General features: G+C 58.0%; 55 protein-coding genes (2 of these 55 cut by a window edge). 41 read left to right on the top strand and 14 right to left on the bottom strand.

Going from position 1 to position 57,448, the window contains the following annotated elements; genetic code table 11:
* The 3 genes from dapC to map all read right to left on the bottom strand — a co-directional run.
* Window positions 1–373, bottom strand: the start of a protein-coding gene (gene dapC / locus I9H07_RS16980; protein WP_024675639.1) for a succinyldiaminopimelate transaminase. 821 nt of this gene lie to the left of the window's left edge; 373 of the gene's 1,194 nt are visible here — the first part of the coding sequence; it begins with the start codon at window positions 371–373; its stop codon lies off the left edge, out of view.
* A 51-nt stretch (window positions 374–424) separates the two neighbouring features.
* Complete coding sequence (locus I9H07_RS16975) at window positions 425–3,121, bottom strand: [protein-PII] uridylyltransferase (RefSeq protein WP_024675638.1); 2,697 nt, start codon at window positions 3,119–3,121, stop codon at window positions 425–427.
* A gap of 66 nt (window positions 3,122–3,187) precedes the next feature.
* Window positions 3,188–3,970 carry a type I methionyl aminopeptidase gene (gene map / locus I9H07_RS16970; RefSeq protein ID WP_024675637.1) on the bottom strand — a complete coding sequence of 261 codons (783 nt, stop codon included), beginning with the start codon at window positions 3,968–3,970 and terminating at the stop codon, window positions 3,188–3,190.
* A gap of 337 nt (window positions 3,971–4,307) precedes the next feature.
* Here map and rpsB point away from each other — a divergent pair, with 337 nt between their 5' ends.
* The 23 genes from rpsB to ispD all read left to right on the top strand — a co-directional run bounded on the left by rpsB (window position 4,308) and on the right by ispD (window position 30,556).
* Window positions 4,308–5,051, top strand: coding sequence for a 30S ribosomal protein S2 (rpsB, locus tag I9H07_RS16965; protein WP_002554730.1), 744 nt, complete (start codon window positions 4,308–4,310; stop codon window positions 5,049–5,051).
* Between the two features lie 190 nt (window positions 5,052–5,241).
* Complete coding sequence (gene tsf / locus I9H07_RS16960) at window positions 5,242–6,105, top strand: translation elongation factor Ts (protein WP_024675636.1); 864 nt, start codon at window positions 5,242–5,244, stop codon at window positions 6,103–6,105.
* Window positions 6,106–6,312: 207 nt separating this feature from the next.
* Entirely contained in the window at window positions 6,313–7,056 is a 744-nt protein-coding gene (pyrH, locus tag I9H07_RS16955; RefSeq protein WP_007250148.1) for a UMP kinase, read from the top strand.
* Complete coding sequence (gene frr, locus I9H07_RS16950) at window positions 7,053–7,610, top strand: ribosome recycling factor (protein ID WP_007250149.1); 558 nt, start codon at window positions 7,053–7,055, stop codon at window positions 7,608–7,610. Before pyrH ends, frr begins: the two co-directional genes overlap by 4 nt.
* 16 nt (window positions 7,611–7,626) lie before the next feature.
* Complete coding sequence (uppS, locus tag I9H07_RS16945) at window positions 7,627–8,382, top strand: polyprenyl diphosphate synthase (protein WP_024675635.1); 756 nt, start codon at window positions 7,627–7,629, stop codon at window positions 8,380–8,382.
* The gene (locus tag I9H07_RS16940; RefSeq protein ID WP_024675634.1) at window positions 8,382–9,197 is read left to right on the top strand and encodes a phosphatidate cytidylyltransferase; all 816 of its coding nucleotides are present in this window, start codon (window positions 8,382–8,384) and stop codon (window positions 9,195–9,197) included. Before uppS ends, I9H07_RS16940 begins: the two co-directional genes overlap by 1 nt.
* Entirely contained in the window at window positions 9,194–10,384 is a 1,191-nt protein-coding gene (gene ispC, locus I9H07_RS16935) for a 1-deoxy-D-xylulose-5-phosphate reductoisomerase (RefSeq protein ID WP_236425434.1), read from the top strand. The genes I9H07_RS16940 and ispC overlap by 4 nt, the downstream gene beginning before the upstream one ends.
* 110 nt (window positions 10,385–10,494) lie before the next feature.
* Entirely contained in the window at window positions 10,495–11,847 is a 1,353-nt protein-coding gene (gene rseP, locus I9H07_RS16930; RefSeq protein ID WP_024675632.1) for a sigma E protease regulator RseP, read from the top strand.
* Between the two features lie 74 nt (window positions 11,848–11,921).
* Window positions 11,922–14,294, top strand: coding sequence for an outer membrane protein assembly factor BamA (bamA, locus tag I9H07_RS16925; protein ID WP_024675631.1), 2,373 nt, complete (start codon window positions 11,922–11,924; stop codon window positions 14,292–14,294).
* 45 nt (window positions 14,295–14,339) lie between these two features.
* Window positions 14,340–14,843: an OmpH family outer membrane protein gene (locus I9H07_RS16920; protein WP_003314303.1), complete on the top strand. Its 504-nt coding sequence runs from the start codon at window positions 14,340–14,342 to the stop codon at window positions 14,841–14,843.
* A gap of 2 nt (window positions 14,844–14,845) precedes the next feature.
* Window positions 14,846–15,901 carry a UDP-3-O-(3-hydroxymyristoyl)glucosamine N-acyltransferase gene (lpxD, locus tag I9H07_RS16915; protein WP_024675630.1) on the top strand — a complete coding sequence of 352 codons (1,056 nt, stop codon included), beginning with the start codon at window positions 14,846–14,848 and terminating at the stop codon, window positions 15,899–15,901.
* 109 nt (window positions 15,902–16,010) lie between these two features.
* Window positions 16,011–16,451, top strand: coding sequence for a 3-hydroxyacyl-ACP dehydratase FabZ (gene fabZ / locus I9H07_RS16910; protein WP_002554719.1), 441 nt, complete (start codon window positions 16,011–16,013; stop codon window positions 16,449–16,451).
* Window positions 16,448–17,224, top strand: coding sequence for an acyl-ACP--UDP-N-acetylglucosamine O-acyltransferase (lpxA, locus tag I9H07_RS16905; RefSeq protein ID WP_024675629.1), 777 nt, complete (start codon window positions 16,448–16,450; stop codon window positions 17,222–17,224). Before fabZ ends, lpxA begins: the two co-directional genes overlap by 4 nt.
* Window positions 17,225–17,226: 2 nt before the next feature.
* On the top strand, window positions 17,227–18,369 hold the full coding sequence (gene lpxB / locus I9H07_RS16900) for a lipid-A-disaccharide synthase (RefSeq protein WP_236425435.1): 1,143 nt from the start codon (window positions 17,227–17,229) through the stop codon (window positions 18,367–18,369).
* An 11-nt stretch (window positions 18,370–18,380) separates the two neighbouring features.
* Entirely contained in the window at window positions 18,381–19,034 is a 654-nt protein-coding gene (rnhB, locus tag I9H07_RS16895; RefSeq protein WP_236425436.1) for a ribonuclease HII, read from the top strand.
* Between the two features lie 63 nt (window positions 19,035–19,097).
* Entirely contained in the window at window positions 19,098–22,619 is a 3,522-nt protein-coding gene (dnaE, locus tag I9H07_RS16890; protein WP_024675626.1) for a DNA polymerase III subunit alpha, read from the top strand.
* Between the two features lie 127 nt (window positions 22,620–22,746).
* Window positions 22,747–23,694 carry an acetyl-CoA carboxylase carboxyl transferase subunit alpha gene (gene accA, locus I9H07_RS16885; RefSeq protein ID WP_003314310.1) on the top strand — a complete coding sequence of 316 codons (948 nt, stop codon included), beginning with the start codon at window positions 22,747–22,749 and terminating at the stop codon, window positions 23,692–23,694.
* 151 nt (window positions 23,695–23,845) lie between these two features.
* Complete coding sequence (tilS, locus tag I9H07_RS16880) at window positions 23,846–25,183, top strand: tRNA lysidine(34) synthetase TilS (RefSeq protein ID WP_236425437.1); 1,338 nt, start codon at window positions 23,846–23,848, stop codon at window positions 25,181–25,183.
* Window positions 25,184–25,447: 264 nt separating this feature from the next.
* The gene (locus I9H07_RS16875; protein WP_236425438.1) at window positions 25,448–27,079 is read left to right on the top strand and encodes a CTP synthase; all 1,632 of its coding nucleotides are present in this window, start codon (window positions 25,448–25,450) and stop codon (window positions 27,077–27,079) included.
* A 14-nt stretch (window positions 27,080–27,093) separates the two neighbouring features.
* Window positions 27,094–27,939, top strand: coding sequence for a 3-deoxy-8-phosphooctulonate synthase (gene kdsA, locus I9H07_RS16870; protein ID WP_058824108.1), 846 nt, complete (start codon window positions 27,094–27,096; stop codon window positions 27,937–27,939).
* Window positions 27,940–28,078: 139 nt separating this feature from the next.
* Window positions 28,079–29,365, top strand: a complete 1,287-nt coding sequence (gene eno / locus I9H07_RS16865; protein WP_024675622.1) for a phosphopyruvate hydratase — start codon at window positions 28,079–28,081, stop codon at window positions 29,363–29,365.
* 189 nt (window positions 29,366–29,554) lie between these two features.
* Window positions 29,555–29,833, top strand: coding sequence for a cell division protein FtsB (gene ftsB, locus I9H07_RS16860; RefSeq protein WP_024675621.1), 279 nt, complete (start codon window positions 29,555–29,557; stop codon window positions 29,831–29,833).
* Between the two features lie 12 nt (window positions 29,834–29,845).
* On the top strand, window positions 29,846–30,556 hold the full coding sequence (gene ispD, locus I9H07_RS16855; RefSeq protein WP_236425736.1) for a 2-C-methyl-D-erythritol 4-phosphate cytidylyltransferase: 711 nt from the start codon (window positions 29,846–29,848) through the stop codon (window positions 30,554–30,556).
* Between the two features lie 6 nt (window positions 30,557–30,562).
* On the opposite strand, the gene I9H07_RS16850 is transcribed toward ispD, so the two are convergent.
* Window positions 30,563–31,459, bottom strand: coding sequence for a LysR family transcriptional regulator (locus I9H07_RS16850; protein WP_024675619.1), 897 nt, complete (start codon window positions 31,457–31,459; stop codon window positions 30,563–30,565).
* A 104-nt stretch (window positions 31,460–31,563) separates the two neighbouring features.
* Here I9H07_RS16850 and I9H07_RS16845 point away from each other — a divergent pair, with 104 nt between their 5' ends.
* The 8 genes from I9H07_RS16845 (at window position 31,564) to rpoS (ending at window position 38,801) form a co-directional block, all read left to right on the top strand.
* Window positions 31,564–32,676, top strand: coding sequence for an S-(hydroxymethyl)glutathione dehydrogenase/class III alcohol dehydrogenase (locus I9H07_RS16845; protein ID WP_024675618.1), 1,113 nt, complete (start codon window positions 31,564–31,566; stop codon window positions 32,674–32,676).
* Window positions 32,677–32,772: 96 nt separating this feature from the next.
* Complete coding sequence (gene fghA, locus I9H07_RS16840; protein WP_236426108.1) at window positions 32,773–33,618, top strand: S-formylglutathione hydrolase; 846 nt, start codon at window positions 32,773–32,775, stop codon at window positions 33,616–33,618.
* Window positions 33,619–33,671: 53 nt separating this feature from the next.
* On the top strand, window positions 33,672–34,145 hold the full coding sequence (gene ispF, locus I9H07_RS16835) for a 2-C-methyl-D-erythritol 2,4-cyclodiphosphate synthase (protein WP_024644408.1): 474 nt from the start codon (window positions 33,672–33,674) through the stop codon (window positions 34,143–34,145).
* Complete coding sequence (gene truD, locus I9H07_RS16830) at window positions 34,142–35,200, top strand: tRNA pseudouridine(13) synthase TruD (protein WP_236424632.1); 1,059 nt, start codon at window positions 34,142–34,144, stop codon at window positions 35,198–35,200. Before ispF ends, truD begins: the two co-directional genes overlap by 4 nt.
* Entirely contained in the window at window positions 35,188–35,937 is a 750-nt protein-coding gene (gene surE / locus I9H07_RS16825; RefSeq protein ID WP_024675615.1) for a 5'/3'-nucleotidase SurE, read from the top strand. Before truD ends, surE begins: the two co-directional genes overlap by 13 nt.
* Window positions 35,938–35,978: 41 nt before the next feature.
* The gene (locus I9H07_RS16820; protein ID WP_201022786.1) at window positions 35,979–36,614 is read left to right on the top strand and encodes a protein-L-isoaspartate(D-aspartate) O-methyltransferase; all 636 of its coding nucleotides are present in this window, start codon (window positions 35,979–35,981) and stop codon (window positions 36,612–36,614) included.
* A gap of 206 nt (window positions 36,615–36,820) precedes the next feature.
* Window positions 36,821–37,687, top strand: a complete 867-nt coding sequence (locus I9H07_RS16815) for a peptidoglycan DD-metalloendopeptidase family protein (RefSeq protein ID WP_058824104.1) — start codon at window positions 36,821–36,823, stop codon at window positions 37,685–37,687.
* Window positions 37,688–37,790: 103 nt separating this feature from the next.
* A complete protein-coding gene (gene rpoS, locus I9H07_RS16810; protein ID WP_058824103.1) occupies window positions 37,791–38,801 on the top strand; it encodes an RNA polymerase sigma factor RpoS in 1,011 nt (336 codons plus the stop codon).
* 550 nt (window positions 38,802–39,351) lie between these two features.
* Here the strand turns inward: rpoS and fdxA are convergent.
* Together fdxA and mutS are read right to left on the bottom strand one after the other, a co-directional pair.
* Window positions 39,352–39,675: a ferredoxin FdxA gene (gene fdxA / locus I9H07_RS16805; RefSeq protein WP_024644414.1), complete on the bottom strand. Its 324-nt coding sequence runs from the start codon at window positions 39,673–39,675 to the stop codon at window positions 39,352–39,354.
* A 246-nt stretch (window positions 39,676–39,921) separates the two neighbouring features.
* Window positions 39,922–42,489: a DNA mismatch repair protein MutS gene (gene mutS / locus I9H07_RS16800; protein ID WP_236427026.1), complete on the bottom strand. Its 2,568-nt coding sequence runs from the start codon at window positions 42,487–42,489 to the stop codon at window positions 39,922–39,924.
* A gap of 272 nt (window positions 42,490–42,761) precedes the next feature.
* On the opposite strand from mutS, the gene I9H07_RS24900 reads away from it, so the two are divergent.
* From I9H07_RS24900 to recX, 4 genes are all read left to right on the top strand, one after another.
* Window positions 42,762–42,893 carry a hypothetical protein gene (locus I9H07_RS24900; protein WP_268744416.1) on the top strand — a complete coding sequence of 44 codons (132 nt, stop codon included), beginning with the start codon at window positions 42,762–42,764 and terminating at the stop codon, window positions 42,891–42,893.
* Between the two features lie 83 nt (window positions 42,894–42,976).
* Window positions 42,977–43,477 (top strand): CinA family protein, encoded by a 501-nt coding sequence (locus I9H07_RS16795; protein WP_024675610.1) that lies wholly within the window; start codon window positions 42,977–42,979, stop codon window positions 43,475–43,477.
* Between the two features lie 93 nt (window positions 43,478–43,570).
* A complete protein-coding gene (gene recA / locus I9H07_RS16790) occupies window positions 43,571–44,635 on the top strand; it encodes a recombinase RecA (RefSeq protein WP_024644417.1) in 1,065 nt (354 codons plus the stop codon).
* A 5-nt stretch (window positions 44,636–44,640) separates the two neighbouring features.
* Window positions 44,641–45,111, top strand: a complete 471-nt coding sequence (gene recX / locus I9H07_RS16785; protein WP_058824101.1) for a recombination regulator RecX — start codon at window positions 44,641–44,643, stop codon at window positions 45,109–45,111.
* Between the two features lie 25 nt (window positions 45,112–45,136).
* Here the strand turns inward: recX and I9H07_RS16780 are convergent, their stop codons facing one another.
* Window positions 45,137–46,234: an LOG family protein gene (locus I9H07_RS16780; RefSeq protein WP_058391746.1), complete on the bottom strand. Its 1,098-nt coding sequence runs from the start codon at window positions 46,232–46,234 to the stop codon at window positions 45,137–45,139.
* A 184-nt stretch (window positions 46,235–46,418) separates the two neighbouring features.
* A complete protein-coding gene (locus I9H07_RS16775; protein WP_024675607.1) occupies window positions 46,419–46,835 on the bottom strand; it encodes a quorum-sensing-regulated virulence factor family protein in 417 nt (138 codons plus the stop codon).
* 295 nt (window positions 46,836–47,130) lie between these two features.
* On the opposite strand from I9H07_RS16775, the gene I9H07_RS16770 reads away from it, so the two are divergent.
* The 3 genes from I9H07_RS16770 to I9H07_RS16760 all read left to right on the top strand — a co-directional run bounded on the left by I9H07_RS16770 (window position 47,131) and on the right by I9H07_RS16760 (window position 49,145).
* The gene (locus I9H07_RS16770) at window positions 47,131–47,841 is read left to right on the top strand and encodes a tRNA-uridine aminocarboxypropyltransferase (RefSeq protein WP_024675606.1); all 711 of its coding nucleotides are present in this window, start codon (window positions 47,131–47,133) and stop codon (window positions 47,839–47,841) included.
* Between the two features lie 208 nt (window positions 47,842–48,049).
* Window positions 48,050–48,697, top strand: coding sequence for a response regulator transcription factor ErdR (gene erdR, locus I9H07_RS16765; RefSeq protein WP_058391747.1), 648 nt, complete (start codon window positions 48,050–48,052; stop codon window positions 48,695–48,697).
* Window positions 48,698–48,779: 82 nt separating this feature from the next.
* Entirely contained in the window at window positions 48,780–49,145 is a 366-nt protein-coding gene (locus I9H07_RS16760; RefSeq protein ID WP_024675604.1) for a diacylglycerol kinase, read from the top strand.
* 6 nt (window positions 49,146–49,151) lie between these two features.
* Here I9H07_RS16760 and I9H07_RS16755 read toward each other — a convergent pair whose 3' ends face one another.
* Window positions 49,152–50,078 (bottom strand): LysR family transcriptional regulator, encoded by a 927-nt coding sequence (locus I9H07_RS16755; RefSeq protein WP_024675603.1) that lies wholly within the window; start codon window positions 50,076–50,078, stop codon window positions 49,152–49,154.
* A 123-nt stretch (window positions 50,079–50,201) separates the two neighbouring features.
* Here I9H07_RS16755 and fpr point away from each other — a divergent pair, with 123 nt between their 5' ends.
* The gene (fpr, locus tag I9H07_RS16750) at window positions 50,202–50,981 is read left to right on the top strand and encodes a ferredoxin-NADP reductase (protein ID WP_002554680.1); all 780 of its coding nucleotides are present in this window, start codon (window positions 50,202–50,204) and stop codon (window positions 50,979–50,981) included.
* A gap of 48 nt (window positions 50,982–51,029) precedes the next feature.
* Here fpr and tsaA read toward each other — a convergent pair whose 3' ends face one another.
* The 5 genes from tsaA to rimO all read right to left on the bottom strand — a co-directional run bounded on the left by tsaA (window position 51,030) and on the right by rimO (window position 54,966).
* Window positions 51,030–51,737: a tRNA (N6-threonylcarbamoyladenosine(37)-N6)-methyltransferase TrmO gene (tsaA, locus tag I9H07_RS16745; RefSeq protein ID WP_024675602.1), complete on the bottom strand. Its 708-nt coding sequence runs from the start codon at window positions 51,735–51,737 to the stop codon at window positions 51,030–51,032.
* A gap of 13 nt (window positions 51,738–51,750) precedes the next feature.
* Entirely contained in the window at window positions 51,751–52,212 is a 462-nt protein-coding gene (locus I9H07_RS16740) for a DUF1456 family protein (RefSeq protein WP_024675601.1), read from the bottom strand.
* Window positions 52,213–52,288: 76 nt separating this feature from the next.
* Entirely contained in the window at window positions 52,289–52,999 is a 711-nt protein-coding gene (locus I9H07_RS16735; protein ID WP_058824211.1) for an rRNA pseudouridine synthase, read from the bottom strand.
* Between the two features lie 93 nt (window positions 53,000–53,092).
* Window positions 53,093–53,533, bottom strand: a complete 441-nt coding sequence (locus tag I9H07_RS16730; protein ID WP_058824100.1) for a GNAT family N-acetyltransferase — start codon at window positions 53,531–53,533, stop codon at window positions 53,093–53,095.
* Window positions 53,534–53,637: 104 nt separating this feature from the next.
* A complete protein-coding gene (gene rimO, locus I9H07_RS16725; RefSeq protein WP_236424634.1) occupies window positions 53,638–54,966 on the bottom strand; it encodes a 30S ribosomal protein S12 methylthiotransferase RimO in 1,329 nt (442 codons plus the stop codon).
* Window positions 54,967–55,080: 114 nt separating this feature from the next.
* On the opposite strand from rimO, the gene I9H07_RS16720 reads away from it, so the two are divergent.
* Entirely contained in the window at window positions 55,081–56,139 is a 1,059-nt protein-coding gene (locus I9H07_RS16720; protein ID WP_236424636.1) for a hypothetical protein, read from the top strand.
* Window positions 56,140–56,225: 86 nt separating this feature from the next.
* Window positions 56,226–57,448 carry the 5' portion of a recombinase family protein gene (locus tag I9H07_RS16715; RefSeq protein WP_236424639.1) on the top strand. Its footprint extends 397 nt past the window's final position, so 1,223 of the gene's 1,620 nt are visible here — the first part of the coding sequence; its start codon is at window positions 56,226–56,228; the stop codon falls past the right edge of the window.

Genomic DNA, 57,448 nt, shown 5'->3' with positions numbered 1-57,448 from the left:
TCGGACTGACCACCAGAGCGTCTTCGCCGCGATTGACCACGGTTTGGGTAAATGCAAACAGCGCCTCGCGGGTACCGTTGACCGGCAGTACGTTGCGCGCCGGATCCATCCACTCTTCAGGCACGCCGAAGCGGCGGCTGCACCAGCCGGCAATCGCCTCGCGCAGCGCAGGAATGCCCAATGTGGTCGGGTAAACCGCCATCTGATCGAGATTGTCGGCGAGCGCCTTGGCAACGAAATCCGGTGAGCGGTGCTTCGGCTCACCAATCGACAGCGCCACCGGGCGTTTTTCCGGGTTAGGCGTCACGCCGCCCAGCAAAGCGCGAAGCTTCTCGAAAGGGTAGGGCTGAAGCAGTTGCATGGCGTTATTCATGGAGCGTGTTCCTCGATGAGCTTCGTTGAGCCGATTCGTGTGGTCGAGTGTTCATATGCTGATCCGCAGATCGCCGCCAGCGTCCGGATTGACGCTCAGTTGCTTGACGATTGCTTCCTGCAACTGGCTGCACAGTTGCGGATCGGACAGGGGCTGATTGTGGGCGTCGGTGATGAAGAAAACGTCTTCCACGCGTTCGCCCAGGGTCGCAATCTTGGCGTTCTGCAGGGACAGGTCGAACTCCAGGAAGATCTTGCCGACCCGGGCCAGCAGGCCGGGTCGGTCCGGGGCCAGCAGTTCCAGTACAGTCACCGGGCGCTGCGCATCGTTGTGAATGGTGACCTGCGGCGCAAACGCGAAGTGCTTGAGCTGGCGGGGCACGCGTCGCTTGATGATCGTCGGGTAATCATCCGGGTTGTGCAGGGCTTCAGTCAGGCCGTCGCGGATATCCTGAATGCGCTCCGGATTGTTGCCGATCGAGCCGCCTTCGTGATCCAGCACGATGTAGGTGTCGAGTGTGAACTGGCTGCTGGAGGTAATGATGCGCGCATCGTGAATGTTCAGGTTCAACTGGTCCATCGCCGCTACGGTCACCGCGAAGAAGTCGTGCTGATCCGGTGCGTAAATGAAGATCTGTGTGCCACCCTCGAATTCGCGCTGAGTGGTTTCCTTGATCAGCACCAGCGGGCCGCCATCGGCGGGTTGCTGCAGGATGGCGTCGCTGTGCCATGCCACGTCACCGGCGGTGTGGCGCAGGAAGTAATCGTCACCCAGTGCCGACCATAGCTGCTCGACATCATCGGGATCGGTGCCGTTGCGCACCAGGATATCCAGTGCTGCGATCTGCGTGCGGCGGATCTGCTCTTCACGGTCGACCGGGTTTTCCAGACCGCGACGCAGGGCGCGCTTGGTTTCGGTATACAGCTGGCGCAACAGGCTGGCGCGCCATGAATTCCACAGGGTCGGATTGGTCGCGTTGATGTCGGCGACGGTCAGCACATACAGATAATCCAGATGCACTTCGTCACCGACGAACTGGGCGAAATCATGAATGACCTGCGGGTCGGACAAGTCCTTGCGCTGTGCAGTGGTCGACATCACAAGGTGGTTGCTCACAAGCCAGACGATCAGCCGGGTGTCCCAGTCAGGCAGTTGATGGCGCTTGCCGAACGCTTGCGCGTCCACTGCGCCCAGCTCCGAATGATCGCCGCCACGACCCTTGCCGATGTCGTGGTAGAGCCCGGCCAGGTAGATAAGCTCTGCCTTGGGCAGGCGAGCCATGATCTTGCTGGCCAGTGGAAATTTCTCCGACACTTCGGTGTATTGCAGCTTGCGCAGGTGCTTGATCAGATTCAGCGTGTGCGCATCGACGGTATAGATGTGGAACAGGTCGTGCTGCATCTGCCCCACGATATGGCCGAACTCCGGCAGATAAAGGCCGAGAATGCCGTAGCGGTTCATGCGTCGCAGGTTGCGATGAATGCCCATCTCGCATTTGAACAGCTCGATGAACAGGCTGGTATTGCGGATATCGTTGCGGAAGTCGTCGTTGATCAGGTGCCGGTGCTCGCGCAACAGGCGAATGGTATCGGCGCGTACCCCCTTGATCTCCGGATGCTGGGCCATCAGCACAAAGATTTCGAGCATGGCGAACGGAGTGCGCTGGAACACGTGCGCATGGGTTGCTTCTATATAGCCGTCATGCAGCTGGAAGCGCGAATTGATCGGCTGCGGCGTACCACTGTCCTCGGAAAGAATCACTTCCTCGAAGTGCTGGATGATCAGGTCGCTCAGTTCGGCGATGCTCATGACCACGCGATAGTACTTCTGCATGAAGCGCTCGATGGCGAGCTTGGCGTCATTGTCTTCATAGCCCAGCAGGCTGGCGATGCTGCGCTGGTAGTCGAACAGCAGCCGGTCTTCGGAACGTCCGGCCAGCATGTGCAGCGCATAGCGCACTTTCCAGAGGAATTCCTGAGAGGAGGCGAGCAACGCGTTTTCACTGCCCAGCAGAAAACCTTCGCCTGCCAGGGCGTGCAGGTTCAGCGTGCCGTACTGGCGCCGTGCAACCCAGAGAATGGTCTGGATATCCCGCAGCCCGCCGGGGGAGCCTTTGACGTTGGGCTCCAGGTTGTATTCAGTGTCGTTGTACTTGTGATGGCGCTTTTTCTGCTCTGCGTGCTTGGCCAGGAAGAAATCCTTGCTCGGCCACATATGCCGCGTGCTGGTGACTTCCAGCATGCGTTGGCGCAGGTGTTCAGGCCCGGCGATGGTGCGGCTTTCCATCAGGTTGGTGATGACCGTCAGATCAGCCCGCCCTTCCTGGGCGCACTCATCGACAGAACGCACGCTTTGCCCGACCTCCAGGCCAATGTCCCACAGCAGCGTGAGAAAACCCTCGATAGGCTCGCGGAAGACCTCGTGGTCGTCGCTGTCCAGCAGGATAAGCAGATCGATGTCCGAATAGGGGTGCAGTTCGCCACGGCCATAACCGCCTACCGCCAGCAGCGCGATGTCAGCGTCCTCGCTCCAGTTGAACTGGTCCCAGGCCTTTTGCAGGATGTTGTCCACGAACCAGGCCCGATCCTCGATCAGCCGCCGAATGTCACGGCCCGCCCTGAAACGCTCATCTAGCACTTCTCTGGCGCGGCGGATGGCTTTCTTGAAAGCCGCGATGGGGCTGGCTTTCAAGGCCAGTTCAGCCTGGAACTGGCCGCGATCGAACAGGTCTGGGTCTACTTGCGGCATGGAGCTGCATTCCTCATGTCGGGCGGTGCGGGTGTTCAATCGGGTATTCAGCCATGCAGACTCGGGTCAGGGAGCCTTTTGTGCAATGGTGTCGTCGCTGCGTAAAGTGAAGATTTCGTAACCGTCGGCGGTCACCAGCAGCGTGTGTTCCCATTGCGCCGAAAGTTTGCGGTCCTTGGTGATGGCCGTCCAGCCATCGCCAAGAATCTTGGTTTCCGGGCGGCCCTGATTGATCATGGGCTCGATGGTGAAGGTCATGCCTTCCTTCAGCTGGATGCCGGTGCCTGCTTCGCCGAAGTGCATGATCTGCGGCTCTTCGTGAAACACCTTGCCAATGCCATGGCCGCAGAAGTCGCGCACCACAGAAAAGCCGTTCTTTTCCGCGTGTTTCTGGATGATGGCGCCGATGTCACCCAGGTGAGTCCCCGGCTTGACGATCTCGATGGCCTTGTACAGGCATTCCTGAGTCACTTTCGACAGACGTTCGGCCCACACCGGGACGGTGCCGACATGGAACATTCTGCTGGTGTCGCCGTGGTAGCCGTCCTTGATGACGGTAACGTCGATGTTCAGCGAATCGCCGTCCTTGAGCTTCTTGTCGCTCGGGATGCCGTGGCAGACCACCTGATTGATCGACGTACAGATCGACTTGGGGAAGCCCCGGTAATTCAGCGGAGCCGGAATCGCCTTCTGTTCGTTGACGATATAGTCATGGCAGATGCGATCGAGCTCTTCGGTGGTCACGCCGGGCTTGACGTAGGGGGCGATCATTTCCAGAACCTCGGCGGCCAGACGGCCGGCGATGCGCATCTTTTCGATGTCTTCCGGAGTTTTGAGGGTGATGGTCATACAGAATCTCTCGACGTGGCTGGCACGCGGCTGGTGCGCAAAGCCGCAATTCTATCAGACCGCCTGCGCCGGGTGATCATCGCTTCCTTCTATAGGCGTTCCTGCAGGCATTCGATGGCTCATGGCGGAGGCGACTAAATACAAAGTAAAACAAGAACTTGATGGGAGTTCCGTTCTCTTCCCTTTTGTGATATAAAATGCGCCGCTTTCCAAGGTCCGCCTTCGAAGCACAAACCCACACACGTGTCGACACGATGACCTGGGTGCCCTTGGCTTTATGCCACTGGTTGGTCATTGGGATACGTGGAGGCCTAACCCGACTTATCAAGGAACTATCATGTCCCAAGTCAATATGCGCGATATGCTGAAGGCCGGTGTGCACTTCGGTCACCAAACCCGTTACTGGAACCCGAAAATGGGTAAGTACATTTTCGGCGCGCGTAACAAGATCCACATCATCAACCTTGAAAAAACCCTGCCTATGTTCAACGAAGCTTTGACTTTCGTTGAGCGCCTGGCTTCGGGCAAAAACAAGATTCTGTTCGTCGGCACCAAGCGTTCCGCTGGCAAGATCGTTGCTGAAGAAGCAGCACGTTGCGGTTCGCCGTACGTCGACCATCGCTGGTTGGGCGGCATGCTGACCAACTTCAAGACCATCCGTCAGTCGATCAAACGTCTGCGCGAGCTGGAAGTACAGTCCGAAGACGGTACTTTCGCCAAGCTGACCAAGAAAGAAGCCCTGATGCGCACCCGTGATCTGGAAAAACTGGATCGCAGCCTGGGTGGTATCAAGGACATGGGCGGTCTGCCAGACGCACTGTTCGTTATCGACGTTGATCACGAGCGCATCGCGATCACCGAAGCCAACAAGCTGGGCATCCCGGTTATCGGCGTTGTCGATACCAACAGCAGCCCGGAAGGCGTTGACTACATCATCCCGGGCAACGATGACGCAATCCGCGCTATCCAGCTGTACATGGGTTCGATGGCTGACGCTGTTATCCGTGGTCGTAACAATGTTGCTGGCGGCACCGACGTCTTCGTCGAAGAAGCTCCAGCTGCAGCAGCTGTAGAAGGCTGAGTAAAAACGCCTGGCGTTTACTCAGTACGCGAAAAGGGGGCTTAGCCCCCTTTTTGCCACCTCGGAAATGATTTGTCGGCTTGCAGCCACGGCCTTGTTGTCATGTGTTGCTGCCACCCTGATTTTTCAAGAATTGCACGCCCGGGCAGCCGGGTGGAATGGTTGAAGACCTATCCAAGAGGATTTTGAAATGGCAGAGATTACTGCAGCGTTGGTCAAAGAACTGCGCGAGCGTACCGGCGAAGGCATGATGGATTGCAAAAAGGCCTTGACCAAGGCTGGCGGCGACATCGAAAAGGCAATCGACGACATGCGTGCTTCCGGCGCCATCAAGGCTGCCAAGAAAGCAGGCAACGTGGCTGCTGAAGGCGCCATCGCCATCAAGGACGACGGCAAGGCTGCTGTCATCATCGAAGTCAACTCGCAGACCGACTTCCTGGCCTTGCAGGACGACTTCAAGAACTTCGTCGCTGCCAGCGTCGAAAAAGCCTTTGCTGACAAAATGACCGACGTTGCTCCGCTGATCGAAGCTCAGGAAGCAGCACGTCTGGTACTGGTCGGCAAGGTTGGCGAAAACGTCAACATTCGTCGTCTGAAGCGCATCGAAGGTGACGTGGTAGGTACTTACCTGCACGGCAACAAGATCGGTGTGGTTGTGACCCTGAAAGGCGGCAACGTCGATCTGGCTAAAGACATCGCCATGCACGTAGCGGCGAGCAACCCTGAGTTCCTGTTCCCTTCGGAAGTTTCTGCCGAAGCGATCGAGCGCGAGAAGAATGTCTTCCTGCAATTGAACGAAGACAAGATCAAAGGCAAGCCGGCTGAAATCGTCGAGAAGATGGTTGGCGGTCGTATCACCAAGTTCCTGGCAGAAGCCAGCCTGGTCGAGCAGGCGTTCGTCAAGAACCCGGAAGTCAAGGTCGGTGAACTGGCCAAGAAAGCTGGCGCTGAAATCGTTTCTTTCACCTACTTCAAAGTAGGCGAAGGCATCGAGAAGCCGGTCGACAACTTCGCTGACGAAGTTGCCGCCCAGCTGGCTGCCGCCAAGCAGTAAGACGGTTTTTCAAACTGTCGCCCCAAAGAGGCTGCCCGCTCACGCGTGCGGCCTCTTTGTCGAAAGAGCAAAGGAATTTTTTCCTTGGAGATTGTGCCCGCAAGGCTGCATTCTCCCGACGCTCGCACAGCGTCGAGCTAAAGTAAGCGCAGGCTTGAAATAGCCAGCACAGATTTTTTTCAGAAAACGCCGCAGGAGAGATTCGCAATGGCTCAGCAGGGCAGTGGTTATCAGGCTCGCTATAAACGCATTCTACTCAAGCTTAGCGGCGAGGCCCTCATGGGCTCCGAAGAGTTCGGCATCGACCCCAAGGTTCTGGACCGCATGGCGCTGGAAGTCGGCCAACTGGTCGGTATCGGCGTCCAGGTCGGTCTGGTCATCGGTGGCGGCAACCTGTTTCGTGGTGCAGCCCTGAGCGCTGCCGGTATGGATCGGGTAACAGGCGACCACATGGGCATGCTGGCCACTGTGATGAACGCCCTGGCCATGCGCGATGCGCTCGAGCGCGCTAATATCACAGCGATCGTCATGTCCGCCATTTCGATGGTAGGCGTCACCGATCACTATGATCGTCGCAAGGCGATGCGCCATCTCAGCGCCAAGGAAGTAGTGATCTTCGCGGCGGGTACGGGTAATCCGTTCTTCACCACCGATTCGGCAGCGTGCCTGCGCGCTATCGAGATCGACGCCGACGTGGTGCTCAAGGCGACCAAGGTCGATGGTGTGTACACCGCAGATCCATTCAAGGACCCGAATGCCGAGAAGTTCGATCATCTGACTTACGATGAAGTGCTGGATCGCAAGCTGGGTGTGATGGATCTGACCGCTATCTGTCTGTGTCGCGATCACAAGATGCCGCTGCGCGTCTTCAACATGAACAAGCCGGGTGCCCTTCTGAATATCGTCCATGGTGGCGCTGAAGGAACCCTGATCGAGGAAGCCCAACAATGATCAATGAAATCAAGAAAGACGCTCAGGTTCGCATGCAGAAGAGCCTGGAATCGCTGGCCCACGCCTTCACCCGGATCCGTACCGGCAAGGCACACCCAAGCATCCTGGGTGGCGTCATGGTTCCTTACTACGGTGCCGATACGCCGTTGAGCCAGGTTGCCAACGTGACCGTCAAGGACTCGCGCACCCTGCAGGTCGTGGCGTTCGAGCGCAACATGCTGGCGGCCGTCGACAAGGCTATCCAGAGCTCCGGTCTGGGCTTCAACCCGACCAACCTCGGCGAGCTGCTGCTTATCTCGATGCCGGCGCTGACTGAAGAAACCCGCAAGGGCTTCACCAAGCAGGCTCGCGACGCTGCTGAAGATGCCCGCGTTGCTGTCCGCAACATTCGTCGTGATGCCCTGAGCCAGTTGAAAGACCTGGTCAAGGACAAGGAAATCAGCGAAGACGAAGAGCGTCGTGCGGCAGACGATGTCCAGAAGCTGACTGACAAGTTCGTGGCGGAAATCGAAGCTGCTGTGAAGCAGAAAGAAGCTGATCTGATGGCTGTATAAGGTTTCGGACGCTTTCATGGAAAAAATAAAACCGGCCGCACCTTCATCGGTGCCGCGTCACGTCGCGATTATCATGGATGGTAATAATCGCTGGGCGAAAAAGCGTCTGTTGCCAGGCGTTGCAGGCCACAAGGCGGGCGTCGACGCTGTGCGTGCCGTTATCGAGGTCTGTGCCGAAGCCAAGGTCGAAGTGTTGACGTTGTTCGCGTTCTCCAGTGAAAACTGGCAGCGCCCCGCCGAAGAGGTGGGAGCGCTGATGGAGCTGTTTTTCACGGCTTTGAGGCGTGAAACCAAGCGCTTGAACGAAAATGACATCAGTCTGCGCATCATTGGCGATCGTTCGCGTTTTCATCCCGAACTTCAGGCAGCGATGCGTGAGGCCGAGGTGCGCACGTCAGGCAATCGTCGCTTCGTGCTGCAGATTGCCGCCAATTACGGCGGCCAGTGGGACATTGCACAGGCCGCTCAACGACTGGCACGCGAAGTTCAGGCCGGGCATTTGCAGCCGGACGAGATCACGCCCGAGCTGCTGCAGGCCTGTCTGGCCACCGGTGATCTGCCGCTGCCGGACCTGTGCATTCGCACTGGTGGCGAGCACCGCATCAGCAATTTCCTGCTTTGGCAGCTCGCCTATGCCGAGCTGTACTTCTCCGACCTGTTCTGGCCGGACTTCAAACACGATGCCATGCGCGCTGCGCTGGCAGATTTCGCTTCTCGCCAACGTCGCTTCGGTAAAACCAGCGAACAGGTAGAAGCTGGAGCCCGGGCTTAATGTTGAAACAACGGATCATCACGGCACTCATCCTGTTGCCGATCGCCCTGTGCGGTTTCTTCCTGCTGACCGGCATGTATTTCGCCCTGTTTATCGGGGTGGTCGTCGTTCTGGGTGCCTGGGAATGGGCGCGACTGGCGGGCTTTGCCGCTCAGTCGATGCGCATCGGCTATGCAGCGGTGGTCGCTGTCCTGCTTTTTCTGATGTACCTGCTGCCGGGGCTTGAACCCTGGGTACTGGTCGCCGCGGTCATCTGGTGGGGTGTGGCGACGTTCCTGGTGCTCACTTATCCCGATTCCAGCAGTCACTGGGCGAGTGCCGTGTGCAAGCTGGTGATCGGTCTGCTGATTTTGCTGCCTGCCTGGCAGGGGCTGGTGCTGATCAAGCAGTGGCCGCTGGGCAACTGGCTGATTCTGTCGGTCATGGTGCTGGTGTGGGCGGCTGACATCGGTGCCTATTTTTCCGGCAAGGCATTCGGCAAGCGCAAGCTCGCACCCAAGGTAAGCCCGGGCAAAAGCTGGGAGGGCGTATACGGCGGTCTGGTGGTCAGTCTGGGTATTACGGCTGCGGTGGGTATTTCCCGTGACTGGTCCGTTATCCAGTTCATTGCCGCTCTGCTGGGTGCTGCGGTGATCGTATTCATCTCGGTGATCGGTGATCTGACCGAAAGCATGTTCAAGCGCCAGTCCGGGGTCAAGGACAGCAGTAATCTGCTGCCGGGTCACGGCGGTGTGCTGGACCGTATTGACAGCCTGACGGCGGCTATCCCGGTATTTGCAGTGCTGCTCTGGGCTGCTGACTGGGGTGTCATGTGAGTGGTCCGCAACAGATCACCATTCTGGGGGCCACCGGTTCCATCGGCCTGAGTACGCTGGATGTGGTCGCGCGCCATCCCGCTTTGTATCGGGTGTTCGCGCTGACCGGCTACAGTCGTCTGGATGAGCTGCTGGCCTTGTGCGTGCGGCACACGCCGCAATACGCCGTGGTGCCGGATCAGGTGGTAGCCCGTAAATTGCAGGACGACCTTGCCGCTGCCGGTCTGGATACTCGTGTACTGGTAGGGGAAAGCGGTCTGTGCGAGGTGGCGGCGCATCCTCGGGTCGATGCGGTAATGGCTGCCATCGTCGGGGCAGCCGGCTTGCGTCCGACCCTTGCTGCTGTGGAGGCAGGCAAGAAGGTGCTGCTGGCCAACAAGGAAGCGCTGGTCATGTCCGGCGCCTTGTTCATGCAGGCCGTACAGCGCAGCGGCGCGGTGCTGCTGCCTATCGACAGCGAACACAATGCGATCTTTCAGTGCCTGCCTGCCGATTTTTCGCGCGGCCTGGGCGCTGTGGGGGTCCGGCGTATCATGCTGACTGCTTCGGGCGGTCCGTTCCGTGAAACGGCGCTCGATCAGTTGCAGGATGTAACCCCCGAGCAGGCCTGTGCCCATCCGGTCTGGTCGATGGGGCGCAAGATTTCCGTGGACTCGGCCACGATGATGAACAAAGGGCTCGAGTTGATCGAAGCCTGCTGGTTGTTCGATGCCCGCCCTGATCAGATCGAGGTTGTGATCCACCCCCAGAGCGTGATCCACTCGCTGGTCGACTATGTTGATGGCTCGGTTCTGGCCCAGTTGGGTAATCCCGACATGCGTACACCAATCGCCAATGCACTGGCCTGGCCTGCGCGTGTAGACTCCGGCGTAGCGCCGCTGGACCTGTTCAAGATCGGGCAACTGGATTTCCAGCAGCCAGACGAAGGGCGTTTTCCGTGCCTGCGGCTGGCCAGGCAGGCGGCAGAAGCAGGGGGCAGCGCGCCCGCCATGCTCAATGCAGCCAATGAAGTGGCTGTTGCGGCATTTCTTGAGCGGCGTATTCGCTACCTGGAAATCGCCGGTATCATCGAGGACGTCCTGAATCAGGAGCCCGTGATCGCTGTCGAAGCGCTTGATACGGTTTTTGCAGTGGATGCGAAAGCGCGTTTGCGGGCAGGGCAGTGGCTTGAAAGAAGCGGCCGGTAGTGATACGCCAAGGAATGAACGAAAGGGATGCTGTGGTGCGTCAATGGCAGGCCTCGGAGGCTTGTAATGATTAACACGCTGACCGACCAGTCGGTACCTGGAGAAAACGGATGAGCGCTCTATACATGATTCTCGGCACCCTGATTGCTCTGGGTGTGTTGGTGACCTTCCACGAATTCGGCCACTTTTGGGTGGCTCGGCGTTGTGGCGTCAAGGTACTGCGTTTTTCGGTGGGCTTCGGTATGCCGCTGGTCCGCTGGCACGACCGTCAGGGCACCGAGTACGTGATTGCCGCGATTCCGCTGGGCGGCTACGTGAAGATGCTTGATGAGCGTGAGGGTAATGTTCCGCCCGAACTGGCTGATCAGTCCTTCAACCGCAAGACCGTGGGGCAGCGCATCGCCATCGTGATTGCCGGCCCGACTGCCAACTTCCTGCTGGCCATCGCCTTTTTCTGGGTATTGGCGATGATGGGCAGCGAACAGGTTCGCCCGGTTATCGGTAATGTCGAGTCCGGAAGTATCGCTCAGCAGGCCGGTTTGACGTCCGGGCAGGAAATCGTTGCAGTTGATGGTGAGCCGACCTCCGGCTGGGCTGCTGTCAACCTGCAGCTGGTTCGTCGACTGGGAGAGAGCGGTACCATCGCGTTCAAAGTCCGGGATCAGGGCTCGACCGTCGATACCTCCCGCGAGCTGGTGCTGAATGACTGGCTCAGAGGCGCCGAGGAGCCTGATCCGATCAAATCGCTCGGTATCCGCCCGTGGCGCCCGGCCTTGTTGCCAGTGCTGGCAGAGATCGATCCGAAAGGCCCGGCTCAGAGTGCCGGCCTCAAGACAGGTGATCGTCTGATTTCGATGGACGGTCAGCCGCTCAATGAATGGCAGCAGGTTGTCGACCGGGTGCGCGAGCGGCCAGAAGCCAAAGTGTCGCTGCGCATCGAGCGTGACGGCGTGCAAATGGACGTGCCGGTGACCCTCGCGGCCAAGGGTGAGGGCAAGGCCGCCGCAGGTTATCTGGGGGCCGGGGTAAAAGCTGTCGATTGGCCACCGGAAATGCTGCGAGAGGTCAGTTACGGTCCTTTCGCCGCCATGGCCGAGGGTGTAAAGCGCACCTGGAGCATGAGCGTGCTGACTTTGGACTCGCTCAAGAAAATGTTGTTCGGCGAGCTCTCGGTAAAAAACTTGAGTGGACCGATAACCATTGCTAAAGTGGCGGGCGCTTCGGCCCAGTCGGGCATTGGAGATTTTTTGAACTTCCTCGCTTATCTGAGCATAAGCCTCGGGGTTCTGAATCTGCTGCCCATTCCCGTCCTTGACGGTGGGCATTTGCTGTTTTATCTGATCGAGTGGGCGCGTGGTCGTCCCCTTTCGGAAAGGGTACAAGGTTGGGGTGCACAGATCGGTATCAGTCTGGTGGTGGGCGTCATGTTGCTCGCACTGGTCAACGATCTGGGCCGATTGTAAAGCGTTGCCGAGTTGCGAATCTGCCGCATTTTGCGGCAGTTTGTTTATTGCCAGTTGGAATAAGAAAGGACTTCATGAAACGTCTGCTGCTAACTGCGGTTCTTTCCGCACTGATGATCGCTGAAGTTCACGCCGAGTCCTTCACCATCTCCGATATCCGTGTCAACGGCCTGCAGCGGGTTTCCGCCGGCAGTGTCTTTGGTGCGTTGCCGCTGAACGTAGGCGAGCAGGCGGATGACGGTCGTCTGGTCGATGCTACCCGTTCGTTGTTCAAAACCGGTTTCTTTCAAGACATCCAGCTGGGTCGTGACGGCAATGTGCTGGTCATCAACGTCGTTGAGCGCCCGTCGGTTGCCAGCATCGAAATCGAGGGCAACAAGGCCATCTCGACTGAAGACCTGATGAAAGGCCTGAAACAGTCCGGTCTTGCCGAGGGTGAAATTTTCCAGCGTGCGACCCTTGAAGGTGTGCGTAACGAGCTGCAACGCCAATACGTTGCCCAAGGCCGTTACTCCGCTACGGTTGACGCCGAGGTCGTACCTCAGCCGCGTAACCGCGTGGGTCTGAAGATCGATATCAATGAAGGCACCGTTGCCTCCATTCAGCACATCAACGTGGTCGGCAACACGGTTTTCTCCGACGAAGACCTGACCGATCTGTTCGAACTCAAGACCAGCAACTGGCTCTCGTTCTTCAAGAACGACGACAAGTATGCTCGCGAGAAGCTGTCCGGCGACCTTGAGCGTCTGCGTTCGTACTACCTCGATCGCGGCTATATCAATATGGATATCGCCTCGACCCAGGTCTCGATCACGCCTGACAAGAAGAACGTCTACATCACGGTCAACGTCAACGAAGGCGAGAAGTACAGCGTCAAGTCGGTCAAGCTCAGCGGCGACCTGAAAGTACCTGAAGATCAGGTCAAATCCCTGTTGCTGGTCCAGCCAGGGCAGGTGTTCTCGCGCAAGGTCATGACCACGACGTCCGAGCTGATTACCCGTCGTCTGGGTAACGAAGGCTATACCTTCGCCAACGTCAACGGTGTGCCGACGCCGAACAACGAAGATCACACGGTCGACATCACGTTTGTTGTCGATCCGGGCAAGCGTGCCTACGTCAATCGCATCAACTACCGCGGCAACACCAAGTCGGAAGACGAAGTGCTGCGTCGCGAAATGCGTCAGATGGAAGGCGGCTGGGCTTCTACCTACCTGATCGACCAGTCGAAAACCCGTCTTGATCGCCTGGGCTTCTTCAAGGAAGTCAACGTCGAAACGCCGCCTGTTCCGGGCACCGACGATCAGGTTGACGTGAACTACGCCGTTGAAGAACAGGCTTCCGGTTCTATCACCGCTAGCGTCGGCTTCGCACAGAGTGCCGGCCTGATCCTGGGTGGTTCGATCAGCCAGAACAACTTCCTGGGTACGGGTAACAAGGTCAGCATCGGTCTGACCCGCAGTGAATACCAGAGCCGTTACAACTTCAGCTATGTCGATCCGTACTACACGCCGGACGGTGTCAGCCTGGGTTACAGCGCGTTCTACCGCACCACCAACTACGATGACCTCGACGTTGATGTGGCAAGCTACGCAGTAGACAGCCTGGGTGCCGGTATCAACCTCGGCTACCCGATCAGCGAAACCTCGCGCCTGACCTACGGCCTGACCGTGCAGCAGGATGAGATCAAGACTGGCAAATACACCGTTGACGAAATTTTTGACTTCGTTAACCGCGAAGGTGACAAGTATCTGAACTTCAAGGGTTCTGTCGGCTGGTCTGAATCGACCCTGAACAAAGGCGTGCTGGCGACCCGTGGTCACTCGCAAAGTCTGGTGTTCGAATCCACCTTGCCGGGCAGCGACCTGTCGTTCTTCAAGCTGGATTACCGTGCTCAGTACTTCCATCCGATCACCGACAATTACACCCTGCGTCTGCACACCGAACTGGGTTATGGCGATGGCTATGGTTCAACCTCGGGTCTGCCGTTCTACGAGAACTACTATGCCGGTGGCTTCAACTCGGTTCGTGGCTTCAAGGACAGCACGCTTGGTCCGCGTAGTACTCCAAGCACAGGCAAAAATGGAACAGCTAGGGATCCGGATCAAGACCCACTTCCATTCGGCGGCAACGCTCTGGTACAGGGTGGCGTAGAAGTCATGTTCCCGCTGCCATTCGTCAAGGACCAGCGTTCCCTGCGTACCTCTGTTTTCTGGGACGTCGGTAACGTATTTGATACCAAGTGCGACTCCACCAAGACCTCAGGCAATGGCAAGAAAGTCGAATGCAACGACATCGACCTTTCCGGTATGGCCAGCTCTGTAGGTATCGGCGTCACCTGGATCACTGCGCTCGGCCCTCTCAGCTTCGCCTTGGCGATGCCGATCAAGAAGCCGGACGACGAAGCAGAAACTCAGGTCTTCCAATTCTCCCTGGGTCAGACTTTCTAAGCGTCTGATCTTTGATAACGCAACGAATTTTGTAGGAGTTGTATTGTGCGTAAGTTGACTCAACTGGTAATGCTGGCCACCGTATTGGTCGCCAGCCCTGCATTTGCTGACATGAAGATTGCGGTACTGAACTATCAGATGGCCCTGCTGGAATCAGACGCCGCCAAGCGTTACGCAGTAGATGCCGAGAAGAAATTCGGGCCGCAACTGACCAAGCTGAAAAGCCTGGAAAGCAGCGCCAAGGGTATTCAGGATCGCCTGGTAAGCGGTGGCGACAAGATGGCTCAGCCTGAGCGCGAGCGTCTGGAGCTTGAGTTCAAGCAAAAGGCCCGCGACTTCCAGTTCCAGTCCAAGGAACTGAACGAAGCCAAGGCAGTTGCCGACCGTGAAATGCTCAAGCAACTCAAGCCGAAGCTGGATCAGGCTGTTGAAGAAGTCATCAAGAAGGGTGGTTTCGATCTGGTCTTCGAGCGCGGTGCAGTGATTGACGTCAAGCCTCAGTATGACGTGACTCGCCAGGTCATCGAGCGCATGAACCAGCTGAAGTAATCATGAGCATAACCATCAAGCTCGGCCAGCTGGCCGAGTTCCTTGGTGCCACTTTACGTGGCGACAAGGATATCGAAATCACCGGGCTGGCGACTTTGCAAGACGCCGGCCCTGGCCAAGTCAGTTTCCTGGCAAATCCCAAGTATCGTAAATTACTGGTCGATACCCAGGCCGCTGCCGTGCTGCTCAAGCCTGCAGACGCCGACGGTTACACCGGTAATGCGCTGGTGGTTCCTGATACTTATCTGGCCTACGCGCGCATTTCGCATTTTTTCGACCCCAAACCTAAAAGTAGCGCAGGCGTTCATCCGACTGCTGTGATTGCCGCAGATGCACTGATTGATCCTGCTGCCAGCATTGGCGCTTTTGCGGTGATCGAGAGCGGTGTGCGTATTGCAGCAGGTGTCACCATCGGTGCTCACTGCTTCATCGGCGCTCGCTGCGAGATCGGTGAGGGCGGCTGGCTGGCCCCTCGGGTAACGCTTTATCACGATGTGCGCATTGGCAAGCGCGTGGTCATTCAGTCGGGTGCCGTACTGGGTGGCGAAGGCTTTGGCTTTGCCAAGGATAACGGTATCTACCAAAAGGTTGCACAGATCGGTGGCGTCACCCTCGGTGATGACGTTGAGGTTGGCGTCAATACGGCAATCGATCGGGGTGCGCTGGCTGATACGCGAATTGGCAATGGCGTCAAACTGGACAACCAGATTCAGATTGCCCATAACGTGCAGGTCGGCGATCACACGGCGATGGCTGCGTGTGTCGGTATCTCTGGAAGCACCAGAATCGGCAAGCATTGCATGCTGGCGGGTGGTGTCGGTCTGGTGGGGCATATCGATATTTGCGATGGTGTTTACATCACGGGTATGACCATGGTCACGCATTCCATCACCGAGCCGGGTTCCTACTCCTCGGGTACGGCTATGCAGCCAGCGGACGAATGGCGCAAGAGTGCAGCTCGTCTGCGCAAGATCGACGATATGGCGCGACGTCTGCAAAAGCTCGAAAAGGTTGTAGAGACGGTGACCTCCTCGGGTAATCGCTCATCTGATGGCTGATACCTTTTTAATATCAAGCGTGCTCAGTCGATAAACTGCCTCCTTGATGTAGAGGGGTGCTGCGCAGTCGCGACGCACTCCTAATCTTTACTACAGGCTTCCCCTCGAAATGATGGACATCAAAGAAATTCGCGAATACCTGCCTCATCGTTACCCGTTCCTGCTGGTGGATCGTGTGACCGAGCTGGATATCGAGAACAAGAACATTCGCGCCTACAAGAATGTCAGCGTCAATGAGCCTTTTTTCAACGGTCACTTCCCTGAGCATCCCATCATGCCGGGCGTGCTGATCATCGAAGCGATGGCACAGGCTGCCGGTATCCTCGCATTCAAGATGCTCGACTCCAAGCCGTCGGACGGCACGCTCTATTATTTCGTCGGTTCGGACAAACTGCGTTTCCGTCAGCCGGTTCTGCCGGGCGACCAGCTGGTTCTCGAGGCGAAGTTCCTGAGCAGCAAGCGTCAGATCTGGAAGTTCGAATGCAAGGCGACCGTTGATGGCAAGGCTGTATGCTCCGCCGAAATCATTTGTGCGGAACGTAAACTATGAGTTTGATTGACTCTCGCGCAATCATCGATCCGACGGCCGTTCTGGCCGACAACGTTGAGGTCGGCCCTTGGTCGATCATCGGAGCCGGTGTGGAAATTGGCGAGGGTACAGTCATCGGTCCGCACGTTGTCCTCAAGGGGCCAACGAAGATCGGCAAGCATAACCGCATCTACCAGTTTTCATCGGTGGGCGAAGACACGCCTGATCTCAAGTACAAGGGCGAAGAGACCCGCCTGGTGATCGGTGATCACAATGTGATTCGCGAAGGCGTGACCATCCATCGTGGCACCATTCAGGATCGCGCTGAAACCACCCTGGGTGATCACAATCTGATCATGGCTTATGCGCATATCGGTCATGACAGTGTGATCGGCAATCACGTGATTCTGGTCAATAACACCGCGTTGGCCGGCCATGTTCATGTTGATGACTGGGCGATTCTGTCCGGTTTCACCCTTGTGCATCAGTTCTGCCATATCGGCGCCCACAGCTTTTCCGGAATGGGCACTGCCATCGGCAAGGACGTTCCTGCGTTTGTCACAGTGTTCGGTAACCCGGCCGAGGCGCGCAGCATGAATTTCGAAGGCATGCGTCGTCGCGGCTTCTCCGAGGAAGCCATTCATGCGCTGCGTAGAGCTTACAAAACCGTCTATCGGCAAGGGCTGACCATTGCCCAGGCGCTGACCGAGCTGGCCGAACCTGCGGCACAGTTTCCTGAAGTCGCAGTGTTCCTCGAGTCCATCCAGACATCGACTCGCGGCATCATTCGTTAATCATGACCAGCCCATTACGCATTGCGCTGGTCGCTGGCGAGGCCTCCGGCGATATTCTCGGCTCCGGTCTGATGCGCGCCATCAGAGTACGCCACCCCGATGTTCAGTTCATCGGCGTGGGTGGACCGCTGATGGAAGCGGAAGGCATGCAGTCGTATTTTCCGATGGAACGTCTGTCGGTAATGGGGCTGGTTGAAGTGCTGGGGCGTCTGCGTGAGCTGTTGGCCAGACGCAAATTGCTGGTCCAGACGCTGATCAACGAGAAACCGGACGTATTCATCGGTATTGATGCGCCTGACTTCACGCTCAATATCGAGCTGCAATTGCGCCGCGCCGGCATCAAGACCGTCCACTACGTCAGCCCGTCAGTCTGGGCCTGGCGCCAGAAGCGTGTCTTGAATATTCGCGAAGGCTGCGACCTGATGCTGACCCTGCTGCCGTTCGAAGCGCGTTTCTACGAAGAGAAGGGCGTGCCGGTGCGGTTTGTCGGTCATCCGCTGGCCGATACCATTCCCCTCGAATCCGATCAGGCCGCTGCGCGCGCTCAACTGGGCTTTGCCGCGCAGGGCCCGGTTGTTGCGCTGATGCCGGGCAGCCGTGGCGGTGAAGTCGGTCGTCTTGGCGGCCTGTTCTTTGATACTGCCGAGCGTTTGCTGGCCGAGCGACCCACCGTGCGGTTCGTGTTGCCCTGTGCCAACCCGCAACGGCGTGTCCAGGTCGAAGCGCTGTTGCAGGGCCGCAACTTGCCCGTCACGTTGCTGGACGGTCAGTCGCACATCGCACTGGCCGCCTGTGATGCAGTGCTTATTGCCTCCGGCACTGCCACGCTGGAAGCGCTGCTTTACAAGCGGCCGATGGTCGTCGCCTATCGGATGGCACCGCTGACGTTCTGGATACTTAAACGGCTGGTCAAAAGCCCTTACGTGTCGCTGCCCAATCTCCTTGCTCAGCGGTTGCTGGTACCTGAGTTGCTTCAGGATGATGCCACCGCTGAGACGCTGGCCCGGACGCTGTTGCCGTTGATCGACGACGGCCATGCACAGACCGCAGGCTTTGACGAGATTCATCGGGTGCTGCGGCGTGACGCCTCCAATCAGGCGGCTGATGCGGTACTGGGCCTGCTTGGCCAGTCGCCCACACTGTGAGTTCGCCTATCATGCAGACAGGTCTGGATTTCACCTTGGTCGAAGATCTGGTCGCGGGTGTTGATGAAGTCGGGCGCGGCCCGCTGTGCGGTGCCGTGGTCACGGCTGCGGTCATTCTTGACCCGGCCAGACCCATCCTCGGGCTGAACGACTCGAAAAAGCTGACCCAGGCCAAACGGGAAAAGCTGTTTGTCGAGATTCAGGAAAAAGCCCTGTGTTGGTTCATCGCCCGGGCCGATGTCGAAGAAATCGATCAACTGAACATTTTGCACGCCACGATGCTGGCCATGAAACGTGCAGTCGAAGGCCTGGTGATCACGCCAAGACTGGCGCTGATCGACGGTAATCGCTGCCCGCAATTGTCCGTACCTTCTGCGCCGGTGGTGCAGGGCGATGCCAAAGTACCGGCCATCGCTGCGGCATCGATTCTGGCCAAGGTGAGCCGCGACCGGGAAATGGCCGCGTTTGATCTGGTCTATCCGGGTTATGGCATCGGCGGGCACAAGGGTTATCCTACGCCGGTGCATCTGGAAGCGCTGGCCCGACTGGGCCCTACGCCCATTCATCGGCGTTCTTTCGCACCTGTGCGTGCTGCCCATGAAGCACGTGCCGGGATGATTCTCGGCGCAACGCTGTCGTCGTCGATCGGTTTGCTTCAGGACTGACGTTTCTGCCGGAGGCCGTTACAATCCCGCCCTTCGTTTGTATTTTCGCGTTATAGGATCACCATGCCGGCTTCTTTCGTTCATCTACGCCTGCACACCGAATATTCGCTGGTTGACGGTCTGGTCCGGGTCAAGCCGTTGATCAAGGCGCTGACCGGCATGAACATGCCCGCCGTGGCGGTGACCGATCAGAACAACATGTGTTCGCTGGTCAAGTTCTACAAGGCAGCGCAGGGCTCGGGTATCAAGCCGATCTGTGGTGTCGATCTGTGGCTGGCGGGCAGGGACGAAGATGCCGCGCTCAGCCGCATCAGCCTGCTGGCGATGAACGCTCAGGGCTATCGCAATCTGACCGAGCTGATCTCGCGCGGCTTCATCGAAGGCCAGCGCAACGGTCAGATCGTCATCCAGCGCCAGTGGGTTGCGCAGGCCAGCGAAGGCGTGATTGCGCTGTCTGCGGCCAAGGAAGGCGAGATCGGCATGGCGCTGCTCGGCGGCAACCCCGGTGAGGCAGACGAATTGTTGCGCGAGTGGCTGGAAGTCTTTCCTGACCGCTTTTATATCGAAGTACAGCGCACCAATCGCACCAACGACGAAGAGCATTTGCACGCCGCCGTGGCGCTTGCCCAGCGCCACGGTGCGCCACTGGTGGCGACCAACGATGTGCGGTTTATCAAGCAGGTCGACTTCGAGGCCCACGAAACCCGTGTGTGCATCGGCGAAGGCCGCGCGCTGGACGACCCGCGTCGCTCGCATAACTACAGCGATCAGCAATACCTGAAAAGCCCGGAAGAAATGGCCGAGTTGTTCAGCGACCTGCCGGAAGCCCTGGAAAACACCGTCGAGATTGCCAAGCGCTGCAACATCGACGTCAAGCTGGGCACTCACTTCCTGCCCAACTTCCCGATTCCCGATGGTATGACCATCGACGAGTATTTCCGCAAGGTCTCGTTCGACGGCCTCGAAGAGCGTCTTTCGGTTCTGTTGCCGAAAGACACAACCGAGGATTACGAGGCCAAGCGTCAGGTCTACGTCGACCGGCTGAATTTCGAGCTGGATATCATTATTCAGATGGGCTTCCCCGGCTACTTCCTGATCGTGATGGACTTCATCCAGTGGGCCAAGAGCAACGGTGTGCCGGTAGGCCCGGGCCGTGGTTCGGGTGCCGGTTCGCTGGTGGCCTATGTGCAGAAGATCACCGACCTTGATCCGCTGGAATACGACCTGCTGTTCGAACGCTTCCTGAACCCCGAGCGGGTCTCCATGCCCGACTTCGACGTCGACTTCTGCATGGACGGACGCGATCGGGTCATCGAGTATGTGGCCGAGAAATACGGGCGTAATGCGGTCAGCCAGATCATTACCTTTGGTTCCATGGCTGCCAAGGCTGTGGTTCGCGACGTGGCGCGGGTGCAGGGCAAGTCCTACGGGCTGGCGGATCGTCTGTCGAAGATGATCCCGTTCGAAGTCGGCATGACCCTCGAAAAGGCCTACGAGCAGGAAGAAATCCTCCGTGATTTCCTCAAGGTCGACGAGGAAGCTGCCGAAATCTGGGAGATGGCGCTCAAGCTGGAAGGCATTGTGCGTAACGTCGGCAAGCACGCCGGTGGTGTGGTCATCGCCCCGACCAAGCTGACGGACTTCTCGCCGATCTATTGCGACGAGGCCGGTGATGGTCTGGTGACCCAGTTCGACAAGGATGATGTCGAGGCGGCGGGGCTGGTGAAGTTCGACTTCCTCGGCCTGCGTACCCTGACCATCATCGACTGGGCGCTCAAGACCATCAACCGTGAGCGTGCCAAGGTCGACGAAGAACCGCTGGACATCGCGTTCATTCCGCTCGACGACATGCCGACCTATCAGCTGTTGCAGCGGGCCGAAACCACGGCGGTGTTCCAGCTTGAGTCACGCGGCATGAAAGAGCTGATCAAGAAGCTCAAGCCCGACTGCCTGGAAGACTTGATCGCACTGGTGGCGCTGTTCCGTCCCGGCCCTCTGCAATCGGGCATGGTCGACGACTTCATCAACCGCAAACACGGGCGCGCCGAGCTGTCCTACCCGCACGTCGATTACCAGTACGAAGGCCTCAAGCCGGTGCTGGCGCCAACCTACGGCATCATCCTGTATCAGGAACAGGTGATGCAGATCGCCCAGGTCATGGCCGGTTACACCCTCGGCGGTGCGGACATGCTGCGTCGGGCGATGGGCAAGAAGAAGCCCGAGGAAATGGCCAAGCAGCGCGGCGGTTTCATCGACGGTTGCAAGACCAACAACATCGACCCCGACCTTGCCGGTAACATTTTCGACCTGGTGGAGAAATTCGCCGGTTACGGCTTCAACAAGTCTCACTCGGCGGCCTATGGGCTGGTTTCATACCAGACCGCCTGGCTGAAGACGCACTATCCGGCGCCGTTCATGGCTGCCGTGCTGTCGGCGGACATGCACAACACCGACAAGGTCGTGACCTTGATCGAAGAAGTGCGCACCATGAAACTGCGCCTCGACGCGCCGGACGTGAACATATCCGAGTTCAAGTTCACGGTCAGCGACGACGGCCGCATCCTTTACGGTCTTGGTGCGATCAAGGGCGTGGGCGAGGGGCCGGTCGAGGCCATCACCGACGCGCGCCAGAGCGGGCCGTTCAAGGACCTGTTCGATTTTTGTGCCCGGGTCGACCTCAAACGGGTCAACAAGCGAACCCTGGACGGTCTGATTCGCAGCGGCGCGCTGGATCGTCTCGGTCCGTACTTCGAGCTGGAACCCAAGGCCTATCAGGCCAATATCGACCGCAACCGTTCGGTATTGCTTGCGGCGCTGGAAGAGGCCATTCAGGCTGCCGAGCAGACGGCACGCAGTCGCGACAGTGGTCACTCGGACCTGTTTGGCGGCCTGTTCGTCGAAGCGGATGCCGACGTTTATGCCAATCATCGCAAGACCCGTGAGCTGAGCCTCAAGGATCGTCTGCGTGGCGAGAAGGAAACCCTGGGGCTGTACCTGACCGGGCACCCGATTGACGAGTACGAAGGCGAAATCCGCCGCTTTGCCCGGCAGCGGATCATCGACCTCAAGCCGGCCAGAGACACGCAGACGGTGGCCGGGCTGATCATCGCCCTGCGCGTGATGAAGAACAAGAAGGGCGACAAGATGGGGTTCATTACCCTGGACGACCGCTCGGCACGTATCGAAGCATCATTGTTTGCCGAGGCGTTTCATTCGGCCCAGTCGTTGCTGCAGACCGATGCTATGGTTGTGGTTGAAGGTGAAGTGAGCAACGATGACTTCTCCGGTGGGCTGCGACTGCGCGCCAAACGTGTCATGAGTATCGAGGATGCACGTACCAACCTGGCCGAAAGCCTGCGCGTGACGGTGCATGCCGACGCACTCAAGGGTGACCGGCTGCGCTGGCTGGGCGATCTGTGCAAGCGCCATCGCGGTGCCTGCCCGATCACGGTGGACTACACGGGGCAGGACGCCAGAGCATTGCTGCAATTGGGAGAAGCCTGGCGTATTGATCCTGCAGACAGCTTGATTCAAGCTCTGCGTGACCAGTTCGGGCGTGAGAACGTCTTTCTCCAGTATCGTTGAATGCCGCAGGCCCGACCTGCGCTCGACGCTGAATTTAATTTCGACCTGACCGCGCCTGTTCCGAACCGGAAAGGCGCAGACGGATCAACCGGCCGGCCTCTTGGCCGTTTACCCAAGACGGATGCCTATGAACCCGAATTTTCTTGATTTCGAACAGCCTATCGCTGACTTGCAGGCCAAAATCGAAGAGCTGCGCCTGGTGGGCAATGACAACTCGCTGAACATCGGCGACGAGATCTCCCGCTTGCAGGACAAGAGCAAGACGCTCACCGAAAGTATCTTCGGTAACCTGACCAGCTGGCAGATCGCGCGCATGGCGCGTCATCCGCGCCGTCCGTACACACTGGATTACATCGAAAACATCTTTACCGAATTCGACGAACTGCATGGCGATCGGCACTTCTCCGATGACGCCGCAATAGTCGGCGGCATCGCTCGTCTGGACAATCAGCCGGTCATGGTCATCGGTCATCAGAAAGGCCGTGAGGTTCGCGAGAAGGTTCGTCGCAACTTCGGCATGCCGCGTCCTGAAGGCTATCGCAAGGCCTGCCGTCTGATGGAGATGGCCGAGCGCTTCAAGATGCCGATCCTGACCTTCATCGACACGCCGGGTGCCTATCCGGGCATCGACGCCGAAGAGCGCAACCAGAGCGAAGCGATCGCCTGGAACCTGCGGGTGATGGCGCGTCTGAAAACCCCGATCATCGCCACGGTGATTGGCGAAGGCGGTTCCGGTGGTGCGTTGGCGATTGGCGTCTGCGACCAATTGAACATGCTGCAGTATTCGACCTACGCGGTGATCTCGCCGGAAGGCTGCGCATCGATTCTGTGGAAGACCGCCGAGAAGGCACCGGACGCTGCCGAAGCCATGGGCATTACGGCTGATCGCCTGAAAGGCCTGGGTATCGTCGACAAGGTCATCGCTGAACCATTGGGCGGCGCGCACCGTGATCCGGTGGCAGCCGCTGCTCTGATCCGTGAAGAGTTGAGCAGCCAGTTGGCCATGCTCAAGGAGTTCGACAACGACGCACTGCTGGCGCGCCGTTACGACCGACTGATGAGCTACGGTCTGTAAGCGGCATCGCCCCGATTGTTTCTACGCCTTGCGGGCTTCTGCCCGAAGGGCGTGGGAGCGTACCGCGCGACGCTTCGTTTGTTCGCGAAAGGGCTTGCTGAGCACTGAAGCTGTCAGTGTGCGAACAAGCAAAGCCCGATGAGAAACACCAATGACCACCCCCACACGCAGCGGTCATGACCTTCCCGCCAGACTTCTTCAGGTTCTGGCACCCTGGCGCAACGCGCCTATCTGGCATGTCGGCCTCTCCGGCGGCCTCGATTCCACCGTGCTGTTGCATCTTCTGGTGGAAATATCCCGACGCGAAACGCTGCCTGCTCTACATGCTATCCATATCCATCACGGGCTACAGCCTGCTGCTGACGTCTGGCCGGTGCATTGTCAGCAAATCTGTCGGGCACTGGGCGTAGCGTTCGAGCTAGTGCGCGTGCAGGTCGAGCCCGGTGCGAGCATCGAGCAGGCTGCGCGGCAGGCGCGCTATGCCGCATTTGCTGACCGTCTGGGCGAGGGCGACGTGCTGCTGACCGGTCAGCACCGCGATGATCAGGCCGAGACCCTGCTGTTTCGTTTGCTGCGCGGTGCCGGTGTGCGCGGTCTGGCGGCCATGCCCGTGCAGCGCATTCTGGGGCGTGGTCATCTGCTGCGACCGCTGCTGGATGTGCCGAGAATCGAGCTGGAAGGCTATGCGCATCAGCATGGCCTGAATTGGGTCGAAGATCCCAGCAATAGCGATCAGCAGTTCTCGCGCAATTTTCTGCGCAGTCAGGTGCTGCCCCTGCTGATCTCCAGATGGCCGCAGGCGGGTGCCAGTCTGGCGCGCACGGCGGGTCATCTCGGCGAGGCGCAGCAGTTGCTGGACGAACTGGCGATGCAGGACATTGCCAGTACCCACGGCACGACGGCGTTTGCCTGGCTTGGCCTGCCTGTGCTGAGCCTTGGGCCGATTGCCGGATTGTCCGCAGCACGGCAACGCAATGCGCTGCGTTACTGGCTCGCGCCGTTGACCCGGCTGCCGGATACCGATCACTGGGCTGGCTGGGAAACGCTGCGCGATGCAGCGCCCGACGCATCACCGTTGTGGCGGCTTGCCGATGGTGCGCTGCATCGCGGGCAGAACTGCATCTGGTGGCTGCCCGCAGGTTGGGAGCAGGTCTGTTCGGGGCCGACGCAGTGGCTCGATCCTCGTGCCCCGTTGAGTCTTCCCGGCAATGGTCAGTTGCTGCTGGAGGGCGGCGCGCCAGCTGGCCCGTTGCAGGTTCGTTATCGTCAGGGAGGGGAGGTGATGCGCATCGACGGACGTGGCCGTCGTGATCTCAAGCGGTTGCTCAATGAACAGGCGGTACCCGCGTTTCTGCGCGGCAGATTGCCGCTGCTCTACCGCGAAGACGAGCTGCTGGCCGTCGCCAACCTGCCCGGACTGGACGCTTCGCCCAATGAACGCTGGCGTTTGCGCTGGGTTGCACCGACCAGCGACCAAAGTTTGAGCTGAAAGGCCCTTTCAGGTAGACTACGCTCCCTTCTTGATACAGCTTCTGTTGGTTCTTTTGAAACAACGCAAGTTGCCGGTTACCAACCAGTGTTTGCTGGGTAATTCTTAAAAATGTAGCGCACACCACACTGGCTTCGGCCGGTCGGTTTCAACGCAGCAGTTTCAGGAGTACACCGTGAATTTTGTCGGTAATCGGGGGCTTCGGCCTTCCTTCGCTTTCCCCGGCGGCTCTGACCGCTTTAACGCAGACTTCTAGGGTTTTTCATGACGCGCTACATCTTCGTCACGGGCGGTGTTGTTTCTTCATTGGGGAAAGGCATTGCCTCGGCTTCACTGGCGGCCATCCTGGAGGCGCGGGGACTCAAGGTCACCATGCTGAAACTGGACCCCTACATCAACGTCGACCCAGGCACCATGAGCCCGTTCCAGCACGGTGAGGTGTTCGTCACCCACGACGGCGCTGAAACCGACCTGGACCTTGGTCACTACGAGCGGTTCATCCGCACCACCATGACCCAGAACAACAACTTCACCACCGGCCGTGTGTACGAACACGTCCTGCGCAAAGAGCGCCGTGGTGATTATCTGGGGGCGACCATTCAGGTCATTCCGCACATCACCGACGAGATCAAGCGCCGCATCATCAAAGGTGCAGGCGATGCCGACGTGGCACTGGTCGAGATCGGCGGTACGGTCGGCGACATCGAGTCGCAACCGTTCCTCGAAGCCATCCGCCAGTTGCGCTTCGAAGTCGGCGCACGTCGCGCGATGCTGATGCACCTGACACTGGTGCCGTACATCGCCACTGCCGGCGAGACCAAGACCAAGCCGACACAGCATTCGGTGAAGGAATTGCGCTCCATCGGTCTGCAGCCTGATGTTCTGGTGTGCCGCTCCGATCACCCGATCGACATTTCTTCACGGCGCAAGATTGCTCAGTTCACCAACGTCGAAGAGCGTGCGGTCATCGCCCTCGAAGACGCGGACACCATCTACAAGATCCCGGGCATCCTGCACTCGCAGGGGCTGGACGATTTCGTCGTCGAGCGCTTCGGCCTGCAATGTGGCGGTGCCGACCTGTCCGAGTGGGAAAAGGTGGTGGACGCAAAGCTCAACCCGGAACACGAAGTCACCATCGCGATGGTTGGTAAATACATGGAACTGCTCGACGCCTACAAGTCGTTGATCGAAGCCATGAGCCACGCCGGTATCACCAACCGCACCAAGGTGAACCTGCGTTACATCGATTCCGAAGACATCGAGAACCAGGGCACCGGCCTGCTGGAAGGCGTCGATGCGATTCTGGTGCCGGGCGGCTTTGGCCTGCGTGGAGTCGAAGGCAAGATCACTGCCGTGCAGTTTGCCCGCGAAAACAAGGTTCCGTATCTGGGTATCTGCCTGGGCATGCAGGTGGCGGTCATCGAGTTCGCACGTAACGTGCTGGGCTGGAAAGACGCCAACTCCACCGAATTCGATCGTACCAGCGCGCATGCCGTGGTCGGTCTGATCACCGAGTGGGAAGACGCCACTGGCGCAGTCGAAACCCGTACCGAGAGCTCCGATCTGGGCGGCACCATGCGTCTGGGCGCGCAGGAATGCCAGCTTGAAGCCGGTTCGCTGGTACACGATTGCTACGCCAGGGACGTGATCGTCGAGCGCCATCGCCATCGCTACGAAGTGAACAACAACCTGTTGCCGCAACTGATCGAGGCGGGTCTGAAGATTTCCGGCCGCTCCGGTGACGGTGCGCTGGTCGAAGTGGTCGAAGCGCCGGATCATCCATGGTTCGTGGCTTGCCAGTTCCACCCGGAATTCACGTCCACACCACGTGACGGGCATCCGCTGTTCAGCGGTTTCGTCAAAGCGGCATTGGCTCAACATCAGAAAAATTCCTGACAGGGACTTCACACATGGCTCAGAAAATCATTCGCGTAGGTTCGATCGAGATCGCCAACGACAAGCCGATGGTGCTGTTCGGCGGCATGAACGTGCTCGAATCCCGGGACATGGCCATGCAGGTCTGTGAAGAGTACGTGCGGGTTACTGAAAAACTCGGTATCCCTTACGTGTTCAAGGCCAGCTTCGACAAGGCCAACCGCTCCTCGGTGAACTCCTACCGTGGCCCGGGCCTTGAAGAAGGCATGCGCATTTTCGAAGAGATCAAGCGCACCTTCAATGTGCCACTGATCACCGACGTACACGAGCCTCATCAGGCTGCGGTCGTGGCTGAAGTCTGCGACATCATCCAGTTGCCTGCTTTTCTGTCGCGCCAGACCGATCTGGTGGTTGCCATGGCCAAGACCGGTGCAATCATCAACATCAAGAAAGCCCAGTTTCTCGCCCCACAGGAAATGAAACACATCCTGACCAAGTGTGAAGAGGCGGGTAACGATCAGCTGATTCTCTGCGAGCGTGGTTCAAGCTTCGGCTACAACAACCTGGTGGTGGACATGCTTGGCTTCGGCATCATGAAGCAGTTCGAATACCCGATCCTGTTCGACGTGACCCACGCCCTGCAGATGCCGGGTGGTCGTTCGGATTCTGCCGGTGGCCGTCGTGCCCAGGTTCTCGATCTGGCCAAGGCCGGTATCAGTCAGAATCTGGCGGGTCTGTTCCTTGAAGCCCATCCTGATCCTGATAACGCCAAGTGCGATGGCCCTTGCGCCTTGCGTCTGGACAAACTGGAGCCATTCCTGGCCCAGCTCAAGTCACTGGATGAACTTGTCAAAAGTTTTCCGATCGTAGAGACCGCTTGAGCAGGGTTCTCCGGTAAAGTGCCGTTCCCCGTCATTCGTGACGGGGTTGTCGCATTCAGGGCTGCCGGTTTTTGCGCCTGACTGTGAACATCGTTTTTCCTGCTGCGTCGTTTTCGTCAATCCTGGAGTGTTTACAACAATGGCAAAAATCGTTGACATCAAAGGTCGTGAAGTTCTTGACTCCCGTGGCAACCCAACCGTTGAAGCAGATGTGCTCCTCGATAACGGCATCATCGGTAGCGCTTGCGCGCCGTCTGGCGCTTCAACCGGCTCGCGCGAAGCGCTGGAGCTGCGTGATGGCGACAAGAGCCGTTACATGGGCAAGGGCGTTCTGAAGGCTGTTGCCAACATCAACGGTCCGATCCGTGACCTGCTGCTGGGCAAGGATCCGGTTGATCAGAAGGCGCTGGACCACGCGATGATCGCGCTGGACGCCACCGAGAACAAGGCAAGCCTTGGCGCAAACGCCATCCTCGCCGTGTCGCTGGCTGCTGCCAAGGCCGCTGCCCAGGATCAGGATCTGCCGCTGTACGCGCACATCGCCAACCTCAATGGCACGCCGGGCGTCTACTCGATGCCGGTGCCGATGATGAACATCATCAACGGTGGCGAACATGCCGATAACAACATCGACATCCAGGAATTCATGATTCAGCCTGTGGGCGCCAAGAGCTTCGCTGAAGGCCTGCGCTGGGGCACCGAGATTTTCCATCACCTCAAGGCTGTACTCAAAGCACGCGGCCTGAACACCGCGGTGGGTGATGAAGGTGGTTTCGCTCCTAACCTGGCGTCCAACAAAGAAGCACTCGACGCTATCGCCGAGGCCGTCGCCAATGCAGGCTACACGCTGGGCACCGATGTGACCCTGGCGCTGGACTGCGCGGCCAGCGAGTTCTACAAGAACGGCAAGTACACGCTCAGTGAAGAGGGCGAGTACGATTCTGCCCAGTTTGCCGAGTACCTTGCCGAGCTGACCCGCAAGCACCCGATCATCTCCATTGAGGACGGTCTGGACGAGTCTGATTGGGATGGCTGGAAAATCCTCACTGACAAGATTGGCGAGAAAACCCAGCTGGTCGGTGACGACCTGTTCGTGACCAACACCAAGATCCTGAAAGAAGGCATCGACAAGAAGATCGCCAACTCGATCCTGATCAAGTTCAACCAGATCGGTACGCTGACTGAAACGCTGGAAGCCATTCAGATGGCCAAGGCCGCTGGTTACACGGCGATTATCTCTCACCGTTCCGGCGAAACCGAAGATTCGACCATTGCCGACCTGGCGGTGGGGACCGCTGCCGGTCAGATCAAAACCGGTTCGCTGTGCCGCTCCGACCGCGTCTCCAAGTACAACCAGTTGCTGCGTATCGAGGAGCAATTGGGTGCCAAGGCTGTGTATCGTGGTCGTGGTGAGTTTCGCGGCTGAGCCATAGATGGTAAAAGACGCAGAGCGTTGCGCAGATTCGAGCCTCGCGGCTGGTCTTCGCAGCGTCAATGCTGACGCTCCGCGGTAATCTGGAGTGATTGAGCCTGGCTTATGTCAGGCTCAATGCCCTCAGTGATGTGTGCTTTATGCTGGCTCTGCAGTCCTTTTTACTGGGTACCTGATATTTCAATGCGCAGTCCTAACTGGTTGTTCCTCATCCTGCTTCTGATGCTGGGTGGCTTGCAATACCGTCTGTGGGTCGGTAACGGCAGCCTTGCGCAGGTGGCCAGCCTGACTCAGCAGATCGCCGACCAGCATGCTGAAAACGAGGTGCTGCTGGAGCGTAACCGTGTGCTGGATGCCGAGGTTATGGAACTTAAAAAAGGTCTGGAAACCGTCGAGGAGCGCGCTCGGCATGAGCTGGGCATGGTCAAGGACGGCGAAACGCTTTACCAGCTCGCGCAATAATAAGTGGGTGCGATGAAAGACTTTCTTCCTGCCTTCTGGGCAGTGATTCCTGCGGCGGGCATCGGTGCTCGCATGGCAGCCGACCGTCCCAAGCAATACCTGCAACTGGGCGGCCTGACAATTCTCGAACACAGCCTGCTTTGCTTTCTCGATCACCCCCGACTCAAGGGGCTGGTGATCAGCCTTGCTGTGGACGACCCTTACTGGGCGGACTTGCCATGTGCGCATGATTCACGCATTCAGCGCGTGGATGGCGGCAGCGAGCGTTCCGGTTCAGTGCTCAACGCGCTGCTGCATTTGCACGCGCAGGGGGCAAGCGACAACGATTGGGTGCTGGTCCATGATGCGGCACGTCCGAACCTGGCGCGCAGCGACCTGGATAATCTGCTCGGCGAGCTGGCTGACGATCCGGTTGGCGGCCTGCTGGCAGTACCGGCACGCGATACGCTCAAGCGTGCCGACAGCAGCGGTCGGGTGCTTGAAACGGTGGACCGCAGCCTGATCTGGCAAGCGTTCACGCCGCAGATGTTCCGTCTGGGCGCCTTGCATCGCGCACTGGCGGACAGCCTGGTGTCGAACGTCAGTATCACTGACGAGGCGTCGGCCATCGAGTGGGCAGGGCAGTCGCCCCGGCTGATCGAGGGGCGCTCCGATAACATCAAGGTCACTCGCCCCGAGGACTTGGAATGGCTGCGTCAGCGCCGCAGCGAGTTCGCTCGCTAAGCCCCGCTACTGGCGATACTCATCGCGCATCGCCAGCTCTTCTTTCAGGTAATCCACCAGCTTGCGCACTTTGGGCGACAAGTGCCTTTGTTGCGGGTAAAGCGCCCAGACTGCGGTGTTGGGTGGCTGATGCGCTTCCAGCAGCGACACCAGCGTGCCGTCCTTGAGGTGCTTCTGCACGTAATAATCAGGCAGCTGACACAAGCCGACGCCGTGCAGCGCGGCGTCCAGTACCGCTTGCCCGCTGTTGCAGCGCCAGTTGCCTTGCACCCGCTGAGAAAACTCACGACCGTTCTGTTGCAAAAGCCAGGTATCACTGCCTCCGATCAGGCAGTTATGGCGACTCAGTTCCGACAGGCTGTGTGGTCGGCCATAACGCTGAATGTAAGAGGGGGCTGCGCACAGGTACATTTGCCGGGGGGCGAGGCGGGTCGCGACCAGTCGGGAATCCTGTAGCCGCCCCAGCCGAATCGCCAGGTCCATGCCTTCATGCACCAGATCAAGCGTGTCGTTGCTCAGCTCGATGTCGACGCGCAAGTGCGGATACAGCCCCATGAAACGCGTCACCAGCGGCGTGATGAACCGTTCGCCGTAAGCCACCGCGCAGGTCATGCGCAGCAACCCTTTCGGCTCACTGGCCAGATCGCCCACTGCACGCAGTGCTTCCTCTCTGCCGTCCTGCAAACGCTGGCAATGGTGCAGAAAGGTCTGGCCTGCCTCGGTCAGCGCGACCTTGCGTGTGCTGCGATAGAGAAGGCGGGTTTGCAGGCGTTCTTCGAGGCGTACGATCTGCCGGCTGACGTGCGAAGACGACACGCCCAGCCGTTGTGCAGCTGCCGTGAACTGGCCGCACTCGGCAACGGCGACAAATTCGTCCAGCCCTTCCCAGCGATTGGTATACATCGATTATCCCTGTACAGCATTAATGTTTTGCTTTTGGCTGTATTACTCGTCAATTCGCACTGTACTACACTGCAAACCTTGTTTTTACTCGCCGGAGAATATTGATGATCAAGTCACGTGCTGCAGTGGCCTTTGAAGCCAAAAAGCCATTGGAAATTGTCGAAGTCGACGTCGCCATGCCCAAGGCCGGAGAAGTGCTGCTCAAGGTAGTGGCGTCCGGCGTTTGCCACACCGACGCCTACACGCTGTCCGGCGCTGACCCTGAAGGCATATTCCCGTCGATTCTCGGTCACGAAGGCGGCGCGATTGTCGAAGCCGTTGGCGAGGGTGTGACCTCTGTCGTGGTCGGCGATCACGTCATTCCGCTGTACACCCCGGAATGCCGTCAGTGCAAATTCTGCCGTTCGGGCAAGACCAACCTGTGCCAGGCGATCCGTTCGACCCAGGGCAAAGGCCTGATGCCGGATGGCACCACTCGCTTCTCCTACAAAGGCGAGCCGATCTTCCATTACATGGGCACGTCGACGTTCTCTGAATACACCGTGTTGCCAGAGATTTCCGTAGCCAAAATCGACAAAAAAGCGCCACTGGAGAAAGTCTGCCTGCTCGGTTGTGGCGTCACCACCGGCATCGGTGCTGTACTCAATACGGCCAAGGTCAAGCCGGGCGACACTGTGGCCGTCTTCGGTCTGGGCGGTATCGGCCTGTCGGCGGTGATTGGCGCGGTAAAAGCCAAGGCGGCACGCATCATCGCCATCGACATCAACCCTGCCAAGTTCGAGATTGCCAAACAGCTGGGTGCAACCGACTGCGTCAACCCGAAGGACTTCGATCGGCCGATTCAGGAAGTCATCGTTGACATGACGGATGGCGGCGTCGACTTCTCCTTTGAATGCATCGGTAACGTGCAATTGATGCGTTCGGCACTCGAGTCTTGCCATAAGGGCTGGGGCGAGTCGGTGATCATCGGTGTCGCCGGTGCCGGTCAGGAAATCTCCACCCGTCCGTTCCAGCTGGTCACCGGGCGCGTCTGGCGCGGTTCGGCGTTTGGTGGCGTGCGTGGTCGCACCGAGCTGCCAAGCTACGTCGACATGGCGCAGACCGGCGAAATCCCGCTGGATACTTTCATCACCCATACCATGGGCCTGGAAGACATCAACAAGGCGTTCGACCTGATGCACGAAGGCAAAAGCATCCGTACCGTCATTCATTTTTGAGGAACAGCGGCAAGCTGTCAGCTCCAAGCGGCAAGCACGAAGGTCTGTTACCTGCTTGTAGCTTGCGGCTTATAGCTTGCAGCTGGAGGACACGACATGCCTTTGGAAAATATTTCCTGTCAGAAAAGCTTCGGTGGCTGGCACAAGCGCTACAAGCACCACTCGACCGTACTGGGCTGCGACATGGTGTTCGCCGTCTACCTGCCGCCGCAGGCCGAGCAGGGCGGCAAGCTGCCAGTGCTGTACTGGTTGTCGGGCCTGACCTGTACCGATGAAAACTTCATGCAGAAAGCGGCGGCGCATCGGCTCGCAGCCGAACTTGGCATCATTATCGTGGCGCCCGACACCAGCCCGCGTGGTGCCGATGTCGCCGATGACCCGGACGGTGCCTGGGATTTCGGTCAGGGGGCGGGCTTCTACCTGAATGCCACCGAAGCGCCTTACGCTCGGCATTATCAGATGCATGATTATGTAGTCAAAGAGCTACCCGCTCTGATCGAAGCGCATTTCCCGGCGTCACAGGTCCGTAGTATCAGCGGCCATTCAATGGGCGGTCATGGCGCGCTGGTCTGCGCGTTGCGCAACCCCGGGCGCTACAGGTCAGTGTCGGCGTTTTCGCCAATCAGTAACCCGATCGATTGCCCGTGGGGGCAGAAAGCCTTTTCCCGCTACCTGGGCGAAGACCGCTCGCGATGGCGTGAATGGGATGCCAGCGTGCTGATGTCGGAAGCTGCGGAGAAGCTGCCGACGCTGGTTGATCAGGGCGACCGTGACGATTTTCTGGTCAATCAGCTCAAGCCGGAGGCATTGGTTCAGGCCGCCAAAGCTGCTCACTATCCGCTGACCCTGCGGATGCAGCCAGGCTATGACCACAGCTACTTCTTCATCGCCAGTTTTATAGAAGACCATTTACGGCATCATGCGCAAGCCTTGAACAGCTAAGCTGCGTCAAAGCAGGTAGAATCACGCCCTGTCTTTTTTCAGGGCGTTTTTCTATGCGTATTGGCCATGGCTATGATGTGCACCGTTTCGCTGAAGGCGATTTCATAACCTTGGGCGGCGTGCGGATTGCACACGGGTTCGGCCTGTTGGCCCACTCCGATGGCGATGTCCTGCTGCACGCCCTCAGTGATGCGCTGCTGGGCGCCGCTGCGCTGGGCGACATCGGCAAGCATTTTCCCGACACCGATCCGCAATTCAAGGGCGCTGACAGCCGTGTACTGTTGCGCCATGTGCTCAAACAGATCCATGGCAAAGGCTGGAAGGTCGGCAATGTCGACGCCACCATCGTGGCCCAGGCGCCGAAGATGGCCCCGCACATCGACGCTATGCGCGCGTTGATCGCCGAGGATCTGGACGTTGAACTGGACCAGGTAAACGTGAAAGCCACTACCACGGAAAAACTCGGTTTTACGGGCCGTGAAGAAGGCATCGCGGTGCATGCCGTCGCGTTGTTGCTGCGCGCATGACCGAACTCGAACTGCTGGGCCCAAGGGCCTATGGCGATGCATTGGGTCGCGCAGCGCTCAAGGCCACTGCTGAAGACTTTCAGGTCGATGAGGTGCTGGATATTCCGCTGTCTGGCGCTGGCGAGCACCTGTGGTTATGGGTCGAAAAACGAGGCCTGAACACCGAGGAAGCCGCCCGCAGGCTGGCACGTGCCGCAGGTGTGCAGCTGCGTACCGTCAGCTACGCCGGCTTGAAGGACCGCCAGGCCTTGACCCGGCAATGGTTCAGCATCCAGTTGCCAGGCAAGGCCGATCCTGATCTTGCGGCGGCGCAGGACGAGACCCTGCAGATTCTCAAGAGCGTCCGGCACACGCGCAAATTGCAGCGCGGGGCTCATGCGGCCAACGGTTTCACGCTCAGGCTGACGCAGTTGAGCGCCGACCAGGCCGCGTTGAATCAGCGCCTGGAAACCATTGCCCGGCAGGGCATTCCCAACTATTTCGGCGCGCAGCGCTTCGGTTATCAGGGCGGCAATCTGGGCGAGGCTCGCGATTACGCAGCCCGACAGGCGCTCCCCGAGCAGCGTGCGGTGCGCTCACGGCTGTTGTCCACGGCGCGCAGTTACCTGTTCAATCGGGTACTCGCAGCGCGGGTTATCGATGGCAGCTGGCAGCACGCCCAAGTGGGTGATTTGTTGGCGTTCACCGACAGTCGCAGTTTTTTTCCGGCCGGGATTGCCGAGTGCAGCGACCCTCGCCTGGCGATTCTCGATCTCCATCCTACCGGCCCGCAGTGGGGGCAGGGCCTTTCGCCAGCTTCCGGCGCGACCGCCGAGCTGGAAAACGCCATTGCCGCTGATGAGTCTTCACTGCGCGACTGGCTGGTCAGAGCGGGCATGGATCACGAACGGCGCATCCTGCGGCTGCCCATTGGGCGGCTGACGTGGCATTATCCCGAGCCTGACATTCTGCAACTGGAATTCGTCCTGCCGCCCGGATGCTTCGCCACTGTTTTGGTGCGCGAACTCGTTGATCTGGTGCCGGTCGGGCAGACGGACAGCTCATGCGTATTCTGATATCAAACGACGACGGGGTGACTGCGCCCGGTCTTGCGGCGCTGCATGCGGCGCTGGCGGACTATGCCGAGTGCGTGGTGATCGCCCCTGACCAGGACAAAAGCGGTGCCAGCAGTTCGCTAACACTGGACCGGCCCTTGCATCCGCACACCCTGGACAACGGTTTCATCAGCGTGAATGGTACGCCGACCGACTGCGTGCACCTGGGGCTGCACGGGCTTCTGGAACGTGAGCCGGACATGGTGGTGTCGGGAATCAATCTGGGCGCTAATCTGGGTGACGATGTGCTGTATTCCGGCACCGTTGCCGCTGCACTCGAAGGGCGCTTCCTGAAGCGTCCGTCATTTGCCTTTTCGTTTCTGTCACGTCAGCCGGATAACCTGGCGACGGCGGCGCATTATGCGCGTTTGCTGGTAGAGGCCCATGAGCGGCTCGACCTGCCTCCGCGCACGGTATTGAACGTGAATATTCCGAATTTGCCGCTTGAACACATCCGGGGCATTCAACTGACCCGCCTCGGGCATCGTACCCGCGCCGCCGCCCCGGTCAGAGTGGTTGACCCGCGTGGTCGGGCCGGTTACTGGATCGCTGCTGCCGGTGACGCCGAGGATGGCGGTGCCGGGACTGATTTCCATGCCGTCATGCAGGGTTACGTATCGATTACGCCGCTGCAACTTGATCGAACCTTTCAGGATGGTTTCAGCAGCCTGAGCAACTGGCTGGAGGACCTGCGCTGATGTCGCGTGAGCAGGATGATCTATTACGTCGCGGGATCGGGATGACCTCGCAACGAACACGCGAGCGCTTGATTCAGCGTCTCTGCGAAGAAGGCATTACCAACCATCGGGTACTGGACGTCATTCGCAAGACGCCCCGGCACCTGTTCGTCGACGAGGCGCTCGCGCACCGCGCTTATGAAGACACGGCGCTGCCTATCGGCCATAACCAGACAATCTCCCAGCCCTATATGGTTGCGCGGATGAGTGAGCTGTTACTCGCAGCCGGCCCGCTGGACAAAGTCATGGAAATCGGCACCGGCTCCGGCTACCAGACCGCCGTACTGTCGCAATTGGTCGAGCGGGTATTTTCGGTCGAGCGTATCAAGGTCCTTCAGGACCGCGCCAAGGAACGTCTGGTCGAACTCAATCTGCGCAATGTGGTGTTTCGTTGGGGCGACGGCTGGGAAGGGTGGCCTGCGCTGGCACCTTACAACGGCATCATCGTCACGGCAGTGGCCACCGACGTGCCACAGGCGCTGCTCGATCAACTGGCCCCCGGAGGGCGGTTGGTCATCCCGGTGGGCTCGGGCGAAGTGCAGCAATTGATGCTGATCATCCGCGAAGAAAACGGGTTTTCCCGGCATGTACTGGGCGCCGTGCGCTTCGTTCCTCTGCTCAATGGACCGATCGCTTGAAGATTGTCAGTACCCGCGAGTGAATTCTGGCGTCACTCACCGGTCTACAGCGGTCAGTCCCTGTTCACAAATAGCTAAATGGCATCATTTCACGTAGCTGACTGATATATAACAGCGATTTCAGCAGTTAATCACGGGCTGCCCGCCGCGCTTGCGGCACAATAGGCCTCTTTTTTGAATCGGTCACCAGTAAAAGGGAGTGGCGGGTGAGTCTCACAGTCATTCAGCAGCTCAAGTCTTCAAGAAGTTATCAGCGTCTGGTGATTGGCATTGCTCTCAGTGTCCTTCTGGTCGGCTGCTCCAGCACGCCGTCCGGTGGCGTTCGCGTGGTCGACCGCAATGGCAATGCCGTCGCGCAGCGTCCTACGGTGACCACCGGGCAATATGTCGTCAGGCGCGGCGATACGCTGTTTTCTATCGCGTTTCGTTACGGCTGGGACTGGAAGGCGCTGGCCGCCCGCAACCAGATTCCTGAGCCGTTCACCATCAAGCCAGGTCAGACCATTCGCTTCGACGGGCGCTCCTCCTCAACATCCGGTATAGCGTCTGCCCCGGCTGAAGGACGTCCGACCACGTCCACTTCGACCACGAGCAGCGGTTCGGGCTCGGTGAAAACCACCGTTATGTCCAAGCCGATTGCGGTTGTACCGGTGGTGATACCACCGTCAGCGACGACCGGCACAGGCCCGGCTGGCAAGTCTCCGACGGGTTGGACCTGGCCTTCAAGCGGCATTTTGATAGGAAAATTTTCCTCAAACGGCAGTTTGAATAAAGGAATTGATATCGCTGGTGATTTGGGACAGCCTGTTTTGGCAGCGTCTGATGGTTCGGTCGTTTACGCCGGAAGCGGATTACGAGGCTACGGCGAATTGATCATCATCAAACACAGCGATACCTACGTCAGTGCCTACGGTCATAATCGCAGGCTCCTGGTACGGGAAGGTCAACAGGTCAAGGCAGGGCAGACGATTGCCGAAATGGGGTCAACAGGAACTGACCGGGTGAAACTGCATTTTGAGATTCGCCGTCAAGGGAAACCTGTAGACCCACTGGGATTTTTGCCACGTCGTTGATAGTTGCCAGCCTGTTCCTGGCGTAATAGGAACAGGCTCAAGCGATGCCATGGAACCAGGCGCCGCTGGAGCTTGAGGTCGAACTCACCAAAGGACTAAAACAATGGCTCTTGGCAACGAAGCGCCGGAGTTTGACATCGATGATGAAGTGCTCCTTATGGAAGCCGGCATTGTCCTGACGGAGGCGTCAAACGAGAAGCAGCCAGCCGCTGCTATATCGGGACGTGTCAGGGCCAAGCATTCAACATCGCTCAAACAACACAAATACATCGACTACACCCGAGCGCTCGACGCTACCCAGCTGTATCTCAATGAGATCGGGTTTTCCCCTCTGTTGTCTCCGGAAGAAGAAGTTCACTTCGCGCGTCTGTCGCAAAGTGGCGATCCGGCCGGACGCAAACGCATGATTGAAAGCAATCTGCGGCTGGTGGTTAAAATTGCCAGGCGCTATGTCAATCGTGGCCTTTCATTGCTGGACCTCATCGAAGAGGGCAATCTGGGGCTTATCCGGGCTGTCGAGAAATTCGATCCTGAGCGGGGGTTTCGTTTTTCCACCTATGCCACCTGGTGGATACGCCAGACCATTGAACGCGCGATCATGAATCAGACCCGGACCATCCGGTTGCCGATTCACGTCGTCAAGGAACTGAACGTCTATCTGCGTGCGGCCAGAGAGCTGACCCAGAAGCTGGACCATGAGCCCTCCCCGGAAGAAATCGCCAACCTGCTTGAACGACCTGTAGGCGAGGTCAAGCGCATGCTGGGCCTGAACGAGCGGGTTTCATCCGTGGACGTTTCTCTTGGGCCTGATTCGGACAAGACCCTGCTCGACACCCTGACGGATGACCGTCCTACCGACCCGTGCGAATTGCTGCAGGATGATGATCTGTCTCAGAGCATCGATCAGTGGCTATCCGAGTTGACCGAGAAACAGCGAGAAGTGGTCATACGGCGCTTCGGTTTGCGCGGGCACGAAAGCAGCACGCTTGAAGACGTCGGCCTGGAAATCGGGCTGACCCGCGAGCGGGTGCGTCAGATCCAGGTTGAAGGACTCAAGCGCCTGCGTGAGATTCTTGAAAAGAACGGCCTGTCCAGCGAGTCGCTCTTCCGCTAATTCCCCCTTCCTGTGCGTCACCCCAAGGCCGATATAACACGTGATGTGTGTATCGGCCTTTTTATATGTCTTGCGTCATCCAAAGGTCGCTGTCGAAACGGTGTAGCAGGGTTTCTGCTGTCTCTGAACAGTCCTCGTGCATGGCATACGGATCCCAAATGTTGTAAGTCATCGCGTACGTGTGCTGTAAGTCATCAAGTCATTACGGGTGAGATTTTTTACCTTAAGCAGTGCCGTCTGTATTCAACCTGCTGATATGAATGATTTTTTTATTTTCTGATGCGCAGAGGTAGAAATATTATGCTGCGTTTCGGCTGTTGCCCTGCAGCGTTAAATCTCTAATATCGAAGCTGTGCCAACGGACAGGCACAGGCCATCAAGGATGAAGGTCACGGACATCGCGGGATGCGATTCATCAGGATGATGACAAGGGAATACAGGGATCATGGAAAAAATGTGGGCGGGTCAAACCGCCCCTTTTTTTGTCCTGAATTTGCCGAATTCAGCGTAATAAAAAGGCCCTTTAAAGGGCCTTTTGTCTGTCTGGAGCCTAGCGTTCCAGTTCAGCGATTTTTCCAGGTTTGCCATCCCACTCTGCGGCGTCAGGCATGGCCTCTTTCTTCTCGGTGATATTGGGCCAGACTTCGGCAAGCTCGGCGTTCAGCTCGATAAAGTTTTCCATACCTGCAGGTATCTCGTCTTCCGAGTAAATGGCCACAGCAGGGCACTCAGGCTCGCAGAGCGCACAGTCGATGCACTCGTCGGGGTGAATGACCAGAAAGTTCGGGCCTTCGTAGAAGCAGTCCACCGGACAGACTTCTACACAATCGGTGTATTTGCACTTGATGCAGTTGTCGGTGACGACGAAGGTCATTTCTAATTCTCTCCTCAGGCGGCTGCAGCAGAGCCCTTCCAGACAGGGTTGCCAGGTTCGGGAGGTTTCCCGGCCCTATGAAAACACGTGCTTTTGGTGAGTGGCCTTGAAGCAGTCCGACTGCATCTCCTGCCACTTACCCTTGGTTCGCTGCGTTTTCACGCGGCTCGAAAAACACCCCGGCCAGGCTAAAAGCCGGGAGCATCCCAAACCGCGCGGGATTCTAACAGCTTGTAACGGCTCGCGTCACAGACGTGTTTGCAATGTGTATAGCAAATCCAGAGCCTGTCGCGGGGTCATGTCATCAACCTTGATCTTCGACAGTTCGTCGAGCAGGGGGTGCGGCAGGCTTGCAAACATGTCGCTCTGTTGCGGGACGGCAGGTTTACCGGGTTTGGCGCGCGGCTGCTCATGGGGCAGGCTGGTGGTTTCCAGGCGCTGCAAGTGCTCCTTGGCGCGGGTGATGACTTTGCCCGGAACGCCGGCCAGTTGCGCCACGGCCAGACCGTAGCTCTGGCTGGCAGGTCCCGGCAGCACGCGGTGCAGGAACACGATCCGCTCGTTGTGCTCGGTGGCATTCAAATGCACGTTGGTGACCAGCGGTTCACTTTCCGGCAGCACGGTCAATTCGAAGTAATGCGTTGCGAACAGCGTGTAGGCACGCAGTTGCGCCAGGCATTCGGCGGCGGCCCAGGCGAGCGACAGACCGTCGAAGGTACTGGTTCCGCGTCCTACTTCGTCCATCAGCACCAGGCTCTTGTCGCTGGCGTTGTGCAGGATGTTGGCGGTCTCGCTCATTTCCACCATGAACGTCGAGCGACCGCCGGCGAGGTCATCGCTGGAGCCGATCCGGGTGAAGATCCGGTCGACCAGCGACAGTTCGCAACGGGCTGCAGGCACAAAGCTGCCGATGTGAGCCAGCAGCACGATCAATGCCGTCTGGCGCATGTAGGTCGATTTACCGCCCATGTTCGGGCCGGTGATGACCAGCATGCGCGTGTTGTCATCGAGGGCCAGGTCGTTGGCAACGAAAGGCGTGCTCAGCACCTGCTCGACTACCGGGTGGCGACCCTGTTCGATACGCATGCAGGGCTCGGCGACGAATCGTGGGCAATTGAGGTCCAGATTGAGGGCGCGCTCCGCGAGGTTGCTCAATACGTCCAGCTCGGCCAGCGCGGCCGCTGTATCCTGAAGCGGTGCCAGATGGCTGATAAGGTCTTCGAGCAATGCCTCGTAAAGCATTTTCTCGCGCGCCAGTGCACGGCTTTTCGCCGACAGTGCCTTGTCTTCGAATTCCTTGAGCTCCGGCGTGATGAAGCGCTCGGCTCCCTTGAGGGTCTGCCGGCGAATGTAGTCGGCCGGGGCCTGCTCAGCCTGCTTGCTCGGCAATTCGATGAAGTAGCCATGCACGCGGTTGTAACCGACTTTCAGATGGCTCAGTCCAGTACGCGCTTTTTCTCGGGCTTCCAGATCGATCAGAAACTGGCCAGCGTTTTCGCTGAGTGATTGCAGCTCGTCAAGCTCGGCGTCGTAGCCGGTCTTCAGGACACCACCGTCGCGAATCACGGCGGGTGGGTTGTCGTTGATTGCCCGTTGCAGCAGGTCAGCAAGCTCCGGGTAAGTGCTGGCGGTCTGCGCAAGTTGCTGCAGGTGCGGCGCGTCGAGGTCGGTCATCGCCTGTTGCAGCTCGGGCAATGCGCTCAGGGCGTCGCGCAACCGGGCGAGATCGCGTGGACGAGCATTGCGCAGGCCGATCCGCGCCAGAATCCGCTCAATGTCACCGATTTCCTTGAGCTGCGGTTGCAGGTTCTCGAAACGATAGCGCTCCAGAAAACAGCCGATGGAGGTCTGGCGTGCCTGCAACACCGTCAGGTCGCGCAGCGGGCGATTCAGCCAGCGAGTCAGCAGTCGGGTTCCCATGGCGGTCTGGCAGCGATCCATGACGGATTGCAGCGTGTTGTCGCGTCCACCCGAGAGGTTGGTGTCCAGCTCCAGATTGCGCCGGCTGGCGGCGTCGAGGATCACGGTATCGTCGAGACGCTCGTGACGCAGGCTGCGCAAATGCGGCAGGGCGGTGCGCTGGGTTTCCTTGGCGTAGCTCAGCAGACAGCCGGCAGCGCCGATGGCCAGCGTCAGGTTCTCGCAGCCGAACCCTTTGAGGTCCTGGGTTGCAAACTGCTGGCAGAGACTCTTGTGCGCGGAATCGCGTTCGAAGTCCCACGGCGCGCGGCGCCTGGCGCCACGCCGCTTTTCAGCCGGCAGGCCTTGCGGCCAGTCGTCAGGTATCAACAGCTCGACCGGATTGATACGCTCAAGCTCGGCCAGCAGGTTCTCCCAGCCCTTGATCTCCAGCACGCTGAAATTGCCACTGGTGATGTCCAGTACAGCAAGGCCGAACAGCCGCTCGTCACCGAGTACGGCAGCGATCAGGTTGTCTCTGCGTTCATCGAGCAACGCTTCATCGCTGATGGTGCCCGGCGTGATGATACGTACCACCTGGCGGTCCACCGGGCCTTTGCTGGTGGCCGGGTCGCCGATCTGCTCGCAGATCACGACTGACTCGCCGAGCTTCACCAGTTTGGCCAAATAACCCTCGGCCGCATGGTAGGGAATCCCGCACATGGGGATGCTCTGGCCGGCCGACTGGCCGCGCGCAGTCAGGGTGATATCCAGCAATTTGGCGGCTTTCTTCGCGTCTTCGTAGAAGATCTCGTAGAAATCGCCCATGCGATAAAACATCAGCTGGTCCGGATGCTGATTTTTCAGCTTCCAGTACTGTTGCATCATGGGAGTATGTGAGGAGAGGTCGGAAATTGCTTTATTCATCAGTGGCTTAGGCAAGTTCTTGAGAGGAGTGAGGCAACCCCGGGGCGTGACGCGCGGTGCCTCTGTGAATCGAGGGGCGTCTGCCGGGTATGTGCGATGGGCGCAAGGTTATCACGCACGACAATGCGCTGCAGTTGCGACGTGGTCCTGCTTATTGGTGACCGGGCGTTTCCCGGCCGCCATGAAGGCCGATTTGCCGTATAGACTTTCAGCGCTGCCACTCGATCGACGAAGGGCAATCTATAAAAAAGGACTTTTATATGAAAAACAAACGTGCGAGGGACTCTGTCAACGGGCGCTTCATTCCCTTGGAGGAGGCCAGAAAAAGGCCGAGAGAAACCACGGTGGAAACGGTCAAAAAGCCCGGGCGCAAGAAAACGACTGATGATTGAACAGGTCACGAGCGGCTGCCTCGCGGCCGTTTTGTTTCTTTAATCGGTTATAAAAGGTTGTATGAATTGAACAGGACTGTCTCGTGGATGAAATAACCCGGCTTGCCGACACGCTCGGCGGCTTGCTCAAGGCAATCAACGCTCAGGTCACCACTGCCGAATCCTGTACGGGCGGCGGCATAGCCGAAGCCATTACCCGGATCGGCGGCAGCTCCGCCTGGTTCGAGGCGGGTTACGTGACATATTCCAATACGCAGAAAACCCGGCAACTGGGTGTGCCTGAAGCGTTGTTCGCGCAGGTTGGGGCGGTCAGTCAGCCTGTTGTGGAAGCCATGGTACGCGGTGCCCGGCGTGAAAGCGCTGCACGATTCGCCGTTGCAGTCAGCGGTGTGGCGGGGCCTGGCGGCGGTTCGGTCGACAAGCCGGTCGGAACGGTGTGGCTGTGCTGGGGCGACGGCGACACGCTTATTGCGCAACGTCACTGGTTCGAGGGCGACCGCGATCAAGTCCGTCTGAAGACGGTACAAACCGCGCTGCAAGGGCTGATACAACTGGCTTGCGGAGAAATGCCAAAACAGGGGTAGGCGTACGGGCATTGCTGTGGAATAATACTGTCTACTTATACAGGTGTTGTGGCCATCAAGGCCCTAATTGAATTTGATTACGTGAGGACTTCAATGGACGACAACAAGAAGAAAGCCTTGGCTGCGGCCTTGGGTCAGATCGAGCGTCAGTTCGGTAAAGGTGCCGTGATGCGCATGGGCGACCACGATCGCCAGGCGATCCCTGCCATCTCCACCGGTTCGCTGGGTCTGGATATCGCACTCGGTATCGGCGGTCTGCCAAAAGGCCGGATCGTTGAAATCTACGGTCCAGAGTCTTCCGGTAAAACCACGCTGACCCTGTCGGTCATCGCACAAGCCCAGAAAATGGGCGCCACCTGCGCATTCGTCGATGCCGAGCACGCACTTGATCCGGAATACGCCGGCAAGCTGGGCGTCAACGTCGACGACCTGCTGGTTTCGCAGCCGGATACCGGCGAGCAGGCGCTGGAAATCACCGACATGCTGGTGCGTTCCAATGCCATCGACGTCATCGTTGTCGACTCCGTCGCCGCGCTGGTGCCGAAGGCCGAGATCGAAGGCGAGATGGGTGACATGCACGTGGGTCTGCAGGCACGTCTGATGTCGCAGGCACTGCGCAAGATCACCGGTAACATCAAGAACGCCAATTGCCTGGTCATCTTCATCAACCAGATCCGCATGAAGATCGGTGTGATGTTCGGTAGCCCGGAAACCACTACCGGTGGTAACGCGCTGAAATTCTATGCTTCGGTACGTCTGGACATTCGTCGCACCGGCGCTGTGAAAGAGGGCGACGAAGTTGTCGGCAGCGAGACCCGCGTCAAGGTCGTGAAGAACAAGGTGGCTCCGCCGTTCCGTCAGGCAGAGTTCCAGATTCTTTATGGCAAGGGTATCTACCTGAATGGTGAAATCGTCGACCTGGCCGTTCTGCATGGCTTTGTCGAGAAATCCGGTGCCTGGTACAGCTACCAGGGCAGCAAGATCGGTCAGGGTAAAGCCAACTCGGCCAAGTTCCTGGCGGACAACCCGGAAATCTGCAAAGCGCTTGAGAAGCAGATTCGCGACAAGTTGCTCACCCCTGGCGTCGACACCAAGGCTGTTGGCTCTCGTGAAGCAGTTGTTGCCGATGATGTGGCTGAAGCCGACGCCGATATCTGATAGCCATGTCTGCTGTGCTCGATACACCTGTCGCCATACGGCGAACTGCAATGGACCTGCTCGCACGCCGCGAGCATGGTCGAGTCGAGCTGACGCGCAAGTTGCGTCAGCGCGGCGCTCCCCCCGAGCTCATAGAACCTGCTCTTGACCGTTTGGTCGAGGAAGGTTTGCTCTCTGAGTCCCGTTATCTTGAAAGTTTTGTTTCTTACCGTGCGCGCTCGGGCTATGGCCCTGTTCGTATCCGGGAGGAACTGAGCCAGCGCGGTCTGCAGCGCGCCGACATTGAGCAGGCGCTCAAAGAATGCGGGGTTGACTGGCAAGAGAAGCTTGAAGAGATCTGGCAGCGCAAGTTCTCTGGTGCATTACCGGTCGATGCTCGTGAACGTGCCAGACAGGGGCGTTTTCTGAGCTATCGAGGGTATTCGCTGGATATGATCGGCCGCCTGTTGAGCGGCCGTAATAATCGGGACGATTGATATCGAAATGGGTTTAGCGGCGGTGCTATACCGCCGTATTTCTCGTGGCTGAGGCGTCTGCCCAGTTTTCTTGCAGATTGATGTAATCCACTAATTCCCGAAGCCGACCCTGGTTGCGCCCTGTAAAGGTGAACGCAAGCCGTGTCAGGTGACTGAATTGCGCTTCATCGTGTTCTTCGCCCTGATAGCTGTGCTGATGAAAGTTTTCACTGATGCACAGGTCAGCGAAAGCTTCCTGCATGTGCGCCAGTGCCTGCTCGCTTAGCGAATGATGCATGCGAATCACGAATTTGTTCTTTAGCCAGCGACTGGAGTGGAAGTTGTTGTAAAACTGATTGATCTCTTCCACGGCCTCGTCGGCGCTGTAAACCAGTCTCATGAGCTTCATATCGGCTGGCAGGATGTAGTGATTCTCCTGCAGCTGGTTTTTGATGAAGTCCAGCGCGCCTTGCCAGAAGCTGCCGCCCGGTGTGTCCAGCAACACAACCGGCACCAGCGGGCTTTTGCCGGTTTGTATTAAAGTCAGCACTTCCAGCGCTTCGTCCAGCGTGCCGAAACCGCCTGGGCAGAGCACCAGTGCATCGGCCTCTTTGACGAAGAACAGTTTGCGGGTGAAGAAGAAGTGGAAGGGCAGCAGGTTTTCAGTGCCGTCCACCGTCGGATTGGCATGTTGCTCGAACGGCAGGGTGATGTTGAACCCAAGACTGTGTTTCAGCCCGGCACCGGCGTGCGCTGCTGCCATGATGCCGCCGCCCGCCCCAGTGATGACCATCATGTCGGACTGTGCCAGTTTCTCGCCCAGCTCTGTGGCTTGCGCGTACAGCGGATGTTCCACCGGTGTACGAGCAGAGCCGAACACGGTGACCTTGCGGCGTCCCTTGAAGCGCTCAAGCACACGAAAGGCTTTGTCCAGCTCTCGCAGTGTCTGCAGCGTTATCTTGACGTCCCAGCGATTGCGGTTGTCCTGAGCCATGCGCAGCACGGTCAGGATCATGTCTCGATACAGCGGCAGGTTGCGGTTGTCCGGGGCAACCTGATGGATATGCTCTTCGACCTTGCTGGTCAGGTCTAGGCCGTTACTCTGGAAATGTCGGGATAGAAGATCGTCAGGTACATACGGCATTCAGGATTTCTCCTCCTGCAAAATCAGTGACCCGCTAGGGTGCGTCGATTCGATGATGTGCTGGTTTGCAGAGAAAGGCTATCGGTTACCCGTGGGTTTTCAAGGTAAATGAGTTGCTGAATGTCTAAACGCCGAACGCGCCTGAGGGGTAGGCGCGTGGCAGATGATGAAGTATCCGGGCGGCTTACTTCTTCGCTTTTACCGTGCAGTCCGAGGCCTGGAAGGTCTGGGTCGCGACCGGGCGGTTGGTTTTGTACTCGGTAAACTGATACTTGAGCACGGCGCCTTTGGTCATCAACTGGCGGAAACCGTTGTTGTGGCAAACGCTGTTGCCCAACTGGTTGCGCATGACATCAGGGTTGGCGCGCATTTGCTGGGCCTGGCCTTCACGCACGCTGAGGTGGTTGATCAGCTCGTTGCCGCTCACGGTATAGCCCTGATCCAGAATGTCTTCGTTGATCGCCCGTGGGGTTCCGACACTGCTTTCCTTAGCGACTTTTTCCAGCATCTTGCTGAGTTCGAACTCCTGTTTCGACGCCGCCTGGGCGCACAGCGGAGCAACGAGCAACAACGTAAGGGTAGGGGCGATAAGGCGCAGCATTAAACTCTCCTGATTAAGTAGCTGGTCGTTGGACCCGCGACTGCAACGTGCGTTCCGGCCAGCCCGTTACTAACACGGGCTGCAATGGCGCAGCAGTATAGAGCAGGAGTCTTCTTCGGGCCTAGGCTCTGTACGAAAAGTGGCTGCGCCCGTTTCCACGCTGCTCGCGCTGAAACGGGAACATACCCTGGACCGAAAGCAGGCTGATGCTCTGGAGCTCTGATAAACTGCGCGTACTTTATTGCTGTCGAGTCTTCGTGGTGTCGATGTATTTTCCCTGCTGGCGTGTCCTGCCATGAGCCACGCCGTTTCCCGTCTGCGCGACGAACGCCTGGCACGCGCCGTCAAGCCTTTCACGGCACGAGGGTCGCGAGCGCCGCGCTGCCCTGATTGTCGGGTCATTTCCAGTTATTGTCTGTGCGCGTGGCGTCCCAGGGTTGCTGCTGATTCGGGCATGTGCCTGTTGATGTATGACACCGAGCCGTTGAAGCCGACCAATACCGGTTGGCTGATCGCAGATGTCATCGAAGACACGCATGCGTTCGGCTGGTCTCGGGTTGAGGTCGACGAGCGGCTGCTGGCCCTGCTGGATGATCCGCAATGGCAGCCTTACATCGTCTTCCCAGGCGAGTTCGTCGCCGAAGAGCGGGTGGTGACCGAGGTGTCGCGTGAAAACGGCAAGCGTCCTTTATTCATCTTGCTGGACGCGACCTGGAATGAAGCGCGCAAGATGTTTCGCAAAAGTCCTTATCTGGAACGGTTTCCGGTGCTTAGCCTGGCGCCTGAGCAAATCTCGCGTTATCGCCTGCGTCGTTCCAAGCGTGACGATCACTTCTGCACGGCGGAAGTTGCTGCCCTGTGCCTGGAGCTGGCTGATGATTGCAGTGCCAGCGGCGTACTGGATGCGTATCTGGATGTGTTCAGCGCCCATTATCTGGGCGCCAAGTTTCAGAACCCGGTCGACCCGAACGACGCGGCGCACACTCATTTGAAGGCTTTTCTTTAGCGATATGGCTAATTGCTGCCTCTGTCCACAGGCAGCGGCGCTTCGCGCTTGACCGTCATGGTGTTGCTGGTCATGCTTGGCGCCGCCTGGAAGCCGATTCATCTGGTCTGGCGTTGTGCTTGCTGCCCTTTTTCCGGCGCAGTGCGCATTTGTCAGGCCTGGAGCGGCCGTCTGTTTCGGCCCCTCTCTATAAAAACAGGATTACTACATGACCTACGACATCCTGATCGCCGATGATCATCCCCTGTTTCGCAGTGCGCTGCACCAGGCGTTGACCATCGGCCTGGGGCCTGCAGCACGGCTGGTCGAGGCAGAGAGCATCGCGCAACTGGAATCGCGTCTGGACGAAAAAGCCGACTGGGATCTGGTACTGCTGGACCTGAACATGCCGGGGGCTTACGGTTTCTCCGGGTTGGTACTGTTGCGTGGGCAATATCCGCAAATACCGGTGGTGATGGTCTCGGCGCAGGAAGAGGCGTCGATTGTCGTGCGCTCGCGTGAGTTCGGCGCCAGTGGTTTCATTCCCAAATCCAGTTCGCTTGAAGTCATTCAGCAGGCGGTCCGTACCGTGCTGGATGGTGATGTCTGGTGGCCGCCGCAAGTCAATGAGGTGATCAGCGTTTCGGACGAGGCAAAAGCGGCCAGTGCAGGACTTGCCAGTCTGACACCCCAGCAATTCCGGGTGTTGACCATGGTCTGCGAGGGTCTGTTGAACAAGCAGATAGCCTCCGAACTCAGTGTCTCCGAGGCCACTATCAAGGCTCACGTTACGGCCATTTTCCGCAAGCTTGGGGTGCGCACGCGTACGCAAGCCGCGTTGCTGTTACAGCAGCTTGAGTCGATTTCGTCTCACTAAAAGCACTTCATGTGGCTGTATTCACGCTTTTTTGACCTTTAGTGCCTTAGTTTTCCTCATCTTTTTCGCACGGCAGCCCCCTATGTCGCCCTTCAAAGGCCAAACCGGTCTTAAACGTATTCTCAATGCCGCAGGCTATTCTCTTGACGGTATGTCCGCTGCTTTCAAGGGCGAAGCTGCCTTTCGTCAGTTGGTGCTGCTCAATGTCGTGCTGGTGCCGCTTTCGTTCTTCCTCCATGTCAGCAAGGGTGAACACGCCTTGCTGGTTGCGGTGTGCCTGCTGGCGCTGATCGTGGAACTGCTCAACTCGGCGGTCGAGGCGGCCATCGACCGTATTTCCCTGGATCTGCATCCGTTGTCCAAGAACGCCAAGGACATGGGCAGTGCCGCGCAATTCATCGCGCTAAGCATGATCGCGCTGGTGTGGGGCATCGTGCTGCTGGGCTAAGCCCTATCAGTACAGACTGGGCAGCACTATTTCGTCGCTGCGCTGCGCCCCGGCTGTAAAGGCGCGGCACAGGTCGAGAAACTCGCGCATGGCAGAGGTCTGGTACTTCTGTTTATGCCAGATAAAGTAGAACTGCCGCGCCAGGTCCAGCTCTGGCGTGGCCAGTTCCACCAGATTGCCACGACGAAACGCGTCGCGCAGTGCCAGCCTGGAAATGCAGCCAATCCCCAGACCGGACTCCACCGCGCGCTTTATCGCTTCGGTGTGTTCCAGCTCCAGTCGCACATTCAATCCATTGCGATGATGACGCATGGCCTGATCGAACGTCAGCCTTGTGCCAGAGCCTTGCTCGCGCAAGATCCAGGCTTCATGGGTCAGTTGCTCCAGCGATGCCTGACCGCCTTTCGCCAAGGGGTGTTGTGGCGCGCAGAACACCACCAGTTCGTCCTTTACCCAAGGCTGGACTTCGATGTCCGGGTGACTGCAATCGCCTTCGATCAGGCCCAGGTCGATCTCGTAGTGCGCCACCTGCTGCACGATGTTCGCCGTGTTCTGGACATGCAACTTGACCTGGCTTTCCGGGTGGCGCTGCATGTAGCCGCCGATCAGCAGGGTTGCCAGGTAATTGCCGATGGTCAGCGTCGCGCCGACCGCCAGCGAGCCGAAGCCGGATTTGCCGTTGAGCAGGTCTTCGATTTCCTTGGCCTGATCGAGCAGTGCAACGGCTTGTGGCAATAGCTGCCGACCGGTCGCGTTGAGGCTGAGCCGTTTGCCGGCGCGATCAAACAATTGGCAGCTCGACTGGCGTTCCAGTTCTGTAATGGAGGTACTGGCCGCCGACTGCGAAAGCGAAAGCAATACCGCTGCTCTAGAGACGCTTTCCTGCTGGGCAACGGCGACAAACACTTGAAGTTGACGGAGAGTAAATCGCATATCTATATAACCGATTACCTATATCTTAATAATTCATTTAACAGATATTCTGTCTGCCACTAGAATGTCGCGCAATAGCGCAGTGCTTCTGCGCGCACTATTTTTTCAGGAGTCCTCACGTACATGAGCAACATGAACCACGAGCGTGTCCTCAGCGTCCACCACTGGAACGACACCCTCTTCAGTTTCAAGTGCACCCGCGACCCAGGCTTGCGCTTCGAGAACGGTCAGTTTGTCATGATCGGTCTGCAGCAGCCCAATGGTCGCCCGCTCATGCGCGCCTACTCGATTGCCAGCCCGAACTGGGAAGAGCATCTGGAGTTTTTCAGCATCAAGGTGCCGGACGGCCCGCTGACCTCGCAGCTGCAGCATCTGAAGGAAGGTGATGAAATCATCATCAGCAAAAAGCCTACGGGCACCTTGGTGCTGGACGACCTCAAGCCTGGCAAGCATCTTTATCTGTTGAGCACCGGCACCGGCCTGGCGCCGTTCATGAGCGTGATTCAGGACCCTGAAACCTACGAGCGTTTCGAGAAGGTCATTCTGTGCCACGGTGTGCGTTACGTGAACGAAGTCGCCTACCGCGAATTCATCACCGAGCATCTGCCGCAGAACGAGTTTTTCGGTGAAGCGCTGCGTGACAAGCTGATCTACTACCCGACCGTTACACGCGAGCCGTTCGAGAACGAAGGCCGCCTGACCGATCTGATGCGCAGTGGCAAACTGTTCAGCGACATCGGCCTGCCACCGATCAATCCTCAGGATGACCGCGCCATGCTGTGTGGCAGCCCGAGCATGCTCGACGAAACCAGTGAAGTGCTCAACAGCTTTGGCCTGACCGTCTCGCCGCGGATGCGTGAGCCGGGTGACTATCTGATCGAGCGTGCATTCGTCGAGAAGTAAATCGGTCCATAAACACCCGCCTCATCCTTGACAGGATCAGGCGGGTTTTTAGTGCGCGGAATTTGTCGCCAGCGTCACTTCAAGCACCCGGATGACGCCCGCCTGCGGGTAATGCCAGCGCACATCCAGGTCCCAGAACCGGGCCCCGTAGCGGCGTTCTGGCGTAGGCAACTGATAGGCCGGGCGCGGATCTTGAGCCAGGCATTGTTCGATCAGCTCAACCAAAGGCTCGCTCAGGCGCAGCGCGTGTTCGTGGGCCTGTACAAGCGCTGCGTCCTGCCACTGCACCGGAATCAGCTCGGGTGCCGCGCTGGCGATATCGTTGCGAGCACCGCTGACGGCATCGGCGTAGGGCACGTAAGGCTTGATGTCCAGCACGGGCGTGCCGTCCAGCAGATCAATGCCTGACAGCCAGAGGCGTCCGGGTTCGACCTTGTCCAGCTTGACCACCGATTGCCCGATACCGTTGGGGCGATGGGTGGCGCGCGTTGCGAACACCCCCATCGACTGGTTACCCCCAAGGCGGGGAGGGCGCACTTTAAGGCGTGGCTTGTCTTCCAGCGCCAGATGAAACAGGAACAGCAGCCACACATGGCTGACCTGCTCCAGGCCCTGAACGGCTTCACCCTGATCGAAAGGTGCCACCAGTTCCAGGACCCCGCGTGCTGCCGGAGCCAGCTGCGGCTGGCGCGGAATGGCGAACTTCTCTTTGAAGCAGGAGCGCACGAACCCGACAGGGGAAACGTTGTAACTCATGGTGTCAGCCGATTCAGCCACGAACGCGCAGGGTCAGGCCCTTGAGAAAGTTGCGCAACAGCTGATCACCGCATGCGCGGTAATTGGTATGCCCAACCTTGCGGAACAGTGCACTCAGCTCTGGTTTGGAGACCGGAAAGTCGACGGATCTGAGGATGGCGTGCATGTCGTCCTCTTTCAGTTCGAAGGCCACGCGCAGTTTTTTCAGAACGATGTTGTTGGTGATCGGCAGCTCGATTGGCTGCGGTGGACGGCTTTCGTCCTTGCCACGCTTGAAGTAGACCAGGCCGTCGAGGAAATGCGCCATGATCTCATCGCTGCAATCGAGGTAGCCTTCTTCTTCGTCTTTTTTCATGAAGGCGATGACGTCGCTTTTCGACACTTCAAAGCCGGTCAGCGCGGTGATTTCGACAACCTTGCTGTCGCTGATATCGAGCATGTAGCGCACGCTGCGCAATACATCGTTGTTCATCATATGGCGTGAGTCCTGATAGTCGTATGGCGGCGCGTGAAGATGATCACGCGCGCTGTAATAAGCGGGTGTGGAGCGGTCAGAACTTTTCCTTGCTCGTCATGTAGCGCCATTGACCTTCTGGCAGCTTGCCCATGGACACGCCGCCAATGCGAATGCGGCGGAGGGAGACGATCTTCAGGCCGACCGCTTCGCACAACTGCGCAATGATGCCGGGCTGCGGATTTTTCATGGCGAAGCGCAGACGGTTTTCGTTCTGCCAGCTGGCCTTCACGGCGGGCAATTCCTTGCCCTTGTAGGTCAGGCCATGGTTAAGACGGTTCAGGCCGTGGGCAACCATCTCGCCCGAGATTTCCACGACGTATTCCTGTTCGATCTTGCTGCGGTCGTCGGTGAGCTTGCGCAGGATTTTCCAGTCCTGGCTGAACACCATCAGGCCGCTGGCGTCGGCTTGCAGGCTCGAAATCGGTTCGAGGCGCATGAAGTGGCCTTTGAGCGGACGCTTGCTGTAGCTGTGTTCTTGGGAAAGGGTGCCCGGTGTAATCATCTGCAAAGCGCTTTCGGCACTGGCCGACGCTGGCTTGTGCAGGATAATGGTCACGGGCTCGGGAGAGTCGGCCTTGGCGTCCGGGCTTAGCTCGATTTTCTGGGTGCTAACCTTGAAGTGCGGCTCTTCGATAACCACGCCATCCACAGTGACCCAGCCACCCTCGATAAACAGCTCGGCCTCCCGGCGGGAACAGCCCACCAGTTCGATAAGGCGTTTGGAAAGGCGAATGGGGTCTGTCATGACAAAAAAGCCGCTTACTGATGAGAAAGGCAGCATTGTAACCGCCTGCGCCCGGTTAATCGCTGCAACATTGCAATTGGGCGGCAATCGGCTTCAATCCCGGCCGTCGAGACGCATCCTGAGCATGGGGTAGGGGTTGCCAAGGCCGTCCACTTCCGAACGACTGACAATTTTGAAGCCATGCTTGCAGTAGAAGCCGAACGCTCGCGGATTCTGTTCGTTCACGTCCAGCTCGACGATGCCGAAATGCTGGATGGCGTGCTGCAGCAGGAAGCTTCCGAGGCCTTGATGCCGATGTTCTGGCGCAACGAACAACATGTCTAGTTTGTTTCTATTGACGCCTGCGAAGGCGGTGATGCGCGACGCCTCATCGCGGGTACAGAATAGCGTCACGCTGTCCAGGTACTGCGTCAGCAATGCCCTGAGCCTGACGATGTAGGCCTCGGGCATGAAGTCGTGGGTGGCGCGCACCGAGCGCTCCCAGACGTCAGTCAGTTGCGGATAATCCTCTTTGCGCGGGGCACATAACTGCATCTCGGTCGCTCCTTATTGCCGATTCTGCATAGACAACAATCGCGCATAAAAAAGCCCTGCCGTTTCAAAGGCAGGGCTTTTTCGAACAGCGTGTAATGCGAAGCTTAAAGCACCTCGGCCCACAGGTCGTATTCATCGGCATCGGTCACGCGGCACATGATCTTGTCGCCAGGCTGGACCGTGCTGTTGTCGTCCAGGCCGATAAAGACGTTGCCATCGATCTCCGGTGCATCGAAGAAGCAACGGCCCACAGCGCCGCGTTCGTCGACTTCGTCGATCAGCACTTCGATTTCCTTGCCGATCTTCATCTGCAGGCGTGCAGCGCTGATTGCCTGCTGGTGGGCCATGAAACGGTCCCAGCGATCCTGTTTGACGTCATCCGGCACGATGGCCGCGTCCAGCAGATTGGCCGGCGCGCCTTCGACCGGCGAGTACTGGAAGCAGCCGACGCGATCCAGTTGGGCCTCGGTCAGCCAGTCCAGCAGGTACTGGAAGTCTTCCTCGGTTTCCCCAGGGAAGCCGACAATGAACGTCGAGCGGATGATCAGCTCGGGGCACTGTTCGCGCCAGTTCTTGATACGTGCCAGGGTCTTGTCTTCGAAGGCCGGGCGCTTCATCAGCTTGAGGATTTTCGGGCTGGCATGCTGGAAAGGGATGTCCAGGTACGGCAGGATCTTGCCGGCCGCCATCAACGGAATCAGCTCGTCGACATGCGGATACGGGTAGACGTAGTGCAGGCGAACCCAGACGCCCATCGAGCCGAGCGCCTGACACAGTTCGGTCATGCGGGTCTTGATTGGCTGACCGTCCCAGAAACCGGTGCGGTATTTGACATCGACGCCGTAAGCGCTGGTGTCCTGAGAAATCACCAGCAGCTCCTTCACGCCGGATTTGACCAGGCGCTTGGCTTCGTCCAGCACATCGCCTACCGGGCGGCTGACCAGCTTGCCGCGCATCGACGGGATGATGCAGAAACTGCAGCTGTGGTTGCAGCCTTCGGAGATTTTCAGATAGGCGTAATGGCGCGGGGTCAGCTTGATGCCTTGCGGCGGCACCAGGTCGATCAGCGGATTGTGATCCTTGCGTGGCGGCACCACGTCGTGCACGGCATTGACCACCTGCTCGTACTGCTGAGGACCCGTCACCGACAGCACGCTCGGGTGTACGTTGCGAATGACACTCGCATCGACGCCCATGCAGCCGGTTACGATCACCTTGCCGTTTTCCTTGATCGCTTCACCGATCACCTCCAGCGACTCGGCCTTGGCCGTGTCGATGAAGCCGCAGGTATTGACCACGACCACGTCGGCGTCCTCGTAGGTCGCAACGACTTCGTAACCTTCCATGCGCAATTGGGTCAGGATGCGTTCGGAATCAACGAGCGCCTTCGGGCAACCTAACGATACCCAACCTACACTGGGGGCTTTGCTCATATAATATCCTCGGTTGGGTATCTGGATCGGGGCGCGCGATTCTAGACGCAGTACAAAAAATGTGCAAAAAATTAATCAATAATAATTATCATTCTTATCTTTCAGGGATTGATCATGCTAATAGATGACCTTCAGCAAAATAAGCCCGTAGAGGGGTCGTCAATTGGCGATTTTAAGAAACACCCAAAAAGCCCGGTCTATAGATGGGTAAGTCGAGCACCAAAGGAGATACCCTTTATAAGTTTGATGATAGCAACGATTGCGGGTTTTTTTAGTGTTGTTCTTTTGTTGGTACCGTCTGATATTTATGCGGACTTGGTAGTTGAAATATTGGACAAGATACACTCTATAAATCCGAATAGGGCTGTAACGCTTTTTGTATTGTTGATTGGTTTTGTTTATTTGTTGACTCGAATTGCTGCAGATATGTCGAAAAGAAGTAGGCTCACGGATAGAGGCTTTATAGATATTGATTATGAAAAATCAAAAAATAAAGAATTGTATGATGAGATGGAAAAGCTAAAGCTGTTTGTGTCAAACAAGATGGTTGTTGATAAAGCGCTTCGTGAAAGATATGCTGCTTCATTCACGCAAGATACAGATGAGCCTACAAAGCCTTCAGTTAACCCGGTTGAGTCTCATATACTTGGTGTAATAAAATCTCTAGAGCAACACATTGATCTTTCTGATAAAAAAGCTTCTCGTTTACTTGATACAGGTACTATGTATCTCCGTCGTGGAATCTATTTTTATGTAAGTTCTATTTTTGTGTGGCAACTTGTAGCGCACATCTGGGGTGTAGATCGATCGCTGATTTTTGGAGTGGTTTCATGCTCGCTGACGTTTCTGGTGGTCGAGTTTTTAGCTGCTTGGTTTTTAAAGCAGTACCGCAATTTCAATGATTCATCCATGCAATTTATGAGGGTAAAGTCTACCTTTGACCGGTATTTACTTTCTTACCATACGATAGCGCAGTTTTCTGGAGATCAAGAGTCAGCGAAAGCTGAAGCTAGGGCACTCATGTTGAAAGTACTCGAGGAGAGCGTTCGCTGGCCTGAACTCAATGCGCTAAAATCTACTGATGTAAATCATATGGTACAGATGTTCGAATCTGTAGGAAGTGTTCTTGATCGGGTGAAGGACTTAGCCATGAAAAAAGAAAAGCAAGAGTAATAAGCGATGATTTCAATTATTAATAGCTTCCTAGTAAGAGGGATTGTCCGTGCTTGAAAGCATAATCTTCTGGGGTGGTTGCTGTAATGACTGATTTTGAAGCTCGAGTGTATAGCTACCTTCGCTTCTCAGACCCACGGCAAGGATCTGGTGGCAGCGCCGATCGTCAGTTGCAATATGCGCAACGCTGGGCAGCAGATAAGGGATTGTCGTTGGACGAATCCTTATCCATGCGGGACGAGGGTTTGTCAGCTTACCACCAACGGCACGTGACGCAGGGTGCCCTCGGCGTTTTCCTCAGAGCGATCGAGGACGGACGCATCGCATCAGGATCAGTTCTTGTTGTTGAAGGCTTGGACCGCCTGAGTCGCGCAGAGCCGATCCAAGCCCAGGCTCAACTCGCCCAGATAATTAATGCCGGCATCACAGTCGTCACGGCTAGTGACGGGAAAGAGTACAACCGTGCCGGGTTGAAAGCGCAACCTATGGACCTAGTTTATTCGTTGCTCGTAATGATCCGGGCGCACGAAGAATCGGATACCAAGAGTAAGCGCGTGAAAGCCTCAATAATTCGGCTATGCCAAGGCTGGCAAGCCGGTATATATAGGGGGCTGATCCGCAATGGCAAGGATCCCCAGTGGCTGACATGGACAGGCAGCGCCTGGGAAATGATCCCTGAGCGGGTCCTGACTGTTCGTCGCGCATTAGAGCTGTATCAGGAGGGGATGGGGGCAGCGCGTGCAACGCGGATATTGCATCAGGAAGGGCTGGACTACGCAAAAGCTGGGATAACGAAACAACACATCTATCGTTTGATCAAACTGCAGGCGCTCAGAGGAGCTAAAAGCTTATCAATAGATGGCGAGGAGTTTGTGCTGGAAGACTATTATCCTCGGCTGCTTTCCGAGGAAGAGTGGGCAGACCTTCAGCACCTAGCTGGTCAGCGCCTGCGCCGACGTGGACATGGTGAGATACCTGGGATTATTACAGGTATCGGCATTACCTATTGTGGTTACTGCGGCACGGCGCTCGTGGGTCAAAACATGATGACCCGCATGAAGGCCGACGGCACGATTTCTGACGGGCACCGCAGGCTCCACTGTGTTTCCTATGGCGTAAACGGTGGCTGTAGCGCTGGAGGGTCTTGCAGTGTCGTACCTGTTGAGAATGCGATCCTTACGTTTTGCTCTGATCAAATAAATCTGCAACGCCTTATGAAGGTTGGAGACGAAGGGCAAGGCGTTCGCAAACAACTTGCTGTAGCGAGAATGGCAGCTGAAAAGCATGCTGTTCAGCTAGGCAAAATTAC

This window comes from Pseudomonas syringae (assembly GCF_023278085.1).
Lineage (GTDB): Bacteria > Pseudomonadota > Gammaproteobacteria > Pseudomonadales > Pseudomonadaceae > Aquipseudomonas > Aquipseudomonas syringae_Q.
The sequence above is the reverse complement of the archived record's forward strand: the minus strand, read 5'-3'. Positions and strand labels throughout refer to the sequence as shown.

Coding starts and splice junctions, on each gene's coding strand:
- I9H07_RS16975 (WP_024675638.1), bottom strand. CDS start 3,121: ATGCCGCAAGTAGACCCAGACCTGTTCGATCGCGGCCAGTTCCAGGCT.
- map (WP_024675637.1), bottom strand. CDS start 3,970: ATGACCATCACCCTCAAAACTCCGGAAGACATCGAAAAGATGCGCATC.
- rpsB (WP_002554730.1), top strand. CDS start 4,308: ATGTCCCAAGTCAATATGCGCGATATGCTGAAGGCCGGTGTGCACTTC.
- tsf (WP_024675636.1), top strand. CDS start 5,242: ATGGCAGAGATTACTGCAGCGTTGGTCAAAGAACTGCGCGAGCGTACC.
- pyrH (WP_007250148.1), top strand. CDS start 6,313: ATGGCTCAGCAGGGCAGTGGTTATCAGGCTCGCTATAAACGCATTCTA.
- frr (WP_007250149.1), top strand. CDS start 7,053: ATGATCAATGAAATCAAGAAAGACGCTCAGGTTCGCATGCAGAAGAGC.
- uppS (WP_024675635.1), top strand. CDS start 7,627: ATGGAAAAAATAAAACCGGCCGCACCTTCATCGGTGCCGCGTCACGTC.
- I9H07_RS16940 (WP_024675634.1), top strand. CDS start 8,382: ATGTTGAAACAACGGATCATCACGGCACTCATCCTGTTGCCGATCGCC.
- rseP (WP_024675632.1), top strand. CDS start 10,495: ATGAGCGCTCTATACATGATTCTCGGCACCCTGATTGCTCTGGGTGTG.
- bamA (WP_024675631.1), top strand. CDS start 11,922: ATGAAACGTCTGCTGCTAACTGCGGTTCTTTCCGCACTGATGATCGCT.
- lpxD (WP_024675630.1), top strand. CDS start 14,846: ATGAGCATAACCATCAAGCTCGGCCAGCTGGCCGAGTTCCTTGGTGCC.
- fabZ (WP_002554719.1), top strand. CDS start 16,011: ATGATGGACATCAAAGAAATTCGCGAATACCTGCCTCATCGTTACCCG.
- lpxA (WP_024675629.1), top strand. CDS start 16,448: ATGAGTTTGATTGACTCTCGCGCAATCATCGATCCGACGGCCGTTCTG.
- lpxB (WP_236425435.1), top strand. CDS start 17,227: ATGACCAGCCCATTACGCATTGCGCTGGTCGCTGGCGAGGCCTCCGGC.
- rnhB (WP_236425436.1), top strand. CDS start 18,381: ATGCAGACAGGTCTGGATTTCACCTTGGTCGAAGATCTGGTCGCGGGT.
- dnaE (WP_024675626.1), top strand. CDS start 19,098: ATGCCGGCTTCTTTCGTTCATCTACGCCTGCACACCGAATATTCGCTG.
- accA (WP_003314310.1), top strand. CDS start 22,747: ATGAACCCGAATTTTCTTGATTTCGAACAGCCTATCGCTGACTTGCAG.
- tilS (WP_236425437.1), top strand. CDS start 23,846: ATGACCACCCCCACACGCAGCGGTCATGACCTTCCCGCCAGACTTCTT.
- I9H07_RS16875 (WP_236425438.1), top strand. CDS start 25,448: ATGACGCGCTACATCTTCGTCACGGGCGGTGTTGTTTCTTCATTGGGG.
- kdsA (WP_058824108.1), top strand. CDS start 27,094: ATGGCTCAGAAAATCATTCGCGTAGGTTCGATCGAGATCGCCAACGAC.
- eno (WP_024675622.1), top strand. CDS start 28,079: ATGGCAAAAATCGTTGACATCAAAGGTCGTGAAGTTCTTGACTCCCGT.
- ftsB (WP_024675621.1), top strand. CDS start 29,555: ATGCGCAGTCCTAACTGGTTGTTCCTCATCCTGCTTCTGATGCTGGGT.
- ispD (WP_236425736.1), top strand. CDS start 29,846: ATGAAAGACTTTCTTCCTGCCTTCTGGGCAGTGATTCCTGCGGCGGGC.
- I9H07_RS16850 (WP_024675619.1), bottom strand. CDS start 31,459: ATGTATACCAATCGCTGGGAAGGGCTGGACGAATTTGTCGCCGTTGCC.
- I9H07_RS16845 (WP_024675618.1), top strand. CDS start 31,564: ATGATCAAGTCACGTGCTGCAGTGGCCTTTGAAGCCAAAAAGCCATTG.
- fghA (WP_236426108.1), top strand. CDS start 32,773: ATGCCTTTGGAAAATATTTCCTGTCAGAAAAGCTTCGGTGGCTGGCAC.
- ispF (WP_024644408.1), top strand. CDS start 33,672: ATGCGTATTGGCCATGGCTATGATGTGCACCGTTTCGCTGAAGGCGAT.
- truD (WP_236424632.1), top strand. CDS start 34,142: ATGACCGAACTCGAACTGCTGGGCCCAAGGGCCTATGGCGATGCATTG.
- surE (WP_024675615.1), top strand. CDS start 35,188: ATGCGTATTCTGATATCAAACGACGACGGGGTGACTGCGCCCGGTCTT.
- I9H07_RS16820 (WP_201022786.1), top strand. CDS start 35,979: ATGACCTCGCAACGAACACGCGAGCGCTTGATTCAGCGTCTCTGCGAA.
- rpoS (WP_058824103.1), top strand. CDS start 37,791: ATGGCTCTTGGCAACGAAGCGCCGGAGTTTGACATCGATGATGAAGTG.
- fdxA (WP_024644414.1), bottom strand. CDS start 39,675: ATGACCTTCGTCGTCACCGACAACTGCATCAAGTGCAAATACACCGAT.
- I9H07_RS24900 (WP_268744416.1), top strand. CDS start 42,762: ATGAAAAACAAACGTGCGAGGGACTCTGTCAACGGGCGCTTCATTCCC.
- recA (WP_024644417.1), top strand. CDS start 43,571: ATGGACGACAACAAGAAGAAAGCCTTGGCTGCGGCCTTGGGTCAGATC.
- recX (WP_058824101.1), top strand. CDS start 44,641: ATGTCTGCTGTGCTCGATACACCTGTCGCCATACGGCGAACTGCAATG.
- I9H07_RS16780 (WP_058391746.1), bottom strand. CDS start 46,234: ATGCCGTATGTACCTGACGATCTTCTATCCCGACATTTCCAGAGTAAC.
- I9H07_RS16775 (WP_024675607.1), bottom strand. CDS start 46,835: ATGCTGCGCCTTATCGCCCCTACCCTTACGTTGTTGCTCGTTGCTCCG.
- I9H07_RS16770 (WP_024675606.1), top strand. CDS start 47,131: ATGAGCCACGCCGTTTCCCGTCTGCGCGACGAACGCCTGGCACGCGCC.
- erdR (WP_058391747.1), top strand. CDS start 48,050: ATGACCTACGACATCCTGATCGCCGATGATCATCCCCTGTTTCGCAGT.
- I9H07_RS16760 (WP_024675604.1), top strand. CDS start 48,780: ATGTCGCCCTTCAAAGGCCAAACCGGTCTTAAACGTATTCTCAATGCC.
- I9H07_RS16755 (WP_024675603.1), bottom strand. CDS start 50,078: ATGCGATTTACTCTCCGTCAACTTCAAGTGTTTGTCGCCGTTGCCCAG.
- fpr (WP_002554680.1), top strand. CDS start 50,202: ATGAGCAACATGAACCACGAGCGTGTCCTCAGCGTCCACCACTGGAAC.
- tsaA (WP_024675602.1), bottom strand. CDS start 51,737: ATGAGTTACAACGTTTCCCCTGTCGGGTTCGTGCGCTCCTGCTTCAAA.
- I9H07_RS16740 (WP_024675601.1), bottom strand. CDS start 52,212: ATGATGAACAACGATGTATTGCGCAGCGTGCGCTACATGCTCGATATC.
- I9H07_RS16735 (WP_058824211.1), bottom strand. CDS start 52,999: ATGACAGACCCCATTCGCCTTTCCAAACGCCTTATCGAACTGGTGGGC.
- I9H07_RS16730 (WP_058824100.1), bottom strand. CDS start 53,533: ATGCAGTTATGTGCCCCGCGCAAAGAGGATTATCCGCAACTGACTGAC.
- rimO (WP_236424634.1), bottom strand. CDS start 54,966: ATGAGCAAAGCCCCCAGTGTAGGTTGGGTATCGTTAGGTTGCCCGAAG.
- I9H07_RS16720 (WP_236424636.1), top strand. CDS start 55,081: ATGCTAATAGATGACCTTCAGCAAAATAAGCCCGTAGAGGGGTCGTCA.